Below are 57,671 nucleotides of genomic sequence, written 5' to 3' on the forward strand. Positions count from 1 at the left end.
GGTCGAGTTCTTCGCGTATGGCTGGGCGACGGGTTCGCGGTTGGATCTGGAGGTGTTCCGGATGCGGCAGGCGAACGAGAACATGCGGTGGCGGGCGACGGTGTTGCGGTTGATCGTGGATGCGGAGGCTGCGGAGAAGGCGGCGCGGGAGGCGTCGGAGGAGACCAGGCAGCAGGCCAAGGACGCGGCGGCGCGGGCGTGGCAGCAGGTGGGTGAGCAGACGCAGCCTGCCCGGTCGGGGTGGGGTGAGGCGCAGGCTTTCGCGGTGCGTCAGGCGGAGAACTGGCGTGTGGTGCTGGCCGCGGCGCAGGCGGCGTTGGGTCCGAACTGGTCGTCGATTGTTGATCCGGCGAAGTCGTCGGAGGCGGCGTGGTTGGCTGAGCGGGATGCGGCGGCGCAGCAGGCGGTGTATTGGAACGGGTTGTTGCAGCAGGCTCTGGACGGCGAACAGCGCGTCAGGAACACTCTCTGATTTTCACTGGTATCTCGCCGTAGGGCGATGGCTTTGCCATGCCACAAAAAAGAAAGGTGCTGGGGGTATGCGAAGAACAGTAGTCCACAGTAGACGGATGGCGCGCGGGCTGGTGGCCGCCGCCGTCGTCACCGGCCTGATGGCACCGATGACGGCACTGACCGCGAGCGCGGCACCGTCGTCCGACATCCCGCCCGCGGCGGCCGCCCGCAACTCCGAGGCGACCGCGAACGCACCGGCCATCCCGCAGGAGGTCGTCGATCCGGCGGCCACCGACCTCCCCGAGTCCACCGAGGTGGAGAAGGTGCTCGCGGTGCGCGCGATCGGCGTCGGTGAGGCGACCGACGAGTGGTTGATGTTGTCGGACAAGAACTTCGTGTTCCGGGTCTACGACCGGATCAGCCCGGACAAGTACCCGCTGACCAAGGCCGAGGCTTACCGGGTCTACCGGGTCGTCGTGGACACGCCGGACGCTCCCGATGCGACCGCGTTCATCCGCACGTCGATTCACGACTTCGTCGACCGTGACCAGATCGAGTACGCCCGGCGTACGGAAGAGGCCCGCCAGGCGCGGGAGGCGCGGCAGAACGCGGCGGCGTTCGCCGAGATCCCGGCGGATGCGGCGATGCTGGACGGCAACGACCAGAACTTCGTCTACCAGGTGTGGCGCCGCTCGACCGGCCCGAAGGTCAAGCAGGGCGCGGTGGACGCCTGGGGTGGTGACGCGGTGGCGTGGAAGACGTTCATCACCACCACGATCTACACCCTGCACATCGAGGACCAGCGCGACGCGATCGAGAAGGCCAAGCAGGAAAGCGAGGAGGCCGCGCGGATTCTGGCCGCCAAGCAGGCCAAGAAGAACGCCGCCGCGCTGCTGGGGATCATCGCGCCGGAAGGCTGGCTCGCCCTGTCGGACGACAACTTCATCCGCCAGTTGCTGACCACGCCGGAGCTGGCGCAACCGCGGCACATCGAGGTGAAGAACGCCGCGGACGCCGCGTTGCGCAGCACCAATCCGGCGGACTGGAAGGCGTTCATCGACACCGGCATGAAGGCGGCCGATGAGCTTGACGCCGCCCGCGAGAAGGCCATCCGCGAAGAAGCCGACCGGCAGAAGGTCCGCGAAATCAAGGCCAAGGCCGAAGCAGGCCGGGTGCGGCCACGCCTGGTCGCCGCGGCCAACGCCGCGCTGGCGGGCACTGCGGCGGACGTCACGAAGTTCCTGTCGGAAACCCAGTACGCCGTGCTCAACCAGGCCCTGATGACCACCACGCCCGGCGTGAAGGCCTGGCACGTGCGCAGCGGTGGCGGCGACGCCGTGATCACCCCTGGCACGCAGAGCACCACCGCCGCCAACATACCGCTGGGCGAGGCGACCTGGAAGGTCGTCACCGGCCTGGCCGACGCGGCCTGCTACTCGTTCGAGTCGGCCACGAAGGTCGGCAGCTATCTGCGTCAGCAGGATCAGCGGGTGAAGCTGCACGCCAGTGACGGCAGTGACGTGTTCAAGAAGGACGCCACGTGGTGCCCGAAGCTGGGCCACTCCGGCTTCGGCGTGTCGTTGGAGTCCAAGGCGTTGCCCGGTCGTTTCCTGCGTCACTACGGCGCCGCGCTGTACGCCGCCAACGAAAGCGGCACCAATGTGTGGGACACCAACCAGCACGTGTTCAAGGCGGACACCACCTGGAACGTCGTCAACCCCGACCCGGCCGTCAGCACGCAGATCACGCTGCGCTGGCACAACGATGACGCGTGGCGGACGTTCGTGGGCAACCCGAAGGCGGGCGAAGTGCTCGTCGACGGCATCCGGTACCGCGAGTTCGTCAACAACGCCCGTGCCTACTGGGGCGCGGACACCGGGGTGCGCAGCATCTCCGGCCCGGCACTGACCAAGTACCTGGCCTCCGGCGGGCACAAGATGCGGATGCCGCTCATCGACACCACGCCGACGCCGGACGGCAAGGGCACGTACACCCACTTCGTCAGCGGGTTGTCGATCTACTGGACCCAGGCCACCGGCGCGCACCTGGTCTACGGCGCGATCCGGGACCGCTGGCAGGCGATGGACTGGGAGCGGTCGTACCTGGGCTACCCGACCACGGACGAGGAGCAGGTGGGCAACCTGCGCCGGAGCACCTTCCAGGGCGGCTACATCTACCACGATCCCGCGACCGGCAAGACCTGGGACACCAAGTTCTGATCATCCAGTCCTGACACCGGCCCGGCACTCGGCTTGACGGGTGCCGGGCCGCTTTCATTCCAGGGGGTTCACCAGTAGTGAGACTCATCCGAAGAGCGTTGGCGGCATCGCTGACGGTCGCGGTGTTCGCGGGCCTGGCAAGCCCGCCGGACGTCGCGGTCGCGGCGCCCGCGATGACAGCGACAGCGGCCGTGGCGGAAACTCCGGCCCGGCCGATGCCCGCTGATCCGTACAAGGAGTGGGACGGCAAGACCGGTGTTCCGGACACCGGTGACCCTCGGTTGCGTCAGTTGGTGGCTGACAACGCCGAGTTGGCTGAGGATGTCGAGGTTCGTGATGCCGCGAGGGCCGCACTGGAGGGCGGCCGTACGGCGATCATGGCGTTCCTCAACACGGGTTTGCGGGAGGCGCAGAAGAGGGCCGCGGATCGCAAGGCCGAGGTCGCCCGGCAGAACCGGGCGGCGATCGAGCCGTTGCGTGGTACCGGTGGGGCGTATCTGCGGGCCGAAGTGGACCGTGTGCTGGCCGGTACCGATCTGGACCGTGCACAGTTTTTGGCCTACGGCAAGGCTATCGCCGAGCAGCGGGACGCGGCGGCGACGCAGAGCGTCCAGCAGCGAGCGGTGGAGAACCGGGCTCGCGTGCAGATGCTCGTCGGCGTCGGCGGGCCGGAGGTCAAGCGGGCCGCGCAGACCGCGTTGGACGCCGGTGATGCGGCGGTCGAGCAGTTCCTGGCCAGCGGGTATTTGGAGGCGGCCGGGAAGGACGCCGAGGCGCGGGAGAAGTTCCTCGCTGACGAGGAGGCCCGGCAGAAGGCCGCGGAGGCGTTGTCGGAGCTGGCGAAGCGTTCGGCGCGGGCGAACGAGGCCCGGCGTGTTCTGCTGGTGGAGCACGGCATCGGTATCCGGGCGTTGCAGCGCTCGTCGAATTCCCTGATCCTGGCGGGGAATGAGGCACGGAAGGCCGAGCAGATCCTGGCCGCGAACACCGCGGCCGGGCAGCACCCGGTCGATGCGTTCGACGGGGTGAAGGCGGAGGTCGCCCGCCAGTTGGCCGCTGCCCGTGCGGCGGCTGGCGATGCGCAGACCGCGGCGGTCAAGGCCCAGGTGCAGGCCGATGTGCTGGTGGAGACCGGTCTGCCGTATGGGGCGCAGTGGGCGCAGATGGCCTTCGGGATGTCCCAGGCGGCACGGGCTGCGGTGTCGGCGGTGGAAACGGCGTCGCATTCGATTGACGCGGCGGCGTTCACCGACCAGGCCCGTAACGCTCAGGAACGTGCCGAGCGGCATGCCGAGCAGGCCAAGAAGTGGCGTCAGACCGCCGAAGCGCACGCGCGTGCCGCGGCGGATCTGGCTGAGGCCGCGCGGGTGCAGATGGAGGCGGCCAAGGACGCCGCGGCCCGGACCAAGGCCGCCCGGCAGGCTGCTGAGGCTGCGGAAGCGCAGGCGTGGGCGGCGGCGGAGCGGACCCGTCAGCACCGCATCACCGCGGAGCGTGAGGCGGCGACAGCCGCGGCGCAGCGGGCGATCGCGGAACGGGAGCGTGCCAACGCGGCCGCCGCACGCGTACGAGCCGAGCAGCAAGCGGCTGTCGCACGTGCGATGCGTGGCGAAGCGGAGGTCCAGGAAGGCATCGCGCGCGGTGCCCGTGACAGGGCCCAGGCGGCTGACGGTGTCGCGGCGCAAGCGGAAACCAACGCCCGCAATGAAGAACGCAACGCCAGCGCAGCTCGCGACAGGGCGTACGCGGCGGAGCGGGAACAGCGCGCGGCGGAAGCCCGTGCCGCGGCAATGGATGCGATGGCCGCGGCCAGCCGTGGTAGCGAACACGAAAGGACTGCGTTCGACGCGGCGCTGCAAGCACGTGGGGAAGCCAACACGGCTATCGGCGCGGCTGGTGCGGCTCGTGCGGCAGCGAATGTCGCGACCGGCGCGGCAGCCGGAGCGCGAGGTGCCGCAACGGAAGCCACTCGTGCAGCCGCACGGGCTCGCGCTGCGGCGCAAGCCGCGCAGGCCGCCGCCGCTCGGGCGAACGCGGCGGCGACCAAGGCGGAAGCCGAGGCCGCGGCAACCCATGCGGCAGCGCAGCGAGCCAACTCCGCGGCTTCGGACGCGACGTTCAACGAGGCCAAGGCCGCTGAAGCCGCGCAGAACGCGGTGAACCTGGCCAACCAGGCGGCGGGCGAGGCGATGCAGTCGCAGATGTCCGCCGAGCGCACCAGGGCCGAGTCGGAAGCCGCCGCCCACGAGGCGGTGTCGGCCGCGACCCAGGCCGGTCTGGCCGTGCAGGCGGCGTCGGCGGCCAAGTCGTCGTCGCAAGCGATCACCGAACCGGCGAACACCGCCATCACCGTCGTGGCGCCGTTCACCGGCCAGGACATCGACGCCGACTTCGTCGTCCGAGTCGCCGAACAGGCCCGCGCGGTCGGCGCCGAGCAAGCCGCGGCCGCCGAACGACGCGCCGCCGAGGCCCTGGAGGCCGCACGCCTGGCCCAGGAAGCAGCCGACCGGGCCGCGGCCGAGGTCAAGCCCGCATACGACGCGGCGGCCGCAGCGGCCAAGTCCTCGGCTGCGGCAGCACGTTCCGCCGCGGATGCCCAGAAGGCAGCCGCCGAAGCAGCGGCGGACGGTGCGGCGGCACGGGCAGCGGCCGCACGAGCCAACCAGGCCGACGCCCAAGCGCGGGAAGACGCACGCAAAGCACGGGCAGCGGCCAACCAGGCAGCCGACGACGCCGCTATCGCCGGACGGTCCGCGGCCGCGGCTGAGGGCGAGGCGGCGGCAGCACGGTCGGCGGCCAGCCAGGCCGAAGCCGACGCCGCGGCAGCACAAGGTGCCGCGGGACGTGCCGAAACCCTCGCCGCGGAGGCCGGCGCGGCCGCGGACAGCGCGGAACAGCATGCCGCGGCGGCGGCGGAAGCGGCGAAGAACGCCTACAACGCGGCCGTCGAAGCAGGTAAAGCGGCTGACCGGGCTGAGGAAGCGGCGCGCAAGGCCGAGGACGAGAAGCGTCGTCAGCAGGTGGCCTCCGGGGACGGCGATCCCGGCCTCACCGCGGAGGAAGAGGCCCAGTTCCTGCGGAACATGTCGCCTGAGGCGATCGCGGAGTACCGCAAGGCGGTCGACGACGCCAAGAAGGGCATCATCGACTACATCATCGAGAACGGCGGGCAGGTTCTGCTCGACGTGATCGGGTACACCGACGCCAAGAAGTGCTTCGGTGAAGGCGACGTCGCCGCGTGCCTATGGACGGTCGTCAACGTCGGGTCGTTGCTGCTGCTGGTGGCGAAACTGCCCGCGGTCTCCTCGGCCATCGCCAAACTCGTGGGCGGACTGACGAAGTTCCTTGAGGCGTCCTCGGCAGGCCGCAAGGTCCTGACCACGATCAGGGAGACCGCTGAACGGTTCCGCAAGCTCCCGTCGTGCCCGGTCGCCCGCGCGGGTGTGGCCGCCGGCTCCACAGCCGCCGGCTCCACAGCCGCCGGCTTCACGGCGGCGACCGACCCGGAGGAGTGCATCCCGAAGCCGCTGGGACGTGGCAACACCGGCCGTACCGAGGCGAACTCGTTGCACGAGAAGCTCGCCATGGACCAGGCGATGTCCAATCCCCAGGCGGGCAAGCAGTTGCAGAAGCCGGTGATGACCGATCCGCGATGGCGGCACGAGGAGGGATGGGTCAAGATGACCCAGAACGTCAACGGCGTGGAGATCCACTACGTGTACAACACGAAGACCCGTCAAGTCGACGATTACAAGTTCAAAGACTGAGGACCGCGATGCTGGTGAAGTGCCTCCGGAACAAGGGGCTCCCCGAACCCGCCCACGGGCTCTACTACACGGAGCACACGGTCTTCGAGGTGACCGTGGGCGAGACCTATCCGGTGTACGGGATCTCGATGTTCAACCGTGGCCTGACGCTGTTGCTGCGGGACGACACGGGCAAACCGAACTGGCAGCCGATCGAACTGTTCGAAGTGGTCGACGGCCGGTTGCCGGACGGCTGGAAGTTCGCCACGCGCGACCAAGGCGAGGCCTACACCCAGGCGATCTTCGGCTATCCCCGACTGGTCGACGACGAGGGCCACGAGGAGGCGTTGATCGAGCGCGAGCCGGACGCGATGCGTGTCTTCCTGGACTACGTCGCCTCGGCCGCGAATGACGCGCCGGCCTGACAAGCGAACGCGGGCCTCCCGTCCGGGCAGTTCGACGGCAACGCCGAACTGCCCGGACGGAGCTGCTTCTCCGGCGGAACATGGTTCCCGCGGCGCTGTCCGCATCCTCGATCCGCCCTGCTAGAACTTCGGGGTGCGCTTCTCCAGAAACGCCCGCACACCCTCCGCGTAGTCAGCGCTGTGCACGGCCTCGTCGTACAGGGCACGGATGCTGTCGTCCTCATGCTCACCGTCGGCGATGCGGTTGACGATGGTCTTGGCACCGCGCACGCTCACCTGGGCGCGGCTCGAGATCGTGCCCGCCAGTTCCTTCGCGCGGGTTTCCAGCGAACCGGCCGGGTGCAGCTCGTTGACCAGGCCGATGCGCAGTGCCGTGGCCGCGTCGATGATCTCGCCGGTGACCAGGATCTGCTTGGCCCACGCCTTGCCGACCGCGTCGACCAGCTGCTTGGTGGACGTGAAGTTGTAGACGATGCCGAGCTTGGCCGGGGTGATCCCGAACCTGGCGTTGTCCGCGGCGATCCGCAGGTCGCAGGCCAGCGCGAGCTCGCAGCCGCCGCCGATGCAGAACCCGTTGATCACCGCGATCGTCGGCACCGGGAACCCGGCGATCGCCCGCTCGGCCGCGTGCACGGCGTCGCTGTAGCGCGTCGCGCCCTCAGCGCCTGACCGGAGCGTCTCGAACTCGGCGATGTCCGCGCCCGCCGAGAAGTGCTCGCCGCCCTGGATCAGCAGCACCCGGGTCGTGCTGTCCAGCGATCCGAGCAGGCCGGGGATCGCCGACCACATGTCGAAACTCAACGCGTTGCGCTTGTCCGGCCGGTCGATGGTCAGCGTCGCCACGGGCCCGGCCGTCTCCAACCTCAGATGCACGCTCTCACCTTGTCACGTCCGCGCGCGGCCGACACGTGCGTAACCACACACAAACCGGACAGTGATCGGCGCATGCTTGTCCCCATGCGACGGATCGCCGTGCTCCTCGTCACACTTGCCGCCCTGACCGCCTGTACCGAGTCCAACGCGGGCAGAGTCCCGCCACCGGCCAGCGCGAACGGGCAAGCCAGCACGCCGCAGGAGGCGCCCGCCCCCGGCATGAGGATCGAGACGGTCGCCGGTGGCCTGGAGCACGGCTGGGACATCGCCTTCCTGCCGGACGGCAAGGCGCTGGTCAGCCAGCGTCCCGGCAAGCTCGCACTGCTGTCGTCGACCCGGCCGGGCGCGACCGTCACGCAGGTCCAGGCCGATTTCACCGACGTGCTCGCGGTCGGCGAAGGCGGGCTGATGGGCATGGTGCTCGACCCGGACTTCGCCACGAACCGCGAGTTCATCACGTGCCAGACGTACAAGGAGAACGGCGTCGGCGTGGACGTCCGGCTGGTCCGCTGGCGCCTCGCGGCCGACGGTTCGAGTGCGCAACGCGTCAACGTCATGCTGTCCGGCCTGCCGGTCGCCCGCAACGGCAGGCACTCCGGCTGCCGTCCGGCGATCGCGCCGGATGGTGCCCTGATCGTCGGCACCGGTGACACCGCACGCGCGCCGATCTCGCAGGACCGCACGAACCTCGGCGGCAAGGTGTTGCGGCTGGACGTCAAGACCGGTGGCCCCGCCCAGGGCAATCCGTTCAGCTCCGCGCAGAACCCCAACGAGCAGCGGCTTTTCACCTACGGCCACCGCAACGTGCAGGGCGTCGCGATCCGCCCGGGCAGCGGTCAGATCATCACCGCCGAGCACGGCCCGGACAAGAACGACGAGATCAACGTCGAACTGGCCGGCCGGAACTACGGCTGGGACCCGGCCAAAGGCGGCACCGAGACCAGCTACGACGAGGACGTCCCGATGACCGACCTGCAGCGGTTCCCCGACGCGGTGCCCGCGTTGTGGGAGTCGGGCGACCGCACCGAGGCGGTCTGCGCGGCGACGTTCCTCGACGGGCCGCAGTGGGGCACCATGAACGGTTCGCTCGTGGTGACCGCGTTGAAGGGCGCGAAACTCCTGCTGTTCAAGATGGACGACGCGGGCAAGATCCAGTCGGTGTCCGTGCCCCCGGAGTTCGACGACGACTGGGGCAGGCTGCGCGCGGCGCGGCAGGGCCCCGACGGCGCCCTGTACGTCACGACTTCCAACGGCAACGACGACAAGCTGCTGCGAGTCACCCTAGGGTGAGCCCATGTCCTTTCCCGACGCGGTTTTCGCCGCCCTGCGCACCGACCCGTCGAAGATCGCCGTGGAGCACGGGCAGCGCGCGGTCACCAAGACCGAGTTGCTCAACCTGACCAGCCGGATCGCCGCGGGAATGCGCGCGGCCGGTGTCAAACGCGGCTCCGGCGTGGCGATGACCACCGAGGTGACACCGGAGGCGTTGGCCGCGTACCTGGCCGCGTGGGCGTTGGGTGCCCGTGTCGTCGGGGTCCGGCCGGGGTTCAGCGCCAAGCAACTCGACCACATCCTCGGTGACGGGCTCGACCTGATCGTCACCGACGCGAAGCTGCCTGCCCTCGCGGACACCGAAGACGAGCCGTTGATCCTCACCTCGCGACCGGACCAGGTGGCCCGGTTGGTCTATACCAGCGGGAGCACCGGTCTACCGAAGGCGTGCGCACAGACATATCAGGCGCTCGCCGATCACTACACGTGGAATCCGGACACCTGGGATGCGCCGACCGCGGCGATGGCGGCGGCGTGCGACCGGTTCCTGTTGTTCGGCAGCCTGGCCAGCGCCGTGGTGCAGGACTTCCTCGCACTGTGCCTGCTGCACGGCGGAACCGCCGTCATCCCCACGCGGCTGAAGTTCCCCGACGTCCTCGCCGAGGAACAGATCAGCTTCAGCATCATGAACGTGCCTCGGCTGTACGCGATGCTGGATTCGTTACGGGACAACCCTCTCGACCTGAGCAGCCTGCGCGGCATGCTCGTCGCCGGCTCGCCGCTGGCGCCACACCGCCTGCAGGAGGCCATGGAGCGCATCGGCCCGGTGATCTACCACCAGTACGGCCAGAGCGAGACCGGCGGCCTGACCATCACCACTCCCGCCGAGATAGCGGCCGGACGCCTCGACACCGTCGGGAAACCGCACCAGCGCGCGGAGATCGAGGTCCGGGACGGCGAGATCTGGGCCCGTACCCCGTGGATGATGCGGGACTACTGGGAAAACCCTTCGGAGACGCAGGAAGTGGTCGTCGACGGCTGGATCAGGACACGCGATCTCGGCGAGCTGCGGGACGGTTACCTGCACCTGACCGGACGCGCGCGGGACGTCGTGATCGTCAACGGTTACCCCGTCTACGCCGGGCCGATCGAGCGCGTGCTGGCCGGCCACGCCGACGTCGATCAGGCGTATGTCGTCGGCCCGGAAGAGGTTCTGCACGCGTTCGTGATCCCGATGCCCGGCAGGGAACCGTCCCGTGCGGAACTGTCCACTTTGGTCCGTGACGAGCTGGGGCCGGACAGCGTGCCCGCCACGATCACGTTCATCGACTCGGTCCCGGTGGCTCCCAGCGGCAAGCCGGACAAGGCGGCGTTGCTGCGCCGTGACCGGTCTGGACCGGCACCACAACTCGTCACCGGAAGCCAGCATTCCCTTGACACGTGACACTTTTCCGCCACCACCACGTTCGGCCGTCCGTGTCGGCGACTCACCCGGATGGGGTACGTTGAGGTCAGTTGATTCAAGCTTCAACTGCTTCACAGGGATCGCACGCACGAGGGGATCACAGAAATGGCCAAGCACGCAGCAGGACCAGGGGCACCCGCCTTCGAGATCACGGACGCCGACCGCAACCACCCGCCGAAGCACAGCCAGGAAGAGCGCAGGCCGGACGCCCTGCGCCGCGTGCTGATCGACGTCAAGAACATCAGGAAGGCCGGCTGACCCCGCCCGCAGGTCCCTCTCGTGAGTGTTTATCAGGGTTAGAACACGGATAAACACTCACGAGGTCTGTTCAGCGGCGGGGTTTCGGCTTGTGCTCCAGGTGGGACAACCCGTTCCACGCCAAGTTCACCAGATGCGCCACCACATCCGCCTTACGCGGCTTGCGCACGTCCAACCACCACTGCCCGGTCAACGCCACCATCCCCACCAACGCCTGCGCGTACAGACCGGCCAGCTTCGCGTCATAACCACGACTACTGAAATGCACACCCAGGATGTGCTCGACGTGACTCGCGATGTCCGACAGCAGGCTCGAAAACGTGCCCGTCGCACTCGCCACCGGCGAATCCCGCACCAGAATCCGGAACCCGTCGGTCGACAAGTCCACATAGTCCAGCAACGCCGTCGCCGCGTGCTCCAACAGCGTCCGCGGATGCATCTCCTCCGACAACGACGCCGTGATCGCCGACAGCAACTGGTCCATCTCGCGGTCCACCACCACCGCGTAGATGCCTTCCTTACCCCCGAAATGCTCGTACACCACCGGCTTGCTCACGCCGGCCCGGTGCGCGATCTCCTCGATCGACGCACCGTCGAAGCCCTTCTCGGCGAACAGCGCACGGGCGACGTCCAGCAGTTGCCGCCGGCGTTGGGTCCCGGTCATCCGGACCCGCGCCGCCGGCGGCCCCGCCTCTTTACGTCTCACCCGGACACACTAGCCATCTCAGTCCTTGCCGACGGCCAGCCGGGCCAGCCGCTGCTCGGTCGGCCAGCGCACGTCGTACACCCAGCCGAACTTCTCGAAGATCCAGATCAGCCGCGCGGACGTGTCGATCTGGCCGCGCTGCACGCCGTGCCGGGCGCAGGTCGGGTCGGCGTGGTGCAGGTTGTGCCACGACTCGCCGAACGACAGGATCGCCAGCGGCCAGAAGTTCGCGGCCTTGTCACGGCTCTTGAACGGCCGCTCGCCGATCATGTGGCAGATCGAGTTGGTCGACCACGTCACGTGGTGCAGGATCGCCACCCGCACGAAACCGGCCCAGAAGAACGCGGTCAGCGCGCCCCACCAGGACCAGGTGATCAGTCCACCGAGGACGGCGGGCAGCACGAAGGTCAGCGTGGTGAACAGCACGAAGAGCTTGTTGACCTTGACGATGTCCTTGTCGGCCATCAGGTCCGGGGCGAACCGCTGCTTGTTGGTGACGTCCCGCTCGAAGATCCAGCCCATGTGCGCGTGCCAGAAACCCTTGGCCAGCGCCCACGGCGAGGTGCCGAACAGCCACGGCGAGTGCGGGTCGCCCTCACGGTCGGAGAACGCGTGGTGCCTGCGGTGGTCGGCGACCCAGGTGATCGGCGGCGACTGCACCGCCATGCTGCCCATCACCGCCAGCATGATCCGCATCGGCCGCTTGGCCTTGAACGAGTTGTGCGTGAACAGCCGGTGGTAACCGACGGTCACGCCCAGGCCGCTGAAGTAGAAGAAGAACAGCGACAGGCCGACGTCAACCCAGCTCAACCCCCAACCCCACAACAGCGGAACGGCCGCGATGAGCGCCGCGAACGGCAGCAGGATGAACGCGTACACGGCGATCTGCGTCGCCAGGTTCCGCCGGCCCTCGAAGAGCGGTTTCGGGCCCTGGTCACCCGCTGCCTGCTCCTCGGACTTGTCGAGGGTTGTCGTCATAAGCACCTCACGTCTGACTTAGGTCAGCCTTACCTACGATGTCGTAACTTACGACAGGGTAGGTTGCCCGAGCCGCCCGGCGCCACCCCGGCAGCCCCAGTTTCGGACCCCTAGCACACCTGGTAAGTACCCGCCTGTGACGCTCCTAACGCCCGTTCGGACCGTGCGCGAGAACAAATTCCACCGGGTGTCTGTCGCTCGGCCACCCCACTCGTGCAACGATGTGCAACCGTGAGCCTTCACGGGCCCACAGTCCGCCGTGGTGTAAAGGCAGCACCTCAGATTTTGGTTCTGATGGTCCAGGTTCGATCCCTGGCGGCGGAGCGGTCGAGCTGAACACCGGGTGTTGGACGGGCAGGGGGTGCACCGCTGCGCAACGAGTCGGACGAGGAGCACCCGCCCGCGCTGGATAAGAAGTCCGACGCGTGGCTGGTCAGTCGTGCCAGCGAGTTGCTGGCGATCACGCAGAGCGCTGGACGTGACACACAGGTCCAGAACGTTCACGAGGTCGACAGCATGTTGGCCGAAGCACAACACCGGGGCGAACCGCGCATGGTCGCCCAGCTCCTGCGTTCCGCCGTCGCCATCCGCCTGGTGACCAACGGTGAGCAGAGCACCGCGCAGCCGTACCTCGACGAGATGATGGCGCACACCCGCAGGCACGGCCTGCTGGTGCTGGAAGCCGACACGCACGCGCTCAAAGGGCGCTTCATGTTGATGCTGGGCGCCGAGGACACCGCGCTGACCGAGGCGGCTATCGCGCTCGCCATGCTCGACGACGACCTGCCGTTGGACACCACGCTCAACCGCCGTACGTGGAACATGATGCTGGCGTCCACCCTGATGGACATCGGCCTGGTGCTCACCCAGCTCGGCGTGTACGAGGAAGCCGACCAGGTGATGAACCGGGCCAGCAGGTACATCCGGGACAGCCCGGTCCCGCACCAGATCTCGGTGCACCTGATCAACCGGATCCGGATGCTCGTCGGCTGGGGCCTGCGGCTGGAGCGCGTGGACCAGTCGCGGATCGCGCGGGAGAAGTTCGAGACCGCCGCGGCGATAGCCGAGGCCGTCGAAGGGCCGTTCCGTGAGTCGCTGTTCCCCCGGCAGGCCGACAAGTCCGCGGCCGAGCAGGTGCCGGTCGTGGCCGCCGCGCTCGCGCTGGCGAATCCGTCGTCCGCGCACGTCGAGCGGTTGTTCGAGATCAAACCGACCGCGAAGTACGCCCGTGAGCTGATCATCACCGCCATCGCGCTGGCCCGGTGCCTCGAACAGACCGGCCTGGTGCACGAGGCCGTCGACGTGCTGGCCGAATCCCGCCGGGCGCTGGAGGACGACCCGTCCGAGCCGACGCTGCGGCTGTGCCTGATCCGTGAGTTCGCCCGGCTGTCCGGGCCGAACGGCGGCGAGCGCACGTTGAGCGCACTGGAGAGCTACGCGCAGGAGCTCGAAACCCAGCTGTGGGAGATGCGCGAGTCGCGGATCGCGACGCTTAACACCCGCCGCGAACACGAACGGCTGACCCGTAAGCACGGCGAGACCGAGCGAAAGGCGATGCAGGACCCGTTGACGGGCCTGCCGAACCGGCGTGCGCTGGACGAGCGCCTCGAAGCGCTGTCCGCGTCGGCCGACAACCACCCGATGGCGCTCGCGCTCGTGGACCTCGACGGGTTCAAGGAGGTGAACGACCAGTATTCACACGCCGACGGCGACGACGTCCTGCGTGTGGTCGCAAGCACGGTGCGTGACGCGTTGCGTGGCGGCGACATGGTCGCGCGGTATGGCGGCGACGAGTTCGTGGTGCTGCTGCCGGGCGCGCCGCTGCACGCCGCCGAAGCCGCGCTCAACCGTGCGGTCAAGGCGGTCTCCAAGCTGCCCCATGACCTTTCCCACGGTGTGACGTTGTCAGTCGGCGTGGTCGCACTGCGTCAGAACGAGACCGCGGCGCGTGCGCTCGCCCGGGCGGACGCGGCGATGTACGAAGCGAAACGCAGCGGCGGCAACGGAGTCGCGGCCGTCACCATGAGCACCGAAACCGCACAGTCCGGGCGACTTGTGGACGACCCCGCGTGGGCGCTGCCGGAGGCAACGTAGGATCGTTACCTGGTGTTATCCGTACGGATTCGGCAGGGAGATCGCTGATGCCCCAGGGTGGGAACGCCCAGCTCAGCACCGTTGTACTCGCCGCTGGCGAGGGCACGCGGATGCGCTCGTCGACCCCCAAGGTGCTCCACCCGATCGCCGGCCGGCCGCTCGTCGAGCACGCCGTCCGTGCGGTAGCCGGACTCGACCCCGACCACCTCGTGGTCGTCGTCGGGCACGGCCGCGCCGCGGTCACCGAGCACCTCGAAGGTCTCACGAACGCGCTGGAGCGCAAGGTGACCACGGCCGTGCAGGCCGAGCAGAAGGGCACCGGGCACGCCGTGTCGTGCGGCCTTGCCGAACTGCCGGGCACCCTGAGCGGGACGGTCATCGTCACTTACGGCGACGTGCCGTTGCTCGAGACGGAGACGCTTTCGGCCTTGCTGGCCGAGCACTCGTCCTCCGGCAACGCGGTGACGGTGCTGACGGCGGTGGTCGGAGACCCCACCGGCTACGGCCGGATCGTGCGGGACAGCGACGGCGCGGTGACCGCGATCGTCGAGCACAAGGACGCCGACGAGGACCAACTGACGATCACCGAGATCAACTCCGGGATCTACGCGTTCGACGCCGAGGTGCTCGTCGACGGCCTGTCGCGGCTGAGCACCGACAACGCCCAGGGCGAGCTGTACCTGACCGACGTGCTGGGCATCGCACGCGGCGACGGCCGCCGGGTCGGCGCGTTGGCGTGCGTCGACCCGTGGCAGGTCGAAGGCGTGAACGACCGGGTTCAGCTGGCGCGTCTGGGTGCCGAACTGAACCGCAGGCTGCTGGAGCGCTGGATGCGGTCCGGGGTGTCGGTGATCGACACCAACAGCGTGTGGCTGGACGCCGGGGTGACGCTGGCCCGGGACGTCCTGATCGAGCCGAACGTCCAGCTGCGCGGGTCGACCAGCGTCGGCGAGGGCGCCACCATCGGTCCCGACACGACGCTGACCAACGTGACCGTGGCCGAGGGCGCGACGGTCATCCGTACGCACGGTTCGGACTCGACCATCGGCGCGGGCGCGTCGGTGGGCCCGTTCGCCTACCTGCGGCCCGGCACCTCGCTCGGCGAGAAGGGCAAGATCGGCACGTTCGTCGAGGTCAAGAACTCCGAGATCGGGACGGGCACGAAGGTCCCGCACCTGTCGTACATCGGCGACGCGACCATCGGCGAGTACAGCAACATCGGCGCCGCAAGCGTCACAGTGAACTACGACGGTGTGACCAAGCACCGCACCACCATCGGCTCGCACGCCCGGACCGGTTGCGACAACATGTTCGTCGCCCCGGTCACGATCGGCGACGGCGCCTACAGCGGCGCCGGCACCGTGATCCGGCGGGACGTCCCGCCGGGCGCGCTCGCAGTCTCCGGCGGTCCGCAGCGCAACCTCGAGGGCTGGGTGGTCAACCGCCGCCCCGGCACCGCGGCGGCCGCGGCGGCACTGGCCGCACAAGAAGTCGAGGAGCAGCAACCATGAACGCCAAGTCCGGGACCCCGAAGAAGCACCTGATGCTCTTCTCCGGCCGTGCTCACCCGGAGCTGGCCGAGGAGGTGGCGCGCGAGCTGAACGTGGAGATCACCCCGCAGGCGGCGTACGACTTCGCCAACGGTGAGATCTTCGTGCGGTTCAACGAGTCGGTGCGCGGCACGGACGCGTTCGTGATCCAGGCGCACACCAGCCCGATCAACCAGTGGATCATGGAACAGCTGCTGATGGTCGACGCGCTGAAGCGCGCGTCGGCCAAGCGGATCACCGTGATCATGCCGTTCTACGGCTACGCCCGGCAGGACAAGAAGCACAAGGGCCGGGAGCCGATCTCGGCCCGGCTGATCGCGGACATGTTCAAGACGGCGGGCGCGGACCGGATCATGACGGTCGACCTGCACACCGCGCAGATCCAGGGCTTCTTCGACGGCCCGGTCGACCACCTGTTCGCCCAGAACATCCTGGCCGACCACATCTCCGAGACGTACGGTTCGGCGGACATCACCGTGGTCTCCCCGGACTCGGGCCGCGTGCGGCTGGCCGAGAAGTGGGCGTCCCAGCTGGGTGACCGGCCGATCGCCTTCATCCACAAGACCCGCGACCCGCTGAAGCCCAACGAGGCCGTGGCGAACCGGGTCGTCGGCGAGGTGGCGGGCCGGTTGTGCGTGCTGGTCGACGACATGATCGACACCGGCGGCACGATCGTGAAAGCCTGCGACGCCCTGATCAACGCGGGCGCCTCGGACGTGGTGATCGCGGCGACGCACGGCATCCTGTCCGACCCGGCGTCGGAGCGCCTGGCCAACTGCAAGGCACGGGAAGTGATCTTCACCAACACGCTGCCGATCCCGGACGAGAAGCGCTTCCCCGGCCTGACCGTGCTGTCCATCGCCCCCCTGCTGGCCCGCGCGATCCAGGAGGTCTTCGAAGACGGTTCGGTCACGAGCCTCTTCGACGGCAACGCCTGACACCCCGAAGCGGCATCGGGGCCCTTGTCGGTGCCCCCCGGGAGTCGCCGGGTTGAAGCTGACGTAAACTATCCGGGTTGTCTCGGCGAGGCCGGGCTCTTCGTAGAGCCTGGCGTGATCGACGCGGCTGGTTGGGTAGCCGTGTGTCCTCACGCCTGCCTCCGCCGCGGTGACGACCCCACTTAGCCTTTTGTGTTGAAGGAGAGCATCACCGTGTCCGAGGTCCGTCTTGCCGCCGAGTCGCGTACCGAATTCGGCAAGGGCGCCGCGCGCCGTACCCGCCGCGCCGGCAAGATCCCCGCGGTGCTCTACGGCCACGGTTCCGACCCGAAGCACCTGGCTCTGCCGGCGCTCGAGTTCGCCCGTGTCGTCCGTGAGCACGGCCAGAACGCCGTACTGACGCTGGATGTCGACTCGAAGTCCGAGCTGGCCCTGACCAAGACCGTCACCACGCACCCGATCAAGAACTACATCGAGCACGTGGACCTGCTGCTGGTGCAGCGCGGCGAGAAGGTCAGCGTCGAGGTCCCGATCGTGCTGACCGGCGACCCGGCCGCGGCCACCCTGGTCACCCAGGACCTGACCGCGATCACCGTCGAGGTCGAGGCGCTGCACATCCCCGAGCAGATCGAGCTGTCGATCGAGGGCGCCGGAGCGGGCACCCTGATCACCGCCGCCGACATCAAGCTGCCGCAGGGCGCCACCCTGGTGACCGACCCGGAGTCGCTGGTCGTCGCCGTGAACCCGGCGCCGACCGCCCAGCAGCTCGAGGGCGACACCGGCGAGGCCCCGGCCGAAGAGGCCACCGAAGAAGAGGCCTGATCTTCGATGGGCGAAGGGCCGGGAACCGTGGTCGTCGTCGGCCTCGGCAATCCCGGCCCTCGCTATGCCGCCAACCGGCACAACGTCGGCGCGATGGTGCTCGACGAACTGGGCGACCGGGTAGGCGGGAAGTTCAAGGCCCACAAAGGCCTCGCCGACGTCCTGGAAGGACGGCTGGGCCCGCGGCGCGCCGTGCTGATGAAGCCCCGCTCGTTCATGAACGTCTCCGGCGGGCCCGTCTCCGGTGTCGCCAAGTTCTTCAAGGTCCAGCCCGCTGACATCGTCGTGCTCTACGACGAGCTGGACCTGCCGTTCGGCACCGTCCGGCTCAAGCTCGGCGGCGGGGAGAACGGCCACAACGGCCTCCGGTCGATCTCCAAGTCCCTGGGCACCAAGGACTACCACCGCATCCGGGTCGGCATCGGCCGTCCGCCCGGCCGGATGGACCCGGCCGACTACGTGCTCAAGGACTTCTCGGCGATCGAACGCAAGGAACTGCCGTTCATCCTCGACCGCGCGGCCGACGCCACCGAAGCCCTGATCACCCACGGCCTGGAAGCCGCCCAGAACACCTTCCACGCCCTGAACTGACCTCGTGAGTGTTTATCAGGGTTCTAACCCCGATAAACACTCACGAGGGGGTTCTAGGACTCGTTCTTGCGGATGCTGTCGGCGAGCTGCTCTCCTGCCGCGGCACGGCGGAGCTTGCCGGACGGCGTCTTGGGCAGCGATCCGGGCGACAGCACGAGGACAGCCACCGGCCGTGCCTCGACCGCCTCGAACACGCGGCCGGCGACCTCCTTGCGCAGCCGTGCCTCCTCGGCCGCGTCACCGGCCAGTTTGGACTCCACGACCACCGCGAAGCGTTCCCGCCTGCTGCCCGCGTCCAGCCGGACCGCGACCGCGTTGCCCGCCCGGACGCCGTCCACGCCGGTCGCGGCGCGCTCGATGTCGGTCGGGTAGATGTTCCGGCCGCCGAGGATGATCACGTCCTTCTCCCGGCCGCACACCACGATCTCGCCGTCGATCAGGTAACCGATGTCCCCTGTGGACATCCAGCCGTCCTCGTCCTTGATGGACCTCGGGCCGTCGACGGTCAGATAACCCGCCGTCACCGACGATCCGCGCAGCTGGATCTCGCCGACCTCACGGTCGCCGCGGATCTCGCCCTCCGGTGACATGATCCGTGCCTCGATGCCCGGCAAAGGCTTGCCCAGGATGGCGAACGACCGCGCCTCGTCGGATTTCCCGACCGGCACGGCACGCCGGTCGACCTCGAGCGCGTGCGCGTCGATGTAGTCCAGCGTCAATCCGGTGAACAGCGGCGCGAACGACACCGCCAGGGTGCACTCTGCCATGCCGTACGCGGGAAACACGCACTCCGCGGGCATCTTGAACCGCGCACCGGCGTCGGTGAAGGTCCGCACGGCGGTCGCGTCGATCGGTTCGGCGCCGTTCAGGGCCAACCGCAGTGTCGACAGGTCGTAGTCGCCGTCGTTCGCGTTGGCCATCCGGCGTCCGACCATGGCGTACGCGAAGTTCGGCGCCGCGGTGATGGTCGCGCGGTGCCGGCTGATCAGCTCCATCCACAACAGCGGCGCACGCAGGAAGTCCGGCGGCGTGACCTTCACCAGCTCGATGCCCAGCGTCATCGGCGTGGTCAGGAAGCCGACCATGCCCATGTCGTGGAACAGCGGGAGCCACGACACCATCGTGTCGTTCTCCCAGTCCAGCGCGGCCTTCTCGGCCATGGCCTCGATGTTGGACATCAGGTTGCCGTGAGTGATCCGGACCGCCTTCGGGTCCGCCGTCGAGCCGCTTGTCAGCTGCAGCAACGCATGCACGTCCTCGCCGACCGGGACCGGCTCGCCGATCGGCTCACCGTCGACCAGATCGGTCAGCAGCCGGTACGGGATGCCGTGCTCGGTGAGCACCGGCGCCAGTTGGTCGAACGGCGCGCCGAGCAGCACCAGCTTGGAATCGATCATGCTGAGGACGCGCAACGTGTCCTCGGCCCACACCGCCAGATCCGTGCGGGGTGTCGGCTGATGCAGCATCGTCACGCTGCCCCCGGACAGCCACACCGCCTGGATCGCCGGGGCGATCAGCACGGGATCAGCGGCGAGCACAGCGACCGCGCTCTGCGGCGTCAGACCGCCTTCTACCAACGCGCCCGCCATCTTGCGGGCTTCCTGGTGCACCTGCGCCCACGTCCGGCGAACGGGGTCACCGGGTTCACCGGTGGTGATCCCCTTGACCTGGCCGCGGGTGGCGGCATTGCCCAGCAGGGCGTCCACGAACCGACTCATAGCGCCGACTTTAAATGGTCCCGGCTGACGACCAGTGACACAATCCGCTACTCGGCACTATCGGCGATCTCCAACCACCGCTCCTCGACCTCGCTCTTCTCCTTGAGCAAGTCCCTGAGCTGCGCATCCAGCTCCAGCAGCCGGTCGGGGTCGGTCGCCGCCTCGGCGAGCGCGGTGTGCAGTTCCGTCTCCCGCTTCGAGAGTTTGTCGAGCGTTCGCTCCAGGCGGGCCAGTTCCTTGCCCGCCGCCCGCTGGTCGGCGGCGCTGGACTTCGGCTTCGGCGCCTTGACCGGAGCCGCGGCGGGCGCGGTCATCGTGGCGCGGCGCGAAAGGTACTCGTCGATCCCGCCGGGCAGGTGCTTCGCGCGGCCGTCGCCAAACAGCGCGTACACCTCGTCGCAGACACGTTCGACCAGGTAACGGTCGTGCGAGACGACCACGAGCGTGCCCGGCCACGAGTCCAGCAGGTCTTCCAGCTGCTGCAACGTGTCGATGTCCAGGTCGTTCGTCGGCTCGTCGAGCAGCAGCACGTTCGGCTCGGCCATCAACAGGCGCGACAGCTGCAACCGGCGCCGCTCGCCACCGGACAGGTCCGAGACCGGCGTCCACTGCCGGTTGGCCGGGAACCCGAACTTCTCGGCCAGCTGTGACGCGGAGAGCTCCTGCTTGCCCAACGTGACCCGGCGCGCGATCTCCTCGACCGCCTCCAGCACCCGCAGCTCACCGGGAAGGTCGGCCAGTTCCTGGCTGAGGTACCCGAGCCGGACGGTCTGGCCCTGGATCCGTTTGCCGGTCTCCGGTTCGGTCTCACCGGCCAGCAGCCGCAGCAACGTCGTCTTGCCCGACCCGTTCACGCCGACGAGGCCGATCCGGTCACCCGGCCCGATCCGCCACGTCACGTGGTCGAGCAGGGTCCGGCCGGGCACGCTGAGGCTGGCGTCCTCCAGCTCGATCACGGTCTTGCCCAGCCTGCGCTTGGCGAACGCCGTCAGCTCGACGGAATCCCGGGGCGGCGGCACGTTCGCGATCAGCGCCTCGGCGGCCTCGATGCGGTAACGCGGCTTGGACGTCCGCGCCGGAGCACCCCGGCGCAGCCACGCGAGCTCCTTCGCCGCGAGATTGCGGCGCTTCTCCTCCAGCGTCTCCGCCAGCCGCGCCCGCTCGGCCCGCGCGAACACCCAGTCCGCGTAACCGCCTTCGTACTGCTCGACGCGTCCGTTCTGGACTTCCCAGGTCCGCGAGCAGACCGTGTCCAGGAACCACCGGTCGTGCGTCACGACCACAAGCGCGGTCCGCCGGGCCAGCAGGTGGTCCGCCAACCACCGCACACCCTCGATGTCCAGGTGGTTCGTCGGCTCGTCGAGGATGACCAGGTCCAGTTCCCGCACCAGCGCGGCGGCCAGTGCGACGCGGCGCCGTTCCCCGCCGGACATCCGGTCGAGCGGCGCGTCCAGGCCCAACGCCGAAATGCCGATCCCGTCGAGCACCGCACGGACCTTCGCGTCCGCGGCCCACTCGTGGTCGGCGTCGAACCCCAACGGGTCCAGCACGGCGTTGCGCACAGTCCCGCCCGGCGGCAGGTCCGTGCGCTGGGTGACCACGGCCATCCGCAGATCCCGCGCGCGGCTCACCCGCCCGCTGTCCGCAGGCTCGATGCCCGCGAGCACCTCCAGCAGCGTCGTCTTGCCGCCGCCGTTCAACCCGACGACCCCGATCCGGTCGCCCTCACCGACACCCAGCGAGACGGCGTCCAGCAACGGACGGACCCCGTAGGACTTGCTCACCGACTCCAGATTGACCAGATTGGCCATCTACCCGCGCTTCCCTCGTGACTGCATCTGACAACGAGGGTATTAGGCCCCCGCGTGTCCACCGTTCCGGCACGGTGTGTCCACCATTGCGGCACCCCGAAATTCCCCGGACAAACCGGGGTCCGGGCATGTCGGGGTGCCGGAATGTGCATTTCATGGTGCCGGAAAGGTGGACACGCGGGTGAGGGCCTGGGATCAGGCGTGCACCTCCGGCGGGGCCGGACGGGGTGATTCGTCGCCGCCGATCACACGGGCGCCCGGGACGGGGCCATGGGCGACGCGGACGGTGCGGCACACACCGGCCCCGGCGAGTTCCGCGGCCACCCGCAGCGCGGATTCGCCGTCGGCGCACAGGAAAGCGCACGTCGGGCCGGAGCCGGAGACGGTCCCGGCCAGCGCGCCCGCGTTGACGCCGGCCCGCAGCGTGCGGCGCAGGCCGGGACGCAGCGAGATCGCCGCCGACTGCAGGTCGTTGCCCAGCAGCAGCGCCAGTTGACGGGGGTCGCCGGAGGCCAGCGCCTCCAGCACGGGCTCGACCGCGCCGATCCGGGGCGGGTCGCCTTCCGCGCGCAGCCGGTCGAGCTCCTCGAAGACCTTGGGGGTGGACAGGCCACGCCGGTCGAACGCGATCACCCAGTGGAACGTGTGCCTGGTCAGCACCGGGATCAGGTTCTCACCGCGGCCGGTGCCCAGCGCCGTCCCGCCCTGCAGGACAAAAGGGACGTCACTGCCGACCTTGGCGGCCACCGTGAGCAGCTCGTCCCGGCCGATGTCCAGCCGCCACAACGCGGCCAGGCCCACCAGGGCGGCGGCCGCGTCGGCGCTGCCGCCTGCCATGCCCCCGGCCACCGGGATGCCCTTGCGGATCACCACCCGGATCTTCGGCTCGGTGTGGTCCTTGCCGACGTGTTCGGCCAGCGCCTGGACGGCCTGCCAGGCCAGGTTGCTGGGCCCGGTGGGCACCTCGTCCTGGCCTTCGCCGACCACCTCGACGCCGGGTTCGTCGGTCACCGCGACGGTGACCTCGTCCGTCAGTGACAGCGCCTGGAAAACAGTGTTGAGCTCGTGATAACCGTCCGGCCGCACGTCGCCGACGGCGAGGTGCAGGTTGACCTTCGACGGCACACGTACGGTGACAGGCGGGGGAACGACAGCGAGCACGTGTGCCAGCCTACGTGTCCTTGTACCCACCGTCGTTCGCGTGGCCTCGTTTACGCCGCCACTCCTTGCGGTCCGGTCAGCGGCTGGTGCACGATGCCGCCCCGGTCGTCGATCCACGCCAGTGCGCCGTCCGAACGCTCACCGCGCAGTCCGATCCGGAATCGGGCGACCGGGGTCTCACCAAGCCTGGTCAGGCCGCCGCCGAGCACCGACACCTGCACGCCGAACCGGGACGCGGCCTCCGGCAGCAAGGCGCCGACAGCCGCGAAACCGATCAGCACGATGTCGGCCACACGGTCCTGGCCGACCGACGGTGTGGCGTCGATGACCGGCAGAAGCTCCCGCACAGCACGGCTTTCCGGGTGACGCAGCAATTCGAACAGGTTGCCGTGCTCCAGCAGCCTGCCCGCTTCCAGCAGGGCGATGTCGTCGCAGATACGGCGGACCACGCCGGTGTCCTTGGTGGCGACCAACAACGTCACACCCAGTTCGGCGCGGGCACGGTCCAGCACGGCCAGTACGCCTGCCGCGCCGTCGGTGTCGAGGTTCGCCGTCGGGTCGTCGGCCAGCAGCAGGCCTGGCTCCCCCACGAGCGCACGAGCGACCGCGACCCGCCGTCGCTGCCCCTCGGACAGGTCGTCGGGATACGCGGCTGCCTTGTCGGTCAGGCCGATCAGGTCGAGCAACCGGCCGACCCGCGCCCTGCGCCGCGGACCGTCCACACCGGACTGCTCAAGCGGCAGCGCGATGTTGCCCGCGGCGGTGCGCTGCCGGAAAAGCTGGGACTCCCCTGTCACGAAACCGATCTGGCGCCGGGTGGCACGCAGGGTGCGGGTGTCCAGGGTCGCGGTGTTCAGACCGTCCAACCGGACCGCACCGGCGTCCGGCCGCTCCTGCAACGACACCACACGGGCCAAAGTGGACTTGCCGGAGCCCTCGGGCCCGACGACGCCGAGGGCGGCACCCGCCGCCACCTCCAGGGAAACGCCGTCGAGCGCGACGACGCTGCCTGTTCGGCTCCGGAACGACTTGCTGACATTCTCTACGGTGATCACAGTAACTCCAGCGCAGCACACGGCCCGGCCATGGTGGTGGCCGACCGACGTCCGTCAGGGACCGTCCTCATGGGACGGAGGCGATTTCGGGTGAGCGAGAGGAATCAGGCAGTGTGGCTACGACACGCGGTGACTGACCGCCTGCCCTGGTCTATCACCCGGCGCTGGGTCAACATCGTGGCGATCACGGATTCCTCCATCGCTCCTGGCGGTAGCACCTGCCCTCTCGGGTGGTTGCTGCGGCGTCGCTGAGCCAGGTCTCTCGGCCGCTCGGGATGGATGCACTTGCATTCAAACCGACAGCACGGCCGTCACGCAAGTCCTTGGCAACACATCACACCGACGGCGCAGCGCAGTTGGCCCGCACGTTCACGGATGGTGGTCGGCGGCTTTCAGAATGCGAGAAAAGTCCCCGACGGTGAGCTGTTCGCCACGTTGCCCGGGATCGACGCCCGCCGCGGTGAGGATCTCGGCGGCCTTCGACGGTGATCCCGCCCACGTCCCCAGTGCGGCCCGCAGCGTCTTGCGGCGCTGCGCGAAGGCCGCGTCGACGAGCCGGAAAAGCCGCTCCCGGTCGACGTCGGACGGCGGCGGCCGCCGGATCAGCCGGACGAGCGCCGAATCGACGTTGGGCACCGGCCAGAACACCGACCGGGACACTGTCGCGGCGCGCCTCGCCTCGGCGTACCACGCGACTTTCACGCTCGGGACGCCGTAGACCCGGCTGCCCGGACCGGCCGCCATCCGGTCGGCGACCTCGGCCTGGACCATCACCAGGCCGGACTTCAGGCTCGGCAGGATGGCCAGCAGGTGCAGCACGACCGGCACGGCCACGTTGTAGGGCAGATTGGCCACGAGCGCGGTCGGCTCGCCGATCTGCTCCTGGGTCACTCTGAGCGCGTCGGCCTGGACCACCCTGAGATCACCCTCCGGCGCGCGTTCGGCGGCCGTCTGCGGCAGTTTCCGGGCCAGCACGGGGTCGATCTCCACCGCGACCACCTCGCGGCACGCGGGCAACAGGGCGAGCGTGAGGGAACCGAGGCCGGGCCCGACCTCGAGCACGACGTCGTCCGGGCTCAACTCGGCGGCCGTGACGATCCGCCGGACCGTGTTGGGGTCGTGCACGAAGTTCTGGCCGAGCCTCTTGGTCGGCCGCACGTCCAGCTCACCGGCCAGCCGCCGAACCTCAGCGGGGCCAAGGAGCGAAGTCACCCGGAAAGCTTACGCAAGAGGCCATGAAGGCCACCTCACGGGCATCGTATGCCCGGGGTGGCCTGCACGGCGATCGGGAGTTACTTGGGCAGGCCCAGCCTGCTGGCGCAGTGCGGCCAGGAGCGGTAGCTGCCGTTGTTGGCGTCACGCAGCTTGGTCGCGATCGCGATCTGCTGCTCACGGGTGGCCAGGTGGGCGTTCGCCGCGTACTGGTGGCCGCCGTAGGCCTTCCAGGTGCTGGCGTTGAACTGCAGGCCGCCGTAGTAGCCGTTGCCGGTGTTGATGGCCCAGTTGCCGCCGGACTCGCACTGGGCGAGCCTGTCCCAGACGTCGCCGCCGGTGACCGGCGGTACGGCGGCCTTCTTGGTGCCGACCTTGACGACCTTCTTCACCGGCTCCTTGGTGATCTTCTCACCGAGCTTCTCCTTGCTGGTCTCCTTGCCGTCGACCAGCTTGACCCGCCAGGTGACGATCTTCTCGCCGGGGACACCGGGCTCGACGACCTGCGTCTTGCCCTTGTCCATGGTGTCGTCCTCGATCTGTTCCACCGGCGGCGGCACGGCCTCGGTCTTGTTGACCACGGTCACGCCGTTGCGGGTGATCTTGATCTCGGCGCCGTCGGTGATCTTCACGTCGGCGCCGACGTTCATCGAGTCCTCGGGCCCGAGCGACGTCTGCATCTCCGTGAGCAGCTCGCCGACGGTGACCGCGGTGGTCTGGATCTGCTTCGGCGCGGCGCCGCCGTCGTAGACGGTGACGTCCTTGAGGGTGCGGATGTCGACCGACATGCCCTCGCTGGGCAGCACCGAGTTCAGGTCGCCGGAGATCTTGCCGTCCAGTGGCGCGCCGACCTGGCGCAGGCCGTCGCCCAGCGTGCGGACGCCGCGGACCCAGGACTCCTTGGCCTCGCCGTCGACGTTGTACTTCAGCAGCTTGGCGCGCTGGATGGAGATCTTGCCGCCGTCGCCGATGCTGGCGTTGGGCGACGGGCTCATCGCGTCCTGCGCCCCGGTGGTGATGCCCTCGTCCTCGAGGACCTCGCCGACCGTGCTGGCGTAGGTGCGGACGTTGTGCTCGACACCGTCGACGTCGACCGTGACGGTCTTGTTCATCGCGATGGCGGCGGCACCGCCACCGGTCAGCGACAGCAGCACGGCGGCGATCGCGCCCTTGAGGAAGGTGCGCTTCCACTTCTTGACGGCGCTCAGCAGGCCGGCGGGCGCCTCGTCGCTCTGGGTCTGCGGCGCGGCCAGCGTGCGGTCGCCGGACAGGTCGTCCGGGATGTCCAGGATCGGCGGCAGCAGCGTGGTCTCGGCGTTGATCAGCCGGATCAGCTCGTCGACGTCCACGTCGACGGAGGCCATCAGCTCGTCGGCCTGCGGACCGAGCGCCGCGTAGATGTCCTGGGGTACTACCTCGATGGAGTCGGAGTACTCGGGGTACTCGTCGCGGTCCAGCGTGGCGGTGGCGGTCGACGGCTTGGCGACCGGGGTGAACCAGTCAGTGTCGACGTCAAAGCCGTCGAGTCTCTGTTGATCGCTATCAGTCACAGGGTCGTTCCTCCGGGAGGCGCAGCCGACACAGGTGGCGCGCAGTTGCTTGAACTCGTCGAGCTCCTACGGGCCTGGCTGTTCCTCCGTGTACGTCCGGCGCCCGAGGCGCGCCTTGTCGTTCAGTCCGACTCCCTTAGCCACCACCGACGCTTTCCGGGAAAGTCCCGGCCCCGACGCACGCTGGCTCTGACTGCGGGTTGCACCCGGCTTGACGCCCACCGGGTACGGTCACGGGACCGTAACGGGTCCGGCGAGGTTGCGCAAACACCCCGAGACATCTTGTGAGTCGCACCACAGCTCGAAAGACGCATCCGTTAGGCCGATCAGGTGGTTCAACCACCGCCCGAATCGTGGGATGTCACGGAGGGGAGCCGGAAGACCCGGTCCGCCGTGTCCCGGACGGCCGCGGCGACGTCACCCACATCCTCACCGCGGAGTTCGGCCAGGTCGCGAAGGGTGTAGGCGGCGCAGTACGGCTCGTTCGGACGGCCGCGGAACGGGTGCGGGGTAAGGAAGGGCGCGTCCGTCTCGACCAGCATCTGATCAAGGGGAACGAGCTGCGCGGCGGCCCTGAGCTCCTTCGCGTTGCGGAAGGTGACCGATCCCGCGAACGACAGCACATAGCCCGCGTCGACGCACTTCCGAGCGAACTCGGCATCCCCGGAGAAACAGTGGAAGATCACACGTTCGGGCGCGCCTTCCTCATGCAGGATGCGCATGATGTCGTCGTGCGCGTCCCGGTCGTGGATCATCAGCGGCTTGCCGACGCGCTTGGCCAGATCGATGTGCCACCGGAAGGCCTCGTGCTGCGCTTCGGGCGGCGAGTAGTCCCAGTAGTAGTCAAGCCCGGTCTCCCCGATCGCGACCACACGCGGCCGCAGGGCGAGCTCCTCCAGAACCGCCTTGTCCTCATCGGTGAACTTGGCGGTGCGCGTCGGATGCACGGCCGTCGCGGCGAACACGCGGTCGTCCCACTCGGAGGCGTCCGCGGCCCAGACGGCGGCGGCGAGATCGTCGGCGACCGTGATGACACGCCCGATCCCGACCGACTCGGCCCGATCAACCACTGTGGACACGCCGGCCGCGTCCTTGGCGCCGCAGGCGTCCAGATGCGTGTGCGCGTCGACCGTGGGCACCGGCAACGGCTCGGGCAGCGGCGGCCGCTCACCTTTTCGTGGGGTCACTGGACATAGCCTAATGACGTGTCAGCGACGCGATTGCTAGTCCTCGGTGCGGTCCGGACGCGCGGTGAGGCGCACGGCTACCAGGTGCGCCAGGACCTGTTGCTGTGGGCGGCCGACCAGTGGGCGAACGTCAAACCCGGCTCGATCTACCACGCGCTGAAAAAACTGGCGGCCGACCACCTCCTCGAAGAGGTCACGACCCAGGAGAGCGAACTGGGCCCCGACCGCGTGGTCTACCGGATCACCCAGCAAGGCGAAGGAGAGTTCTTCTTCCTGCTCAACAAGGCCCTGAGCGACCCGGAAACCGGCCCCGCGATGTTCAACGCGGCACTGCCGTTCATCACCACGCTCGACCGCGGAAACCTGATCTTCCTGCTGAAGAGCCGCATCCAGCACACCAAGGCAGGAGCCGACAGCACCCGGCTGCTGATCGACAACACCGTGGCCCCGGAGAACGGCCAGCCGGGCAAACCGCCGCACGTCCGGGAGATGTTCACGTACTGGCTCGTCACGATCCAGGCGGAAGTGCGCTGGCTGGAAGACCTCGTGGCGCGGCTCGAAGCAGGCGAGTACGTGTTCGCCGACGACAGCCCCGCCGCCTTCGGCAACCCCCCGCACTGAGTCCGCACGCGCCGAAATCGCCTGCGAACACGCCAAAAGCGGCACCTCAAGCCGCCCCAGGTCGTGCCTCAAGCGGTCCCAGTTCACGCCGAATCAAGCCGCCCCAGGTCGTGCCGGGGCCAGGGTCCGCATCCAGCCATCGACGCCCACCCCAGACATGCCCGCGCCCCCAAACATGCCCCCACCACTCCCGGGGGGGCGACCCCGGACCCATTCTACCGCTGATAATGCCTGGTCAAAGGGGTTACCGGCGGGTTGTGGACAAGGCGAGCCGCGAACGGAACATCCGCACGACCATCACCCGTCCGGAAGCTAGTCAAGTTTGACTAGCGCTCGAACGCCTGACACACTCCGGCTAGTCAAACTTGACTAGCCAAGGGAGGATTCCCGTGATCAAGGCACGCGGTCTCGCGCGCCGATTCCGGACGCGCGGCCACACGGTCGATGCCGTCCAGGGCGTGGACATCGATGTCGCGCCCGGTGAGCTCGTCGGCTTCCTGGGCCCCAACGGCGCAGGCAAGAGCACGACCCTGCGAATGCTCACCACTCTTCTCACGCCCACCGCGGGCGAGGCCATCGTGGCCGGGTGCGATCTGCTGACCGACCCGGCCGGTGTGCGCAAGCGGATCGGGTATGTGGCGCAAGGCCACGGTTCCGGCGAGAGCCAGAAAGTCGTCGAGGAAGCCGAACTGCAGGGCCGGTTCTACGGCCTGTCCGCCGCCGAGGCGAAACGCCGGACCGCCGAACTGTTCCAGCGCCTCGAACTGACGGAGTTGGCGGACCGGACGGCAGGTGCGTTGTCCGGTGGGCAGAAGCGCCGCCTCGACATCACGATGGGGGTCCTGCACAAGCCTGAACTGCTTTTCCTCGACGAGCCGTCCGCCGGTCTCGATCCGCAGAGCCGCAGCAACCTGTGGGACCACATCCGCGCGCTGCACCGGGATGGCACCACGATCTTCCTGACCACTCACTACCTGGACGAGGCCGACGCGCTGTGCGACCGGATCCTGGTCATCGACCACGGCAGGATCGTCGCCGAGGGCAGCCCGGACGGGCTCAAGAGCCAGGTCGCGGGCGACCTTGTGCGGTTCGAGACGGACATGCCGTCGGTCGCCGCCGAGATCGCGGGGAAAGTCGAAGGCGCACAAGAGCTTCACGTGGACGGCAACACTGTGCGGTTCCGCGTTCCCAGGGGTGACACGGAACTGCCCGCACTGCTTCGCGCACTCGACCAGGCGGACGTGGCGCTGATGTCGGTCCAGGTGCAGCGGCCGACGCTGGACGACGTCTTCCTGACGATGACCGGCCGCTCACTTCGGGAGGACGCGCATGCGTGACATCTGGCTGGTCTTCCTGCGCTGCGTACGGCCGACGTTGCGCAGCCCGTTCGTCATCGTCTTCGGCGTGACACAGCCGCTGCTGTTCCTCGTCCTTTTCGGACCGCTGCTCGGCGGCTCCGGCTCGTGGCAGTGGTTCGTCCCCGGCCTGATCATCCAAATGGGACTGTTCTCCACCGCGTACGCCGGTTTCACCCTGATCCCGGAAATCCGCTCCGGCGCGCTGGAACGGATGCGGGTCACGCCGGTCAGCCGGGTCGCGCTGTTGCTCGGTCGTGTTCTGCACGACGTCGTCCTGCTGGTCCTGCAGTGCGCGCTGCTGCTGGGTCTGTCGACGATCTTCGGCTTCCGCGCGTCGATCGGCCACGTCCTGGCCGGGCTGGTGTTCGCGGTGCTGATGGGCGTCTCGATCGGCTCGGCCTCGTACACCTTGGCGCTGAAGCTCAAGCACGAGTACCTGTTCGCGCCCGTGCTCAGCTCGACCGTCATGCCTTTGCTGCTGTTGTCCGGCGTGCTGCTGCCGATGGACCAAGGACCGGACTGGTTGTACACACTGTCGCGGATCAACCCGTTCAGCCACATCGCGGACGGCATCCGCGCGGTGATCGCCGGGAACTTCGGTACCAGTTCGGTGCTGGTAGGCGGCATCGTGGCCGTGGTGCTCGCCGTGGTGGCGTTGGCGTGGGGAACACGTTCGTTCCGCCGCGCCAACGCCTGACCACACTGTCAGGGCCGGTTTCGGCCGGCCCTGCGCATCTCCTTGTGGATCACCTTCCACCGGCGGCCGCGCTCGGCGCGCAGGCGTGCGTCCGTGCGGCTGGCGATCCACTCGGCTTCCCGGTTGAGCTTGAACCAGCTGTCCAGCCTGCGTTGTGGCAGCTCGCCGGCCTCGATCGCCTCAAGCACCGCACATCCGGGCTCACCGGTGTGCGCGCAGTCGTCGAAGCGGCAGTTCTCCGCGAGCTCCTCGATGTCGGTGAACACCGACTCCAGGCCCTCACCGCCGCTGGCCAGCGAGACCCGGCGGAGGCCAGGCGTGTCGATGATCAGCCCGCCGCGCGGCAGGACGAGCAGTTCCCGGTGCACGGTCGTGTGCCTGCCGCGACCGTCGGACGCACGAACCTGTTGCGTCTCCATCACGTCCGTCCCGGCCAACGCGTTGACCAAAGTGGACTTGCCGGCACCGGACGGCCCGACGAGGACAGCAGTGCGGCCGACGCCCAGATAGGAGGCGACGATGTCGACGCCGTCACCGGTCATCGAGCAGACCGCGTGCACGTCGACGCCTGGTGTCGCACCCATCACGTCGGAAATGATCTCGCCGATGCGTTCGCCGACGAGGTCCGATTTGGTCAGCAGCACGACCGGCGTCGCACCGCTTTCCCAAGCCAGCGCGAGCAATCGCTCGATCCGGCCCAGGTTCGGGTCGTCCCTGCGGCCTTCCAGCGAGGACGGCTCGACGACAAAAACAACGTCCACATTGGAGGCCAAGGTCTGACTGAGCGAGTCTTCGGCCACGCCGCCGCGCACCAAGGCCGTGCGGCGCGGCAGCACCGTGACGATGGTGCCGTCGTGCACCGCCACCCAGTCGCCGACACACGGCAACGTGATGCGTGACGAGTACTCGATGTGCTGCTCTTGGCCATCGACGATGACCACCGCGCCACTGGAGTGGACACGGGCGATCTTGCCGGGGACCGATCCGGCGGGCAGTTCGGCGGCGAAAGTGTCGTCCCAGCCGAGCGTGGTCAGGTCAAGCGAGGTCAACGTGGGTGAACCCTTCGAGAGAGGAAGCGGGGTACAGGCGTGCGGCATCGACAAAGACAGCCATGCCCAGTCACCTCCCCTTCTCTCGAAGTCAGCGCCACCTTAGAGGAGGTCGCGCTACGGCGCATCCGATTTAAGTCGCGTCCGCATCAGCTTGACGTTGTACGGGCCCCACTGCGACAACGTGAAGTAGATGTCCTCGCCGTCGTTGGCCCATGGATGGAGGTAACCGCCGTAGGGCGCCGGGTAGTCCTTGGCGTCCACCACGACCTGGCCTTCGGCCCACGGCCCGGTCAGTCGCGGCGCCCACCGCAGCACGATCGCGGCCCGCTCCTCGTCCAGGTGCAACGCGATCCATTGGCCGAAGTGCGTGTTGTACTCCACCGACAGCTCGCCGACCGGACCGCTCATCACCGGGGTCGCCCGGAACGGGTCCGGCACCCACTCCCCGTCCGCGAAGTAGCGGTACGAGGACGGGCTCAGCACGTCATAACGGCCGCATCTGCCCAGGTAGGCAGGGCCGAACCGGCCGTTTGTCGTACCCATGAGATAGACATGGTTCTGGTCGGCAGCGAAGGCACAGATCTGAAAGGGGTGATCGCCTTTGGGTGAGTTAGGCCAGCGTGCGCCTGGCGGCTTGGTCCAGGTGTCACCCCCGTCGACGGACACCGCGATCCCCGCGTAGTTCGTGTCCCACCTGCCTGCGGGTCCCCACTTCCGCACGGACATGTAGTGCAGATAGTTGTAGCCGCCGACGGCGATACCGGAGTTCGGGATGACGGTGTTCTCGTCCACGTCACGGTCCCGCTCCAGGATCTGCGCCGCCATGCCGTCACGCCTCGGCACAACTGAATCCAGCCGCAGCCCGGTCGCCAGGTCCCGGTTGCCGGCGAACGCGAGGACGTTGCACCGCCAGTCGGAGCCTTCCGGCGGTCCGGCACCGTGCCCGCCCCATCCGACGCCGTAGGTGTCCCCGAACGCGACGAGCAGCCGCCCCTGCCCGTTGTCCCAGAGGATGCCCAAGTCGGTGGCATGGATGCCGAACCTGCGCGTGACGGCGCCGGTGACCGGCCCGACCTCCTCCGTCGCCAGCACATGAACCATGCAGCCAAGTTACGGGCGACGGCGCCGGTGTGCAGCGTCAGAGGCTGGCGTCGTACAGGACCTTCTTGCTCACGCCGGCGGACTCGGCGATCTCGGCGACCACGGTCTTCAGGCGCTCGCCTTGGTCCACCCGCGCCCGCACCTGCGCGACCAGGGACGGGATGTCGGTGGCCGCGGGCAGGGCGGGGCCGACGACGACGGTGATTTCGCCACGGACGCCGTCGGCTGCCCACTCGGCGAGTTCGGCCAGCCCGCCGCGGCGGACCTCCTCGTAGGTCTTGGTCAGCTCACGGCACACGGCCGCCGGGCGCTCGCCGCCGAGCATCTCGGCGGCCTGGGCCAGGGTTTCGGCCAGGCGGTGCGGTGACTCGAAGAAGACCGCCGTGCGGCGTTCGCCGACGAGCTCGCCGAGCCAGCGGCCGCGTTCGCCCGTCTTGCGGGGTGCGAAGCCCTCGAACGTGAACCGGTCGCAGGGCAGGCCGGACACGGCCAACGCCGTGGTCACCGCGGACGGGCCGGGCAGGCACGTCACCGGCAGGTCCTCGGCGATGCACGCGGTCACCAGCCGGTAGCCCGGGTCCGAGACGCTCGGCATGCCCGCGTCCGTGACGAGCAGCACGGTCGAGCCGTCCCGCATCGCCTCGATCAGGCCGGGGATCCGGCCGGTCTCGACCGCGTCGTAGAAGCTGACGACCCGGCCGGACGGCGACACGCCGAGGGCGGTGGCGAGCGCTCGCAACCGCCGGGTGTCCTCGGCGGCGATGACGTCTGCCCCGGCCAGGGCCTCGATCAGGCGTGGTGAGGCGTCCCGCGAGTCACCGAGCGGGGTGGCCGCGAGCACCAGTCGGCCGGAACCGGATACGGGGTTCACATCGCTCACCCTACGATCGGGCGCGTGACTGCCCTCGTGACCGGGTCCGACCGCCGGTCGGACGACCATGCGGAGGAGGAGGTTCCCCGGACGACAACTCCGGGTGCCGACCCGGCCGAGACCCTGCTCGGCAGGCCGATGCCGACCGACCGGCTGCGCGGCTGGGTGGTCGCGATCGTGCTGGCCGTCATCGGCGGGATCGTCCGGCTGCAGAACCTCGGCTTCCCGACACACAACGGCACCCCGGTCTTCGACGAGAAGCACTACACACCCCAGGCGTGGCAGATGCTGCGCAACGGCTGGTACGAGGACAACCCCGGCTACGAGCTGACCGTCCACCCGCCGCTGGCCAAGCAGTTGATCGCGGTCGGCGAGTGGATCTTCGGCTACAACGGCTGGGGCTGGCGGTTCTCCGCGGCCGTGCTCGGCACACTGATGGTGCTGCTGATCGTGCGGATCGCCCGCCGGCTGACCCGCTCAACCCTGCTCGGCGCGGTCGCCGGAATCCTGCTGATCTGCGACGGCGTGCTGCACCTGATGAGCCGCACCGGCATGCTCGACATCTTCATCGCCTTCTTCGTGCTCGCCGCGTTCGGCTGCGTCCTGCTCGACCGCGACCAGATGCGCCAACGCCTGGCCATCAGCCTGCGTGAAGGCTGGGTCAACGACTCCATCTACGGCCCCCGCCTGGGATTCCGTTGGTGGCGGTTCGCCGCCGGGATCAACCTCGGCCTGGCCTGCGCCTGCAAATGGGGCGGGCTGTACTGGGTCGCCGCGTTCGGGCTGCTGACCGTGATCTGGGACGCCACCGCCCGCCGATCCGCCGGCGTCGCCCACCCCTGGATCGGCGCCATCCGGCGCGACCTGCTGCCCGGCCTCTGGGCCCTGCTACTGGTCCCGATCCTGGTCTACCTGGCCACCTGGTGGGCCTGGTTCGCCAGCGAAACCGCCATCGACCGCCACCTGGTCACCACCTGGTGGGGTCCTTTCGGCCCCGCGTTGCGCTCGTTGTTCGAATACTCCGGCAACGTCCTGAACTTCCACGAATCGCTCGTGACCAAGCCCAACGAGCCGCATCCATGGGAATCCAAACCCTGGACATGGCCGATGGGCCTGCGCCCCATGCTCTACTACTGGGACAACACGACCACCGGCTGCGGCGAATCCCAGTGTGTCAGCGCGACCATGCTGATCGGCACGCCCGCGATGTGGTGGCTGGCGTTCCCCATGCTGGCGTGGGGCCTGTGGCGGATGATCGGCAGGCTCGACTGGCGCTACACCGCCGTGATCGTGGCCTACCTCGCCGGCCTGCTGCCCTGGTTTCTCAACCTCGACCGGCAGATGTACTTCTTCTACATGACACCGGTCTCGGCCTTCCTGATCCTCGGCCTGGTCCTGCCACTCGGTCAGATCCTCGGCAGGGCCAAGGACGGCTACGAACGAAGAGGCACCGGCCTGCTGGTCGTGGCCATCTACGTCGGCCTGGTGGTGGCCAACTTCATCTGGCTGTGGCCGATCCTCAACGGCGACTCGATCACCAACGCCCGCTGGCAGGCCGAACTCTGGCTGCCATCCTGGCGCTGACCTGTCCGCACGCGGCGGATTCGCGAACGGTTCCGTTCGCGAAACTGGTTGTCCACAACCGGCCAGTAACCCTTCTACCAGGCATTACCCGCCGATAGACTGGGCTCGGGGTCGCCCCCCGGGAGTGGTGGGGGCTGCCTGGGCGCTGTGGTGATGGATTCCTGGCGAACGGATACCGCACTAGGCGCTGTCGCGTGAGTGACCTGCAGGACAGCGCCTAGGCCGTGTTTCAAATGCCCGATCGCGATAGCCGGGCCGGATGCGGCCCCTGACGCCACCGCGGGACCGCCCAAAGACAACCAGTATTCGCGGCGATCCCGCGGCGACGCCAGGAACCGCCCCACCGAGCCGATTCCGGCCTCCGGCCGGGGCAGACTCTCATCGACCGGGACATTCGAAACACGACCTAGTAGCGTCACTCTGATCGAGCGGCGGGCGAGTCGCCAACGCGATCCGTCAGATGGATCCTGGTTCAGTGCGGAGCGAGACGAATCAGTACCAGGTCAGGACCTGGATGCTAACCCAGAATGCATCCGTTGGACAGCCTGTCCAGATAGGACTGGCTGATAGTGGTGATTTCCGACCAGTCGAAGTTCCAGCGGTTGAACGCAGCTTCACTTGCGATGTAGTGCTTTCTGCCTCCTTCCGGCCTGACGAGATATACGTGCGCGCTGGCGCCCTTGGCAAGGAATGCGCCTTGCAGACCTGCCCCTTCGCGAATGGAATCCACGTCCGACATCAGTACGATGCCGCTCCAGTCCCGGAAAAGGCCGTTGTACGTGGCCTCGTTGGGGATGTTCGCGCGCTGTCCACACAAGACCAACCAGACCTTGGGGTCTCCGGCTTCCTTGATGCGCTTCCCGTCGTAGGAGGCCAACGAGCCGACTGAGCCAGTCGGATCTGCGCTGGCCGGGGACGCCATGCCCTGCGGGCCTGTGGCCAGCGCGGCGACGCCCGACAGGACCAGGACCAGCATGCCCGCACGAATACGCCGTGCGAAGGTAACCATGTTCCCTCCGTCATTTCGCAGTAGAGTTGATTCCCCTTGCTTCGCCTCAACGCCACGGTCACCCGTACCGCTGTGCGCTCTTCCAACCTTGACGGTGTCCAGGGGGGACCGGTCCCGGCCGGGCGACAACCTCAAGGAAGTCACAGGTGGCGCCGTCGTATTCGCAGACCCATCCTCGGCGGGCGGACAGCACGTAGACATCGGGCCCGACGGTGCCCGAGCTTGTGCCAGCCCCTGTTATGTGCTCGGTGATGTAGCGCGCCCTTGCTGGCGGCAGTGCGGATGGCGTCGACCGCGTCGGCGTTGAAAGCGATCAGGTTTCGTCCGGCGTTCGGGTGCCTGTCCGTTGGCGCCGGCAGGCGGCCGGTGCTGATCGGCGGGGCATCGCGTTGTGCGTGCTCGCGATCCCGGCCTACCTGCTGATGCGCACGGGCGTGGGCGGCACGTGGGTCGGCGGACTCGCGCCCGGTGTGGTGCTTTCGGCGATCCTGGGCACCTACGCGGTGTGGTCCGCCGAAATCTTCTCGACCCGGACCCGCCAGGGTGGTGATGGTGGCGGCCGTGGTCGGCCTGGTCGCCACCTTCTCGCTGCGGAAGACCGCGGGCACCTCGCTGCTGCGGGCCGAGGACATTCCCGGCGATCTCTTACCTCCGATGTAATCGACGGGATGACCGATCGTTGCGAGGCTTTCGCCCGACGGGCAGGACCACTGCCCCGACAGCTGGGAGAGCACCTTGCGCGCATGGGTCAGTGCGTTCGCCGCGACCGCCGCACTCGCCGTTCTGGCGACGCCCGCCGTGGCGTCGAGCCGGTTCGAGGAACTGCCCGAGAACGTCCGCACGTTCATGACCGCGTACACGGCCTGGGGCGACAACCCGCGGGACGTGGACGCGTACCTGGATCTGTTCGTTTCGGACGGTTCGGCCCGGTTGTGGGACAGCGGGCTGGCGAAGCCGATCGACACGACGGCGGGCATCCGCGCGCAGATCGAAGGGGTCAACCGGCTGGTGCCGGATTACCGGTTCGTGCCGGAGAGAGCCACGGCGAGCCCGGACGGCAAGGTCGCCTTCGTCGAAGCGACCAACACCGGGACCATCAACGGGACACCGGTCGCCTTCCGGACCATGCACCGCCTGGTCTTCGGCGATCCGGAGACGACCAGGGTGCAGGACGGCAGGCGTTCCTGGGACCAGGTGAACCTGTTCGCCCCGGTGGCCGACGCGCAGCACCCGCTGCCGAACCTCTTCGAGGGGATCACCTCGACGCCGGTGGACTCGCTGCCCGGCGTCGATCTGCCCCTGTACCTCCGGGAAAAGCTCTGGCGGCACGAGCAGAGCGATGCGTTGGTGGCCGGTCGCCCGGGCACGGCGAGCCTGAGTGGCCCGGGTCTCGGGACGCCGCTCACCGGCCGGAAAGCGGTGACGGCGTACCTGGACCGGTTCTTCGGCGCGGTGAGTGACCTGCGCCTGGAGCCCGGGATCACTGTGCGGTCCGGTGGCACGACCTACCAGGAATGGCTTGGCACTACCACCGCTCACGGCGGCGGTGACGCCAGGCCGGTCCCGTTCTCCATGGTCGAGCGCATCGAACCGCAGCGGTGGTCGCTGCACTTCGACACGCTGGACCTGGTCGCCTCCCGGGAGACGGTCGCGGTACTCCGCCAGCGGATCTTCGGCTAGGTGCCGAAGCGGCGGGTGGGGTTGTGGCCCTTCTGCGTCGGGCGCGTGCGTTCTGGGTCGGGTGGCTGCGGTTGCTGGCCCACGGGCGGGCGCGGCGGGTTGGTCGACTCGGTGCGCTCCGGGTCGAACGACGTGCTCTCCGGGCCTGTCACCTTTGTCTCGTCGCCGGTTGCCGGCGCCGTGACCTTCGTGCGGTCGAGTGCGGCGATGTCGTCGCGTTTGACGACCTTCGTGACCGGGCCGTCCTCGGCGTGGCCGCCCTTGCTGAGCCAGCCGCCGGTCTGCCGGATCACGGTGTCCAGCGTGGGCCTGCCTGCGGGGTCGGGCCCCAGCGCCGCGGTGAGCAACCGCAGGTGCACGCTGTTGGTCGGCAGGTGCGTGATGCGCTCCGCCTTCGCGGCGGCCATCAACGCGGCCATCGGGTTGTCGCGGGTGCCGCGAGGCGGTTCGCCGGTCAGCGCGTACGAGACCGTGGCGGCGAGCTGCCATGCGTCGGAGGCAGGCGTGGCGGGTGCCCCGGCCGCGGTCTCCGGGGCGAGGAAGTCCGGGGTGCCGACCATCATCCCGGTCTTGGTCAGCGTCGAGTCGCCCTTCGACCGGGCGATGCCGAAGTCGATCAGGTGTGGCATGCCGGACGGGTCGATCATGACGTTCGACGGCTTGATGTCCCGGTGCAGCACGCCCTTCGCGTGCGCCGCGGACAGTGCGCCCGCCATCGTCACCCACAGGCGGGCCGCGGCGAGGTCGTCGAGCTTGCCCATGTCGTGCACGGCGTCGGCGAGCGGTTTGCCCTCGATGTACTCCATCACGATGCCGAGGCCGTCCTCGTCCTCGACGATGTCGTAGACGCGCACGCAGTTCGGGTGGCGCACGGCGGCGAGCGCCCGTGCTTCACGCAGCATGCGCTGCTCGGTCTCGGCGTCCGGCGCGTGGGCGATCTTCACCGCGACCGTGCGGTCGAGCTGGGTGTCCATCGCCAGCCACACCGTGCCGAAGCCGCCGTGGCCGAGCGCCTTGATCTTCTGGAACCGGCCGCCGCTGCGCGTCCACATGCTGCTCGCGCCGGTCATCGCCCTCGTGGGCGGCTTGGGTGCGCCCGACGGCGGCGGGCCGCCGAGCGGGAACGGCATCGGGCCGGGTGTGTCGGCGAGCTTCCCGGGCTCCTGACGTCCGCTCAGCAACTCCTGACCGGGCGCCTGGCCCGACAACAGCGCGGGCGGCATGCCATCCGGCCGGTACGGCGGAGGCGGCGGCTCAGGCACGTACGGCGGCGGCTTCTGCTGGCTCATCTGCTGCGCCGGGTGCTGCTGGGACGGTTGCCGTGGCGGGACCTGCTGCTGGTTCTGGGCCGACATCTGCTGCTGTTGGGCCGACATCTGCTGCTGGGCCGGTGCGGGCGGCTGTTTCTCCTGCACCGAACGGTTGATCGTGGCCCAGCTCGGCGCGCCGATCACCAGGATCGGGATCAGGCCGAGCACGGTGGCCGGCACCATGCCGATCCACAGCAGGAACGCGACGTTGGCCTCGATCGACACGCTGAACACCCCGAACGCGACGAACGACAGCCAGATCAGCCGGCCGGGCCACGTCGGGCCACGCCGGAACGCCGCACGCGCCTGCAGGATCACGAACAACGCGCAGACCGCGGGCAGCACCACGAGTTTGGCGATGTTCAGCACGAAGTCGACACCGTCGCCGGGCCTGGTCAGCACGTCGTAGACGATCGGGCCCCTGCCGAGGAACTCGGCCTGCGTGCCGATGATCGCGTGCGACTCCTGGGTGAAGGACGGCCCGAAGCCGATCCCGAACGTGGAACCGTCGCCGGTCGCGGCCGCGCGGAAGATCGTGGAGATCCCGTTGGCCATCAGCCACGGCAGCAGGCACGCGAGCACGAAGCCGATCACCGCGAAGACGCTGATCGTGACCGAGTTGTAAGCGTTGCCGGTGCCTTTGCGGATCAGCGCGACGCTGAACGAGGCGAGGATCGGGAAGAAGGCGATCAGGAACCCGGCCGCCATGGTCGCCCACACCCAGTCGCCTGGCCAGAACCCAGGTCCAAAGACGGTATGCGCGAACGACAACAAGTCAGCTGCCATTCGTACGAACCCGTCCACGGTTTCCCTCCTCGTGCTTACTCACCCGATGTGAGCACTAACCCACCATATGTCCAGCGGCACTGGAGCGGTTAGGCAACCGTGGCCCCCCGCTCTTCCAGACGCGCCCATGGGCACCGAGGTTGCTCCAGTGGCAAAGTGACTCCATGGGTGACTACCGGGACGCACACCACCTCAGCCTGACCGATCCGGATGCCTTCTGGCTCGACGCGGCCGAGGCGATCGACTGGGCGAAACCACCGGTCACAGCTCTGGACGCGAGCAACCCGCCCTTCTACCGCTGGTTCGCGGGCGCGGAGCTGAACACCTGCTTCAACGCGCTCGACCGGCACGCCGGCGGCGACCGGGTCGCGTTGATCTACGACTCGCCGGTGACGGGCAGCAAGGCTTCGTACACGTACCGCGAACTTCTGGACGAGGTCGCGGTGTTCGCGGGAGCGCTCGCGGGCCTTGGCGTCGGCAGGGGCGACCGGGTGATCATCTATATGCCCATGGTGCCACGGGCCGTGGTGGCGATGCTGGCCTGTGCCCGGCTGGGCGCGGTGCACTCCGTGGTATTCGGCGGGTTCGCGCCGAAGGAGCTGGCGAGCCGGATCGAGGACGCCCGGCCGAAGGTGATCGTGGCGGCTTCGTGCGGCATCGAGCCGACCAGGGTGGTCGCCTACAAGCCGATCATCGACGAGGCGCTGTCGATGACCCAGCACCAGCCCGACCACGTCGTGGTCACGCAACGGCCGCAGCAACTCGCCGAACTGGGCGCACGGGACGTCGACTGGGACACCCTTGTCGCTTCCGCCGAGCCGCATGACTGCGTGAATGTAAGCGCCACAGATCCGCTGTACATCCTGTATACGTCCGGTACAACAGGCCGTCCGAAGGGCGTGGTGCGCGACAACGGCGGGCACGCGGTCGCGCTCGCGTGGTCTCTCAAGGCGATCTACGACATCGGCCCCGGTGACGTGTTCTGGACGGCGTCCGACGTCGGTTGGGTGGTCGGGCACTCGTACATCGTCTACGCACCGCTGCTCGTCGGCGCGACAACGCTTCTGTACGAAGGCAAGCCCGTAGGCACGCCGGACGCGGGCGCGTTCTGGCGCGTGATCAGCGAATACGGCGTGAAGGCGCTGTTCACCGCACCGACGGCGTTCCGCGCGATCAAGCGCGTCGACCCGGACGGGCACCTGATGAAGCAGTACGACCTGTCCCATTTCCGCACGTTGTTCCTGGCAGGCGAGCGCCTGGACCCGGAGACGTACCACTGGGCGACGGAGAAGCTCGGCGTACCGGTGATCGACCACTGGTGGCAGACCGAAACCGGCTGGCCGATCTGTGCCAACCCGCGCGGGCTGGAACCGATGCCGATCAAGCCGGGTTCGCCGACCGTGCCCGTGCCCGGCTACGACGTGCAGATCCTCGACGCGTCGGGAAACCAGGTGCCTGCCGGGCAAGAAGGCGCGATCGCGATCAGACTTCCCTTGCCGCCAGGCACTCTGCCCACGTTGTGGGGCGACGACGAACGCTATGTGCAGTCCTACCTGTCCACGTACGACGGCTACTACCTCACCGGCGACGGCGGCTTCATCGACGAGGACGGCTACGTGTACGTGATGGGCCGCACCGACGATGTGATCAACGTGGCCGGACACCGCCTGTCCACGGGCGCGATGGAGGCTGTGCTGGCCGCGCACCCGGCTGTCGCCGAGTGTGCCGTGATCGGCGTGCACGATCCGCTCAAAGGCCAGCTGCCACGGGGTTTCGTGGTCTTGAAGGCGGGTGTGGAGGTCCACGAGAACGTCCTGCGCGACGAGCTCATCGCCGCCGTCCGCCGCGACATCGGCCCGGTCGCGGCCTTCCGTGACGTCTCGATCGTCGCGGGCCTGCCGAAGACCCGCTCCGGCAAGATCCTGCGCAAGACCATGCGCGGGATCGCGAACGGCCGCGACGAACCCGTGCCGTCGACCATCGAGGACGCGGCCGTGCTCGACGCGCTGCGGCCGATCCTCAGGCCTTAGTCAGCGGAATCTGCTTGGGCGCGGGTTTCCGCGACCACTTCGCGGTGCTGCCGGACGGAAACTCGGGAGCGACCGTCAACGTGCCGCCGGCGAACGACTCGGGCACGGAGAACAGCAGGCCGGAGGCCGACTGCCGAGGTGACACCTTGGTCCCGCCTGGCAGCGCCAGCGCGACGCTGCGGCCGAGGTCGACCTTCAGGTCCGGGTCGTCGGTGCTGATCTTCGCGCCCGGCAGCCGTAACCAGACCTGCTTGGCGGCCGCTGCACCGACACCGGGCAGGGAATCCGCCAGCTCCGCACGGGAGCCCAGGTCCAGCGTGACGGTCAGCGGCCCGGAAGTCCGGACGCCCTGGTAGGCGCCCTGTTCCGTGTACTTCCCGTCCTGCCATCGGATCTGATCGGCGCCGGGGTTCGACGGTGCGCCGTCGGTAGGCGAAGAAGACGCGCTGCCGAGGCCGTTGCGCACGCTGTACTGGTAAGGCCGGTCGTCGGTCACTTCGAGCGTGGCGTCACCGCCGAGCGGAACGCTGACAATCAGCGCAGTCCCCCGTTCCAAAGGTTTGGGCAAGCGCTTGCGCACGTCGCCGACCACGACCTCGACGGTCAGCGGCTGCTGGGGAAGCGGCGCGAATGTGTCGTCGCCTTGCAGGCGGTAGAGCACGAGGAACTCATGGCCGGCGGCCGCGCGTGCCGGTCCGCCCTCCAGCGCGCCGCTGGTCTCGTCGATGTCCGGGCGCACAGCCAGCGCGCCGAACTGGTAGGAGAAGTGCGGGCCCTTGAAGGTCGCCGACAACGGCCGCGCGCCTGCTGGAACGCCTTGTGACCACGTGAAGACGTCCAGGTGGTCTGCGGGCTTGACGGGCAGTTCGGCCGGTTCGGCCGGCGAAACCGGCCGGGCACCGCACCCGGTCACCACCAGCAGAACGATCAACAGACAAGCGCGCACCACGCGCCACACTGTCGCACCCCGCGATGGGCAAGACAATCGGCCGTTGTGACGGGTGGGTGAGTGGTCTATACCTGAATTGTCGCCGCCTGCTGGAGTTACGTTCGGGAGGGCCCGTGCACGTACGTCGATTCCTCACGGTCATGGCGGTGACGACCGCCACTGCCGCCACATTCTCGGCACCCACGACCGCAGCGCAGGCGGGCAAGAGCCTCACCAGTGTCATCCCGGCGCCCGCGGAGGCGTGGCCCGATGCACGTCAGGCATTCCGGCTGAACTGGGGCACCGTCATCTTCACCGAGGCCGGCTCGCGCGAGGCCATGGCGGTCGGCAGGCAGCTGGCCGACGTCCTGCGGCCGTCCACCGGATATCCGCTGCCGGTGCTGCCCGCGCTGGCCCGTGGGCACGGCATCTCCCTGCTGCTCGGCGGCGCTGACGCCCGCGTCGGCCAGGAGGGCTACCAGCTGGCGGTCGAACGCGACCAGATCGTCATCCGGGCCAACACCCCGGCGGGCCTGTACGCGGGCACGCAGACGCTGCGCCAGCTGCTGCCCGCGCAGGTCGAGAGCAAGACCCGGCACCAGGGACCCTGGGTGGTGCCCGGCGGCAGGATCGTCGACTACCCCCGGTTCGCCCACCGCGGCGCGATGCTGGACGTGGCCCGGCACTTCTTCGGCGTCGACGAGGTCAAGCGCTACATCGACCAGATCGCCCAGTACAAGATCAACCGGCTGCACCTGCACCTGTCCGACGACCAGGGCTGGCGCATCGAGATCCCCGGCTGGCCGCGGCTGACCAGCCACGGCGGCAGCACCGAGGTCGGCGGCGGGCCCGGCGGCTTCTACACCCGCAGCCAGTACCTCGAATTGGTCGCGTACGCGAAGGCCAGGTACATCACGGTCATCCCGGAGATCGACATGCCGGGGCACACCAACGCGGCGCTCGCCTCGTACGCCGAGCTGAACTGCAACGGCATCGCGCCGCCGTTGTACACCGGCACCAGCGTGGGTTTCAGCTCGCTGTGCATCGACAAGGAGATCACGTACAAGTTCGTCGAGGACGTCATCCGTGAACTGGCCGCGCTCACGCCGGGCGAGTACATCCACATCGGCGGCGACGAGACGCACGCGACCAAGCCCGCCGACTACGTGAAGTTCATGCAGCGGGTGACTCCGATCGTGGCCAAGTACGGCAAGAAGGCCGCCGGCTGGCACGAGATCGCCAAGACGCAGTCGGACCCGTCGGTGCTCCCGCAGTACTGGGGCACGGACGACGTCGACGAGGAGGTCGTCGCCGCGACCCAGCGCGGCAGCAAGGTTCTGCTCTCCCCCGCTCACAAGTCCTATTTGGACATGAAGTACGACCGGAGCACCCCGCTCGGCCTGACCTGGGCCGGACTGATCGAGGTGGACACCGCGTACGGCTGGAATCCTGGTTCGTTCATCAGGAACGTGCCCGAGTCGAGTGTGCTGGGCGTCGAGGCACCGCTGTGGTCGGAGACCCTGGAGAACAGCGACCACATCGAGTTCATGGCGTTCCCGAGGCTTCCGGCGATCGCCGAACTGGGCTGGTCGCCGTGGTCGACGCACGACTGGGCGTCGTTCAGCCGGCGCCTGGCCCTGCAGGGTGACCGGTGGGTCCACCAGGGCGTGAACTTCTACCGCTCCCCCACAATCGCCTGGACCAGCTAAAACCCCCTCGTGAGTGGTTATCGGGGTTAGAACCCGGATAACCACTCACGAGTAGTTGACCAGGAGGCGCTTCTCGCGCCAGTAGCCGGCGAGCAGGCTGTTGCGGTTCTCCCGGCCGAAGGCCGCTTCCGCGGGGTGTACGCGGTCGCTGTTGACCCACACCCTGGTCGCGTGGATCGCCCGGCCGGCACGGTATCCGGCGCCGGTGTCCCGCGCCCAGACCGAGACGCCGGAACTCTGCGGGATGTCGTTGACGAGCTTCACCGCGTCGTCGAAGTCGCTGAAGCCGGCCACCGAGATCACCGGCGCACCCGCCAGAGCGTGGTTCCTGTCGCCCTCGATCACGGTCGGCTCAAGGAAGAAGCCCTCGGTCAGTTCGCCGCTCAGCGAGGCCTGGCCGCCGCCCGCCAGGACCCGTCCGCCCGCGCGTACGGCGTTGTCGATGTGCCACAAGGCTTTCACCCATTCGTCCGCGCTGGCCATCGCGCCGACGGTGGTGCCGGTGTCGAGTGGGTGGCCGGTGACGAGTTCCCCGACGCGCCCCAACGCCGCGTCAAGGAATCGCTCGTACCGGCCGTGCTGGACGAAGGCCGCCGACGTCCCGGTCGCGAAACCCTCGACCGCCCGGTCGTGCAACGTCCCTTCGAGATCGGCGAAGAACACCGCCGGTCCCAGGCCGATCGGCGGCGTCCCCGGGAAACCGTTGACCACATTGATCACACCGGGCGGCACGAGGTCGTTGATCACGCTCAGCAGCACGTGCACCGACGCCGGTGTCTGCATCGCCGGCTTGAGCACCACGGTGTTGCCGGCCGCGAGCGCGGGCGCGAGGTGCCACGCCGCGCCCAGCAACGGGAAGTCCCAGCCCAGCGAGCGCTCGATGACCCCGATCGGCTCACGGAACCCGTGCACCACGATGTCACCGTCGATCTCGGACCGGACACCCTCCTTGGCCCGGATCGCACCGGCGAAGTACCGGAAATGATCCGAGGCCAACGGCACGTCCGCGCCCAGCGTCTGCCGGATCGGCTTTCCCGTGTCCCAGCTCTCGGCCACCGCGAGCGCTTCGAGGTTGTCCTCGATCCGGTCGGCTATCTCGCTGAGGATGACGGCCCGTTCGGCCAGCGCCGTCTTGGACCAGCCCGCCGCACCCCTGGCCTCGTCACCCGCCCGCCGCAGGTCGTCGGCGGTCCCTTCGGCGATCTCGGTGAAGACCTGACCGGTGACGGGCGTCGGGTTGTGGTAGTACGTGCCGCCCGCGGGCGGCACGTACTCGCCGCCGATGAAGTGGTCGTAGCGGTCGGCGAATTGCACCTCGCTGCCCGGTTGTCCTGGTGCGGCGTATCTACTCATGCTCCACGCCTCTCCGGCATGCTTTCATGGGTACAAGTGGCGGACGGTAGAAGACACTGGGTTGCAGTGACGTTGCACAGTGCGTTCCAAGGGCGTGGAACAAGATGAACGACGCGAGCGCGTACGCATTCCTGGTCAGCCAGTTGCGGCACGGGCTGCCCGACGGGCGCCCGGCAGGTGAGCCGCGGGCGCTGGTCTCCGCATCGTGGCAGCGTTCGTTGGCCGCGTGCATCGATCCGGAGCACGGCCTGCCGGACGTTGTCTATCCCGAAAACGACATTCCCGACCTGCGCGCGGACCATCCGCTGGCGCCGGTGATGCCCTCCTTGCGGGCGATGCTGGTGAGCATCGCCGACGAGGCCAAGCACATCATGCTGATCACCGACGCCGCCGGGCACGTGCTCTGGCGGGAAGGCAACGCGTCCGTTCGCAGACTCGCGGACAAGGTGCTGCTGACCGAAGGCACCCGCTGGACGGAGGACTCCATCGGCACGAACGCGATGGGCACCGCGCTGGCGGTCGACGGCCCGGTGATGATCCACGCGGAAGAGCACCTGGTCCGCCGCTACCACCCCTGGACCTGCGCGGCGGCCCCGGTGCACGATCCGGACACCGGCGTGGTGCTCGGCGTCATCGACGTCACCGGTCCACTGTCGACGATGCACCCGTCGACGCTCGCCCTGGTCTCCGCGGCGGCGCAGCTGGCCGAAGGCCAGTTGCGGACAAGGATGAACCTGCACGACGAACGGTTCAGGCAGCGCTACATGCGCCACCTGGCCGGACTGCGCGGCGAGCCCGGCGCGCTGGTCACCGCGACCGGCCGGGTGGTCGCCACGGAGTCCTGCGACTGTCTGCCGTCCAGAGTGGACGTCACGGCCGAGCAGGGCAGGTTGTGGCTGCCGGACGGCCGCGAGGCGTGCATCGAACCGCTCGCCGAGGGATACCTGCTGCGCGTCGCCCCTGGCCGGATACACCGCCGCCGCCAGTTGCTGACGATGCCGTTCCTCGGCGTCGAGGATCCCCGCGCGCTGCTCGACGGCCAGGAGATCGCGCTCACCCTGCGGCACGCCGAGATCCTGACGCTACTCGCCCTGCACCCCAGAGGGATGACCGCGGAACAGCTCGCGCTGGAGCTGTACGGGGAATCCGGCAACCCGGTGACCGCACGCGCCGAGATCCATCGGTTGCGCACGCAACTGGGCGCGTCCGCGATCAGCACCAAGCCGTACCGGTTGGAGACCGACGTCGACGCGGACTTCATCAGTATCCGCGAACCGTTGCGCGGACGCAGAGTCCGCGAGGCGGTGGCGTGGTGGCGCGGTCCGTTGCTGCCCCGGTCCAACGCGCCGGGCGTGCAGGTGGAACGGGAGCAGACGCTGAACCAGTTGCGCAGGCTCGTGCTGGAACGCCGTGACCTGGACGCGCTGTACTCGTTCGTGCGCGGGACGACGGACCAGGAAGCACTGGAAGTCCTGGTGCGAGGCCTGCCACCGGACGATTCACGTCAGACGTGGGTGCAGTCGCAGCTACGGCTGTGTATCACGGACGAATAAGCTCCCGGAGCCAGCGGCATGGTCACGGGTTCCCGGTAACGCCGGTTACTGATCGTGCTGGCGCTCGAACCCGACCGGGTGGTCTCGGTCAGCCGTTTGATCGACGTCGACGTGGCCAGCTTCGAACGCCTGATGGCCAGGACACGCCGCCCGGGGGCGAGTCGCCGGGCGACCATCGAACTTTCCGCGGCCCGGCTGCGCATGATGGCGGGCAGGATCGGCGCCACCGATTGCATCCGGCTGAGCGGTCGGTGACGCGGCCTTACAGAACCCGAACATTCGCCGGACCTCATGCTCATGCCCGGCCGTCAGAGTATGGACATGAACTGGACACACCGCATCGCCGCCGCGGGCGGCGCGACTGTCATGGGTCTCGCCCTGCTGACCTCCACCGCCGCCGCTCAGCCGCCCACCGCGCCGAGCTTCGACGTCAAGAAGGTCTGCGAGCAGCGCATCCCGAAGCTGGAGGCCCGCGCGAACAAGCTGCTGACCAGGATCAACGGCGGCGCCGACGTGCGTGGTTCGGTCGCCGCCCTGCGGGCACGCGCCGAGCGCGCGACCAACCCGGCGCAGAAGGACTGGCTCAACGGCAAGGCCGACCACCGCGCCGAACGAGCCCAGACGCTCAGGAAGGCCCAGGAGCGGCTGAACGCCTACAAGCAGAAGCACTGCGGCGCGAAATGAGACGCTCACTGGCCGTGCTCGCCGCGTGCGCGTTCTTGTTCGCCGGGTGTCAGAGGCAGCAGGACCCGCCCGCAGGTGACCTAGACTCCGTCGAGTCCACACTCAACAGTGTCGAGTCGGAGCTGGATGAGCCCTAGAGGACTCGTTCTCGTGGCCGAGGACGAACGGTCGATCGCCGACCTGGTCGCGATGTACCTGCGCCGGGACGGGTTCGGCGTGCACGTGGAGACGGACGGGCCGGGCGCGCTGGCGGCTGTCCGCCGGTTGCGCCCGGTCGCCGTGGTGCTCGACATCGGCCTGCCGGGGATGGACGGCATCGAGGTGTGCCGGTCGCTGCGGGCCGCCGAGGACTGGACGCCGGTGCTGTTCGTGACCGCCCGCGACGACGAGATCGACCGGATCCTCGGCTTGGAGATGGGCGCCGACGACTACGTGACCAAGCCGTTCAGCCCGCGTGAGCTGGTCGCGCGGGTGCGTGCGGTGTTACGTCGCGGGGCGCCCGCCAGTGACGTGTTGCGCGTCGGGACCGTGGAGGTGAACGTCGAACAGCGCCGGGCCTGGGCGGGCGGTCAGGAGATCGACCTGACGGCCACCGAGTTCCAGCTCCTTGAGCATTTGATGCGGACGCCTGGCCGGGTGTACGCACGCGACCAGCTGCTCAGCGCGGTCTGGGGTTACCAGGCGGCGGCCGGGACCCGGACGGTCGACGTGCACATCGCGCAGCTGCGGGCCAAACTCGGCGACAGCAGTCCTATTAGGACAGTTCGGGGCGTCGGGTACTCGGTGGAGTCGCGGTGATCCGTTCGCTCGCCGGCCGGGTGATCATCGTGTGCCTCGCGGTCGCGGGGATCTCCGCCCTCGTCGCCGGGCTTGTGTTGTTCCGGCTGGTGTCCACGACCTCATTGGACGTCACCCGGCGTGTGCTGGCCGACCAGGCCGACGTGCTGTCGGCGCAGCTGTTCGAGACCAACGGAGCGGTGACCGGTCGCCGCCGAGTGGTGGATATCCTTGAAGGACAAGGGATATCCGTGGTCTCGGTCAGCCAGCGCGGCGTGGTCCTCGGTGAGGCCAGTGCGGTCGCCGCGGCCGAACAGGCCGACGCGGTCGACGGTGGCACTGTGTCGAAGACCGTGGAAACCGCAGGCCGTACGTACCTCGTCGAGGCGCGTGACGCCCCTCGCGGCAGTTTCGCCCTCGTGTTGCGACCGTCTTCGGACCGTTCGACGATCCGGCGGCTGGTCGGGAACATCCTGCTGGCCCTGGGAATCGGACTGCTGGTGGCCGCGGCGGCCGGTGTCGTGTTCGGCCGGCTGCTGGCGCGTCCGTTGCGGCGCACCGCCCAGGTCGCCCACACCATGCGGGAGGGCCGGCGCGATCTGCGGGTCCCCGTCGAAGGCCCACGTGAGGTCGCCGACGTCGCCGGATCGGTCAACTCACTGGCCGACGCCCTGCAACGCAGCGAAGCCCGGCAACGGGACTTCCTGCTTTCGGTGTCCCACGAGCTGCGCACGCCCCTGACCGCCGTTCGTGGCTTCGCCGAATCCCTGGCGGACGGTGTGGTGACCGGCCCGCAGGCCGCCGAGGCCGGCCGAACCATCTCCCACGAGTCCCAGCGGCTGGAGCGGCTGGTCGGCGACCTGCTCGACCTGGCCAGGCTGTCGGCCGACGACTTCCGGCTGGACCTCACGTCCGTCGACCTGTCGGGAGTGCTGCGGGAGACGGCGGACGTGTGGTCCGCGCGATGTTCCCGGGAAGGCGTGGAGTTCCGGTTGATCAACGCCGAGCACCCGGTGTTCGTGCACACCGACCCGCGCAGGCTGCGCCAGGCGCTCGACGGGTTGATGGAGAACGCGCTGCGGGTCACGCCGTCCGGCCGTCCGATCGTGCTCGCGCAGCCTGCCGGACGGGTGCTGCAAGTGCGCGACGGCGGGCCGGGATTGTCCGATGAGGACTACAGAGTGGCGTTCGATCGCGGCGCGCTGCACCGGCGTTACCAAGGCATTCGGCCGGTCGGAACCGGTCTGGGCCTGGCGATCGTGCACGGGCTCGTGACGCGGATGGGCGGTACGATCGAGGCGGGGCCCGCGCCCGAAGGCGGAGCCTGTTTCACGATCACGTTGCCGGGGTAGGTGATTGGAATGCGGACCCAACGGGAAGTCGAGCGCAAGTACGAAGCCGAGCCGGAGGCCGAGCTGCCCGAACTGCCCGGCGTCGTCTCCGGGCCGCAGCACGAGACGCTTGACGCGGTGTACTACGACACCGCCGACCTCCGGCTGATCCGCGGCGGGCTGACGCTGCGCCGCCGGGAGGGCGGTGCGGACGAAGGCTGGCACCTCAAGGTGCCGGTCGGCGAGGACACCCGCGACGAGATCCACATTCCGCTCAACGGCAAGGACACCCCGCCCAAGCAGTTCTCGGACCTGACGCTCGGCTACACCCGGGGTGCCGAACTGCGCCCGGTCGCCCGGATCCAGACCGACCGCACGCGCTGGGAGATCGTGGGCGGCAAGGGAAAGCTGCTCGCCGAGCTGACCGACGACCGGGTCACCGCGTCCCGGCCGGACGCGGAAACCAAGACCTGGCGCGAGATCGAGGTCGAGGGCGACCCGGACGTGATCGAGCGGACAGACGAGCCACTGCGGTCGGCGGGCTTCCAGCGGTCCTCGCTGCCGTCCAAACTCGCCAGGGCGCTGGAGACCGAGCGGGTCGTGCGCGAACCCGGCAAGACCGCGGGTGAGGTCGTGCTGGCGTACGTCGCGGCCCAGGTGGAGAAGATCAAGTACTACGACATCCTGGTCCGCCAGGACGTCGACGACTCCGTGCACCAGATGCGCGTCGCGACCCGCCGCCTGCGCAGTGCGTTGCGCGTGTACCGGAAGGTGCTGCCGAGCGAGGACATCGCCGCCGAATTGCAGTGGCTGGGCAGGCAACTGAGCGCGGCGCGTGACCTGGAGGTGCAGGCCGCACGGCTGACCGGCGCGGTGTCCGCACTGCCGCCGGAGCTCGTCGTCGGGCCCGTGCAGGCCCGGCTGACCCGGCACTTCGCCCCCGAGCAGGAAAAAGCCCGCAAGGACGTGCTGCGGACGCTGCGCGGCAAGCGTTATCTGCGGTTGCTCGACCGGCTGGACGCGCTCGTCGCCGACCCGCCCACGTCACCGAAGGCCGGCCGCAAGGCTCGTCAGGAACTCCCGAAACACCTCGACCGGGCGGCCGGCAAGATCAGCCCGCGGCTGGCGGCCGGCGAGATCCACCGGGCCCGCAAAGCGGCCAAACGGTTGCGGTACGCGTTCGAGGTCGCCCTTCCCGCGTTGGGCGAACCGGCCGACAAGGCCCGTAAGCGGGCGAAGGCGTTCACCAAGGAAGGCGGCGAGTACCAGGACAGCGTGGTCGCTCAGCCGCTCCTGCGCACGCTCGCCATGCAGGCGCATGCCGCGGGCGAGAACGGGTTCACGTTCGGCCTGCTGTACGCCCGCGAGGAGGCGAACGCGGAGCGCCTGCGCGGTTCGCTCAGGTGGGGTTAGGCCCACCCGAGGGTTAGGGCTGCGAGCACTGCGCGTCCCCGCCGGGGTCGGTCACACTGTGGGTGACCTCGGGAGGGCGGATGCGGCAGATCAAGGCGATGGGGCAGAGCGTGGCCCGGCTCGGCATCGCCCTGTTCGGCCTGCCGATGTTCGTCTGGCTGGTCGCCAACTTCTCGATCGTGGTGACCGCCCCCATGATGATCAAGGGCTCCCGCTGGCTGCCCGACCTGGCCCGGCGGCTGGCCGGCGTGCCGATCGAGGGCGTCTACTGGCCGCCGCCCCCGCCGCCGACCCCCGACGAGGACGGTCTGTACAAGGTCGGCGACACGCTGGTGAAAAAACCCTCGTGGTGGCACGAGTTCGACCGCCTGCTCGACTGGGCGACCGACGACCCGGGGACCCGCCGGGACCTCAACTGGCTGGTGGCGAATCCGGTTGTCGGCGGTGTGCTGGCCGGGGCCGCGCCGGGCTTGGCCGGTCTGGGCGTCTGGTTGTTCTTCACACCGTGGTGGCCTTGGGCCGCGGTGTGCGTACTCGCGGGGTTCGTGGCCGCGCCGTGGCTGGTCAGGGTGCACGACCGGTGGTCGTTCGTGATGCTACGGGCCAAGCACGACGGCGTGATGTTCCGGTTCTGGGCTCGCGTGCGTCGACGGATCAAGCTGCTGTGGTTCGTGACCGCACACACTCTGCTGGCGTCAGGCACGTTGACGGTGTCGACGGTGTTCTTCGTACTCGGAGTGCCCACGCACATCTGGGGCCTGTGGGTGTTCCTGTGGCCTCCCATGGTGATGACGGTCCGTGCGGTCACCGAGTTCCGACGGCGCATGATCCGCGAGTGGACCGGCACAGTGATCGCTTCCCCGTACATGCCCACGCCCGTCGCTCCACCACCGCGCCCGGACGGCATGTACCGATACGGCAGCCAGCTTTACAAGACACCCACGGCTTTGCTGCGTGCCGCCCGCTACAGCTGGGTGATGAAGGACCCAGCGACTTGGCGTGACTATGCGTCTTGTGCTGTGGACAGCGTTTTCGGCTTGGTCGCCGTCCCGATGGCGTTGTTCGCTCCTTCGTGGACACTTCGCCTGCAGGCACGGATATCCCGCCTCTTGCTCGCGCCGACCGTGAACGCCGTTCTGGCCCAACGCGTCCGGCAACTGACCGAGACCCGCGCCGACGCGACCGACGCGCAGGCCGCGGAACTGCGCCGGATCGAACGCGACCTGCACGACGGCGCCCAGGCCAGGCTGGTGGCGATGGGCCTGCACCTCGGGGCGGTCGAGCGCTTGATCGACCAGGACCCCCAGGCAGCCAAGTCCCTGGTGGCGAAGACCAAGGCTGCCTCGGCTGAGGCGTTGACGGAGTTGCGCGACCTGGTGCGCGGAATCCACCCGCCGGTACTCGCTGAACGTGGCCTGACGGACGCGCTACGCGCCCTTGCCCTGGACAGTCCGCTGCAAGTGACTGTGCATGGCGAGGTGAACGGCCGCGTGGCTTCGCCTGTCGAGTCGGCGGTCTACTTCGCCGTGAACGAGCTTCTCACCAACGTCGCCAAGCATGCTTCGGCCAGCCGGGTGATCGTCCACATTCGACATGTCGCGGATGTGCTGGAGGTTTCGGTGATCGATGACGGCCAGGGTGGGGCCTGCGCGGATCGAGGGACCGGGTTGCGCGGCCTGCATCGCCGGCTCGCCACGTTTGACGGGACGTTCGAGCTGACGAGCCCCGTTGGCGGGCCTACCATCGCCACGCTCAAGATTCCCGCCGGTCGGTGACGATCCGGGTCCTCAGGACCCGGTGTGCCCCTCCCGTACGACCGGCCGGTACGGGAGGGAACAGAAGCCGCGGGTCAGGCGGTGAAATCGGCCTTGTGGTCAGCGACCCACTCGGCGAAGGGGCGGGCGGGGCGGCCGAGGACCTTCTCGACGGCGTCGCTCAGGCCGGCGGGCCTGCCCACGGTGGCTTCCTGCATGCCAAGCAGGGACTCGATCATCTTGTCGTTCGCGAAGTCACCGAACTGTTCACGCAGTGCCGCTTTGGCTTCGGCGCGGTCCTGGACGACAACCGTGATCTCTCGGCCGATGGCGGCCGCGATCACCTCGACCTGACGGCGTTGTGTGATCGACTCGGGGCCTGTCAGCTCGTATGCCGCGCCGGCGTGGCCGTCCTCCAGCAACGCCTTGACCGCCACGGCCGCGATGTCGGCTTCGTGGATCGAGTTGGCCTCGGACTCCGGGAACGGCATCCGGACCTCGCCGCGCTCCACGATCGACGGCGCCCAGGCGAGGGTGTTGGCCGCGAACCCGCCCGGACGCAGGAACGTCCAGTCGATGCCGGACTTCGCCACGGCCTGCTCGACCGCGAGGTGCATGGTTCGGATCGGCGAGTCGCCGAACTCCTCGTGCGCGGCGGCCTGGGAGGACAGCAGCACGATCTGCTTGACGCCCTTGGCCTTGGCGAGTTCGGCGAAGCCGGACGCGCCCGCCGGGTTCGGGAACAGGAACACCTTCTCGACGCCGGTCAGCGCGGCGTCGAACGAGCCGGGGTCGCCGAGGTCAGCCGCGTGGACTTCGACGGGCAGATCGGCGGTCTGGGGATTGCGTGAGGTCGCGCGCACCGACACGCCCGCCTCCAGCAGCTGGGACACGACTGCGCGGCCGACGTTGCCGGTCGCTCCGGTTACCAGGATGGTCATGCCACCAGTTTCAACCAGTTGTCAAACGGCGTCAACCAAATAGCTGACTGATACCATCCCGCCATGCGCGAACCAGCGAGGCCAAGGCGCTCACCAGCACCGGAGGAGCGTCAGGCGGACGCCGACCGAACCAGGCGAGTCCTGCTGGCGGCGGCGTACGACGAGTTCGCCGAGAAGGGGTACGCGGGCGCCCGCGTGCACGAGATCGCGGCCCGGGCCAACGTGAACAAGCAGTTGATCAACTACTACTTCGGCGGCAAGGAAGGCCTGTACCGGACCTTGCAGAGCCAGTGGTTGAAGCACGAGGCGACGTTCCACGATCCCGGGCGGTCCGCGGCCGACGTCGCGACCTCCTACCTGCACGACTGCCTGGACGATCCCCGCGGCATCCGGCTGCTGGTCTGGCGTGGCCTCAGCTACGCCCAGGGCGAGGAAACCCCCGACGAGGAACCCGTCCAGGACCTGAGCGGGATCACCGAGCGCCAGCGCGACGGCGAGATCGACCCGGACCTCGATCCGGCCGCGCTGCTGCTCGCCGTGATGGCCATGACCTCGGCCCCGATGGTGATGCCGGACATGGTGAAGAAGGCCTTCGGCGTGGAGGCGACCGATCCGGCGTTCCGCGAGCGCTACACGGCCTTCATCCGCGACATGATCGCCAGGCTGGGGCCGCGTCCGTAATGGACCTGTTGCGGCACCTCGGTTTTTTCGTCGCCGTCGCGGAGGAAGGGCATTTCGGCCGGGCCGCCGAACGGCTCGGGATGACCCAGCCACCGGTTTCCCAAGGCGTGCAACGGCTGGAGCGCAAGCTCGGCGTCCAGCTGTTGAGCCGCGGGTCCCGTGGAGTCGGATTGACGCCCGCGGGTGCGGAACTCCTGCCGCAGGCGTACGCCCTGCTCGGGGACGCCGAGCGGTTCGTCGCCGAAGCAGGGCGGTTGCGTGACCGCGCTGCCCGGGTCGGCGTGATCCCGCAGCTGAGCTCGTGGCACGTCGCCGCGTTGGCGTCCAGCACTCCGGTCACCGTCACCACGGCGTCCACAGTGGAGCTTGTCGACGCGGTGACGTCCGGCGAGCTCGACTGCGCGGTCGTGCACCATCCGGCCTTGGTGAACTCGTTGGAATGCGGTCCGGTCATCAAGGTTCCGACGTGGTTCCTGGTACCTGACGGGCACGACGTTTCCGCCGTCACCGACATGCGTGGACTGCCGTTCGCCACCGCGCCTCGGAGCCACGGCACGGCCGCGTTCGACTTGTTCGCCGACCGGCTGCGCGCCGCGGGCCTCGATCCCAGCTTCCTGCCTGCCGTGGACGACCGGGAGATCGTCGCCGCGGTCGCCGCCGGGCGCGCGTTCGGCGTTACCTGCGATCCGCATCTGCGGGCGCCTGGCGTGGTTCGAGTCGCCCTCGACGAGGAGTTCTCTCTGCGCGTCAGGCTGGTGTGGCGCGTGCTCCCGCCTTCGGTCCGTGACGCGATAACGGCGGCCCTCACGTGATCGAGAAGCAGGTCCGTTCGGTCTTCCAAGACGCGGGTACGGCAGGCTGGCTGCACGCGATCCCCTTGGCCGGCACCAGCCGGGAAGTCGACGTCGACGCGGACGAACCCGTTGTGATGGCGTCGGTTTACAAGCTTCCGCTGCTGGTCGCCCTGTGCCGCGAGTTCGACCGGGGACGCGTCGATCCCCAGTCGGCGGTCCGGATCAACCCGGCCTCGTGCACCCCGGGACCGACCGGGATCTCCACGTTCCTCGATCCGATCACGATGTCCTGGCGCGATCTCGCGGCCTCGATGATGACCGTGTCGGACAGCGCCGCCGCGGACGTGATCCTCGGCGAGGTCGGTTTGGACGCCGTCCGGGACGTGGTGGCGGACTTGGAGTTGCCCGGCACCCGGATCGTCGGCGGGACGGCCGACGTCGAGGCGACACTGATGCGCGAGACCGGGACTTCGACCACCGCACAAGCGTTTGCTCTCATCAGCGACAACGACCAGGTCCGTACGGTCAGCGCCTACGACCCCGCGTACACGAGCGCGACGACACCACGGGACATGACCCGGTTGTTGTCGCTGATCTGGTCGGATTCCGTGGCGTCCGCCGAACAGTGCGCGTTCATCCGGCGGTTGATGGGCATGCAGGTCTGGCCGCATCGCATCCGCGCGGGGTTCCCGTTCGGCGCTGTCCGCGTGTCCGGCAAGACCGGCACGATCGGCGCGGTCCGCAACGAGGTCGCCGTGGTCGAGTACGCCGGCGAGATCCCCATCGCGGTCGCCGTGTTCACGTTCGCCGCGCGTGCGGATCTCGCCTTGCCCGCGGTCGACGCGGCGATCGCGGAGTCGGCCCGGATAGCCGTCACGGACCTCCGGTCCGGACGACTCTGATAGTGATCTGCTATCGAGAGGCCGATGAATTCGTATTGGCGCTATCGCCGTGCCGGTGATTCGGTAGAACCATGAAGATCAACCGCCGAACCGTGCTCGCCGCTCTCGTCACCGCTCCTCTGGCGGGCTGCGCCAGCACCACGACGGCAACGCCACCCACGACGACCCCGACAACCACTACGCCTCCGCCGTCCCGCGCCGCCGACTTCCAGGCGCTGGAAACCCGCTTCGACGCGCGTCTCGGTGTGTACGCAGTGGACGTGACGACCGGCGAAACCGTGGCGTACCGGGAGAACGAGCGGTTCGCGATCTGTTCGGTCTTCAAGGGCTACGCCGCCGGAGCGCTGCTCAAGGCGCACCCGTTGAGCTCGGGTTTCTTCAGCCAGACCATTCGCTTCACGCAGGCCGAGATCGTCGCGAACTCCCCGGTGACGAGCACTCGCGTGGCGAGCGGCATGACCGTGGCCGAACTCTGTGAGGCCGCGATCACCAAAAGCGACAACACAGCAGGCAACCAGCTGCTCAAACTCCTTGGCGGGCCGTCGAAACTGACGGAGTTCGCGCGGTCCATCGGCGACCCAGTGACCCGCCTGGACCGCTGGGAGACCGAACTGAACGTGGTCCCCCGCGGAACCGAACAGGACACCACGACACCGCTGGCGATCACC

The 57,671-nt window shown here is 68.8% G+C and carries 47 protein-coding genes, 1 tRNA gene, 1 pseudogene and 1 riboswitch (1 of these 50 running past the window's edge); of the genes and pseudogenes, 31 read left to right on the forward strand and 18 right to left on the reverse strand.

All coding sequences use genetic code 11. The annotated features are described in order from the left end of the window. From GC106_RS43480 to GC106_RS43495, 4 genes and pseudogenes are all read left to right on the forward strand, one after another. Positions 1–472 (forward strand): annotated as a pseudogene (locus GC106_RS43480) (hypothetical protein); the annotation flags it as partial. 97 nt (positions 473–569) lie between these two features. Continuing rightward, positions 570–2,672 (forward strand): AbfB domain-containing protein, encoded by a 2,103-nt coding sequence (locus tag GC106_RS48485; RefSeq protein ID WP_246368171.1) that lies wholly within the window; start codon positions 570–572, stop codon positions 2,670–2,672. Positions 2,673–2,749: 77 nt separating this feature from the next. Beyond that, entirely contained in the window at positions 2,750–6,439 is a 3,690-nt protein-coding gene (locus GC106_RS47260) for an ALF repeat-containing protein (RefSeq protein ID WP_217281689.1), read from the forward strand. Positions 6,440–6,453: 14 nt separating this feature from the next. Then, positions 6,454–6,843, forward strand: coding sequence for a hypothetical protein (locus tag GC106_RS43495; RefSeq protein WP_173142061.1), 390 nt, complete (start codon positions 6,454–6,456; stop codon positions 6,841–6,843). Between the two features lie 120 nt (positions 6,844–6,963). On the opposite strand, the gene GC106_RS43500 is transcribed toward GC106_RS43495, so the two are convergent. Continuing rightward, on the reverse strand, positions 6,964–7,716 hold the full coding sequence (locus GC106_RS43500; RefSeq protein WP_173142062.1) for an enoyl-CoA hydratase/isomerase family protein: 753 nt from the start codon (positions 7,714–7,716) through the stop codon (positions 6,964–6,966). 84 nt (positions 7,717–7,800) lie between these two features. On the opposite strand from GC106_RS43500, the gene GC106_RS43505 reads away from it, so the two are divergent. From GC106_RS43505 to GC106_RS43515, 3 genes are all read left to right on the forward strand, one after another. Beyond that, a complete protein-coding gene (locus GC106_RS43505) occupies positions 7,801–9,006 on the forward strand; it encodes a PQQ-dependent sugar dehydrogenase (RefSeq protein WP_173142063.1) in 1,206 nt (401 codons plus the stop codon). Between the two features lie 4 nt (positions 9,007–9,010). Further along, positions 9,011–10,432 (forward strand): class I adenylate-forming enzyme family protein, encoded by a 1,422-nt coding sequence (locus tag GC106_RS43510; protein ID WP_173142064.1) that lies wholly within the window; start codon positions 9,011–9,013, stop codon positions 10,430–10,432. 126 nt (positions 10,433–10,558) lie between these two features. Then, positions 10,559–10,711 (forward strand): hypothetical protein, encoded by a 153-nt coding sequence (locus GC106_RS43515; protein WP_173142065.1) that lies wholly within the window; start codon positions 10,559–10,561, stop codon positions 10,709–10,711. A gap of 70 nt (positions 10,712–10,781) precedes the next feature. Here the strand turns inward: GC106_RS43515 and GC106_RS43520 are convergent, their stop codons facing one another. Further along, a complete protein-coding gene (locus GC106_RS43520) occupies positions 10,782–11,375 on the reverse strand; it encodes a TetR/AcrR family transcriptional regulator (protein WP_173142106.1) in 594 nt (197 codons plus the stop codon). A gap of 60 nt (positions 11,376–11,435) precedes the next feature. Further along, entirely contained in the window at positions 11,436–12,395 is a 960-nt protein-coding gene (locus tag GC106_RS43525) for an acyl-CoA desaturase (RefSeq protein ID WP_173142066.1), read from the reverse strand. A 253-nt stretch (positions 12,396–12,648) separates the two neighbouring features. Between GC106_RS43525 and GC106_RS43530 the strand changes: the two genes are divergently transcribed. The 6 genes from GC106_RS43530 to pth all read left to right on the forward strand — a co-directional run bounded on the left by GC106_RS43530 (position 12,649) and on the right by pth (position 18,390). Continuing rightward, a tRNA-Gln gene (locus tag GC106_RS43530) sits at positions 12,649–12,719 on the forward strand. Between the two features lie 192 nt (positions 12,720–12,911). After that, positions 12,912–14,489, forward strand: a complete 1,578-nt coding sequence (locus GC106_RS43535; protein ID WP_246368173.1) for a GGDEF domain-containing protein — start codon at positions 12,912–12,914, stop codon at positions 14,487–14,489. A gap of 47 nt (positions 14,490–14,536) precedes the next feature. Continuing rightward, the gene (gene glmU, locus GC106_RS43540; RefSeq protein WP_173142067.1) at positions 14,537–16,000 is read left to right on the forward strand and encodes a bifunctional UDP-N-acetylglucosamine diphosphorylase/glucosamine-1-phosphate N-acetyltransferase GlmU; all 1,464 of its coding nucleotides are present in this window, start codon (positions 14,537–14,539) and stop codon (positions 15,998–16,000) included. After that, the gene (locus GC106_RS43545) at positions 15,997–16,977 is read left to right on the forward strand and encodes a ribose-phosphate diphosphokinase (protein ID WP_173142068.1); all 981 of its coding nucleotides are present in this window, start codon (positions 15,997–15,999) and stop codon (positions 16,975–16,977) included. The genes glmU and GC106_RS43545 overlap by 4 nt, the downstream gene beginning before the upstream one ends. A 213-nt stretch (positions 16,978–17,190) precedes the next feature. Then, on the forward strand, positions 17,191–17,799 hold the full coding sequence (locus GC106_RS43550) for a 50S ribosomal protein L25/general stress protein Ctc (RefSeq protein WP_173142108.1): 609 nt from the start codon (positions 17,191–17,193) through the stop codon (positions 17,797–17,799). Between the two features lie 6 nt (positions 17,800–17,805). Then, positions 17,806–18,390 (forward strand): aminoacyl-tRNA hydrolase, encoded by a 585-nt coding sequence (pth, locus tag GC106_RS43555; RefSeq protein ID WP_173142069.1) that lies wholly within the window; start codon positions 17,806–17,808, stop codon positions 18,388–18,390. 53 nt (positions 18,391–18,443) lie between these two features. On the opposite strand, the gene GC106_RS43560 is transcribed toward pth, so the two are convergent. From GC106_RS43560 to GC106_RS43590, 7 genes are all read right to left on the reverse strand, one after another. Continuing rightward, a complete protein-coding gene (locus tag GC106_RS43560) occupies positions 18,444–20,108 on the reverse strand; it encodes a fatty acyl-AMP ligase (protein ID WP_173142070.1) in 1,665 nt (554 codons plus the stop codon). A 47-nt stretch (positions 20,109–20,155) separates the two neighbouring features. Continuing rightward, entirely contained in the window at positions 20,156–21,919 is a 1,764-nt protein-coding gene (locus GC106_RS43565) for an ABC-F family ATP-binding cassette domain-containing protein (protein WP_173142071.1), read from the reverse strand. A 195-nt stretch (positions 21,920–22,114) separates the two neighbouring features. After that, a complete protein-coding gene (locus GC106_RS43570) occupies positions 22,115–23,080 on the reverse strand; it encodes a 4-(cytidine 5'-diphospho)-2-C-methyl-D-erythritol kinase (protein ID WP_173142072.1) in 966 nt (321 codons plus the stop codon). Positions 23,081–23,130: 50 nt separating this feature from the next. Then, positions 23,131–24,135 (reverse strand): methionine ABC transporter ATP-binding protein, encoded by a 1,005-nt coding sequence (locus GC106_RS43575; protein WP_173142073.1) that lies wholly within the window; start codon positions 24,133–24,135, stop codon positions 23,131–23,133. A 193-nt stretch (positions 24,136–24,328) separates the two neighbouring features. After that, positions 24,329–24,417: riboswitch (SAM riboswitch) on the reverse strand. An 87-nt stretch (positions 24,418–24,504) separates the two neighbouring features. Next, entirely contained in the window at positions 24,505–25,347 is an 843-nt protein-coding gene (rsmA, locus tag GC106_RS43580) for a 16S rRNA (adenine(1518)-N(6)/adenine(1519)-N(6))-dimethyltransferase RsmA (RefSeq protein WP_173142074.1), read from the reverse strand. 80 nt (positions 25,348–25,427) lie between these two features. After that, positions 25,428–26,897 carry a resuscitation-promoting factor gene (locus tag GC106_RS49095; RefSeq protein WP_312873367.1) on the reverse strand — a complete coding sequence of 490 codons (1,470 nt, stop codon included), beginning with the start codon at positions 26,895–26,897 and terminating at the stop codon, positions 25,428–25,430. A 335-nt stretch (positions 26,898–27,232) separates the two neighbouring features. Continuing rightward, the gene (locus GC106_RS43590; protein ID WP_173142075.1) at positions 27,233–28,084 is read right to left on the reverse strand and encodes a TatD family hydrolase; all 852 of its coding nucleotides are present in this window, start codon (positions 28,082–28,084) and stop codon (positions 27,233–27,235) included. A gap of 18 nt (positions 28,085–28,102) precedes the next feature. Here GC106_RS43590 and GC106_RS43595 point away from each other — a divergent pair, with 18 nt between their 5' ends. The 3 genes from GC106_RS43595 (at position 28,103) to GC106_RS43605 (ending at position 30,760) form a co-directional block, all read left to right on the forward strand. Beyond that, a complete protein-coding gene (locus tag GC106_RS43595; RefSeq protein ID WP_173142076.1) occupies positions 28,103–28,705 on the forward strand; it encodes a PadR family transcriptional regulator in 603 nt (200 codons plus the stop codon). Between the two features lie 389 nt (positions 28,706–29,094). Further along, the gene (locus tag GC106_RS43600; protein WP_173142077.1) at positions 29,095–30,042 is read left to right on the forward strand and encodes an ATP-binding cassette domain-containing protein; all 948 of its coding nucleotides are present in this window, start codon (positions 29,095–29,097) and stop codon (positions 30,040–30,042) included. Continuing rightward, on the forward strand, positions 30,035–30,760 hold the full coding sequence (locus GC106_RS43605; protein ID WP_173142078.1) for an ABC transporter permease: 726 nt from the start codon (positions 30,035–30,037) through the stop codon (positions 30,758–30,760). Before GC106_RS43600 ends, GC106_RS43605 begins: the two co-directional genes overlap by 8 nt. Positions 30,761–30,768: 8 nt before the next feature. On the opposite strand, the gene rsgA is transcribed toward GC106_RS43605, so the two are convergent. From rsgA to rsmI, 3 genes are all read right to left on the reverse strand, one after another. Next, complete coding sequence (rsgA, locus tag GC106_RS43610; protein WP_246368175.1) at positions 30,769–31,809, reverse strand: ribosome small subunit-dependent GTPase A; 1,041 nt, start codon at positions 31,807–31,809, stop codon at positions 30,769–30,771. A 117-nt stretch (positions 31,810–31,926) separates the two neighbouring features. Further along, the gene (locus GC106_RS43615) at positions 31,927–32,913 is read right to left on the reverse strand and encodes a glycoside hydrolase family 183 protein (RefSeq protein ID WP_173142080.1); all 987 of its coding nucleotides are present in this window, start codon (positions 32,911–32,913) and stop codon (positions 31,927–31,929) included. Positions 32,914–32,950: 37 nt separating this feature from the next. Beyond that, positions 32,951–33,784 (reverse strand): 16S rRNA (cytidine(1402)-2'-O)-methyltransferase, encoded by an 834-nt coding sequence (gene rsmI, locus GC106_RS43620; RefSeq protein WP_312873368.1) that lies wholly within the window; start codon positions 33,782–33,784, stop codon positions 32,951–32,953. A 24-nt stretch (positions 33,785–33,808) separates the two neighbouring features. Between rsmI and GC106_RS43625 the strand changes: the two genes are divergently transcribed. Continuing rightward, complete coding sequence (locus tag GC106_RS43625; protein WP_376777829.1) at positions 33,809–35,368, forward strand: dolichyl-phosphate-mannose--protein mannosyltransferase; 1,560 nt, start codon at positions 33,809–33,811, stop codon at positions 35,366–35,368. 517 nt (positions 35,369–35,885) lie between these two features. On the opposite strand, the gene GC106_RS43630 is transcribed toward GC106_RS43625, so the two are convergent. Beyond that, entirely contained in the window at positions 35,886–36,377 is a 492-nt protein-coding gene (locus GC106_RS43630; protein ID WP_173142082.1) for a hypothetical protein, read from the reverse strand. A gap of 735 nt (positions 36,378–37,112) precedes the next feature. Here GC106_RS43630 and GC106_RS43640 point away from each other — a divergent pair. Next, positions 37,113–38,057, forward strand: coding sequence for a nuclear transport factor 2 family protein (locus tag GC106_RS43640; RefSeq protein WP_173142083.1), 945 nt, complete (start codon positions 37,113–37,115; stop codon positions 38,055–38,057). On the opposite strand, the gene GC106_RS43645 is transcribed toward GC106_RS43640, so the two are convergent. Then, positions 38,054–40,153, reverse strand: coding sequence for a serine/threonine-protein kinase (locus GC106_RS43645; protein WP_173142084.1), 2,100 nt, complete (start codon positions 40,151–40,153; stop codon positions 38,054–38,056). The two genes, GC106_RS43640 and GC106_RS43645, sit on opposite strands and share 4 nt — an antisense overlap. Positions 40,154–40,317: 164 nt before the next feature. Between GC106_RS43645 and GC106_RS43650 the strand changes: the two genes are divergently transcribed. After that, on the forward strand, positions 40,318–42,183 hold the full coding sequence (locus tag GC106_RS43650; RefSeq protein WP_173142085.1) for a propionyl-CoA synthetase: 1,866 nt from the start codon (positions 40,318–40,320) through the stop codon (positions 42,181–42,183). On the opposite strand, the gene GC106_RS43655 is transcribed toward GC106_RS43650, so the two are convergent. Beyond that, positions 42,173–43,132, reverse strand: a complete 960-nt coding sequence (locus tag GC106_RS43655) for a hypothetical protein (protein WP_173142086.1) — start codon at positions 43,130–43,132, stop codon at positions 42,173–42,175. The genes GC106_RS43650 and GC106_RS43655 overlap by 11 nt on opposite strands. A gap of 140 nt (positions 43,133–43,272) precedes the next feature. Here GC106_RS43655 and GC106_RS43660 point away from each other — a divergent pair, with 140 nt between their 5' ends. Next, on the forward strand, positions 43,273–44,820 hold the full coding sequence (locus GC106_RS43660) for a beta-N-acetylhexosaminidase (RefSeq protein ID WP_173142111.1): 1,548 nt from the start codon (positions 43,273–43,275) through the stop codon (positions 44,818–44,820). A 45-nt stretch (positions 44,821–44,865) separates the two neighbouring features. On the opposite strand, the gene GC106_RS43665 is transcribed toward GC106_RS43660, so the two are convergent. Further along, positions 44,866–46,173 (reverse strand): aldehyde dehydrogenase family protein, encoded by a 1,308-nt coding sequence (locus GC106_RS43665; RefSeq protein ID WP_173142087.1) that lies wholly within the window; start codon positions 46,171–46,173, stop codon positions 44,866–44,868. A 104-nt stretch (positions 46,174–46,277) separates the two neighbouring features. Between GC106_RS43665 and GC106_RS43670 the strand changes: the two genes are divergently transcribed. The 7 genes from GC106_RS43670 (at position 46,278) to GC106_RS43700 (ending at position 53,706) form a co-directional block, all read left to right on the forward strand. Next, positions 46,278–47,726: a helix-turn-helix domain-containing protein gene (locus tag GC106_RS43670; RefSeq protein WP_173142088.1), complete on the forward strand. Its 1,449-nt coding sequence runs from the start codon at positions 46,278–46,280 to the stop codon at positions 47,724–47,726. Between the two features lie 54 nt (positions 47,727–47,780). Beyond that, entirely contained in the window at positions 47,781–47,981 is a 201-nt protein-coding gene (locus GC106_RS43675) for a hypothetical protein (protein WP_173142089.1), read from the forward strand. Between the two features lie 66 nt (positions 47,982–48,047). After that, positions 48,048–48,410 carry a hypothetical protein gene (locus tag GC106_RS43680; protein ID WP_173142090.1) on the forward strand — a complete coding sequence of 121 codons (363 nt, stop codon included), beginning with the start codon at positions 48,048–48,050 and terminating at the stop codon, positions 48,408–48,410. Positions 48,411–48,536: 126 nt separating this feature from the next. Next, positions 48,537–49,208, forward strand: coding sequence for a response regulator transcription factor (locus GC106_RS43685; protein ID WP_173142091.1), 672 nt, complete (start codon positions 48,537–48,539; stop codon positions 49,206–49,208). After that, a complete protein-coding gene (locus GC106_RS43690; protein WP_376777830.1) occupies positions 49,205–50,539 on the forward strand; it encodes a HAMP domain-containing sensor histidine kinase in 1,335 nt (444 codons plus the stop codon). Before GC106_RS43685 ends, GC106_RS43690 begins: the two co-directional genes overlap by 4 nt. Positions 50,540–50,548: 9 nt before the next feature. Continuing rightward, complete coding sequence (locus GC106_RS43695; RefSeq protein WP_173142092.1) at positions 50,549–51,931, forward strand: CYTH and CHAD domain-containing protein; 1,383 nt, start codon at positions 50,549–50,551, stop codon at positions 51,929–51,931. A gap of 80 nt (positions 51,932–52,011) precedes the next feature. Beyond that, on the forward strand, positions 52,012–53,706 hold the full coding sequence (locus GC106_RS43700) for a sensor histidine kinase (protein WP_217281694.1): 1,695 nt from the start codon (positions 52,012–52,014) through the stop codon (positions 53,704–53,706). A gap of 74 nt (positions 53,707–53,780) precedes the next feature. On the opposite strand, the gene GC106_RS43705 is transcribed toward GC106_RS43700, so the two are convergent. Then, positions 53,781–54,626 carry an NAD(P)H-binding protein gene (locus tag GC106_RS43705; RefSeq protein WP_173142093.1) on the reverse strand — a complete coding sequence of 282 codons (846 nt, stop codon included), beginning with the start codon at positions 54,624–54,626 and terminating at the stop codon, positions 53,781–53,783. A 63-nt stretch (positions 54,627–54,689) separates the two neighbouring features. On the opposite strand from GC106_RS43705, the gene GC106_RS43710 reads away from it, so the two are divergent. The 4 genes from GC106_RS43710 to bla all read left to right on the forward strand — a co-directional run. Then, entirely contained in the window at positions 54,690–55,307 is a 618-nt protein-coding gene (locus GC106_RS43710) for a TetR/AcrR family transcriptional regulator (protein ID WP_173142094.1), read from the forward strand. Then, entirely contained in the window at positions 55,307–56,119 is an 813-nt protein-coding gene (locus GC106_RS43715; protein ID WP_173142095.1) for a LysR family transcriptional regulator, read from the forward strand. Before GC106_RS43710 ends, GC106_RS43715 begins: the two co-directional genes overlap by 1 nt. Next, the gene (locus GC106_RS43720; protein ID WP_173142096.1) at positions 56,116–57,003 is read left to right on the forward strand and encodes a serine hydrolase; all 888 of its coding nucleotides are present in this window, start codon (positions 56,116–56,118) and stop codon (positions 57,001–57,003) included. The genes GC106_RS43715 and GC106_RS43720 overlap by 4 nt, the downstream gene beginning before the upstream one ends. Positions 57,004–57,074: 71 nt before the next feature. Further along, positions 57,075–57,671, forward strand: partial view of a class A beta-lactamase gene (gene bla / locus GC106_RS43725; protein WP_173142097.1) — the 5' portion only. The gene runs 306 nt beyond the window's last position; 597 of the gene's 903 nt are visible here — the first part of the coding sequence; the start codon lies at positions 57,075–57,077; the stop codon falls past the right edge of the window.

It is taken from the genome of Kibdelosporangium persicum, assembly GCF_013280595.1.
Classification (GTDB): Bacteria; Actinomycetota; Actinomycetes; order Mycobacteriales; family Pseudonocardiaceae; genus Kibdelosporangium; species Kibdelosporangium persicum.

Bases quoted from the DNA above. Each gene is read 5' to 3' on its own strand.
- GC106_RS43535 (WP_246368173.1), top strand. From the start codon at position 12,912: ATGTTGGCCGAAGCACAACACCGGGGCGAACCGCGCATGGTCGCCCAG.
- GC106_RS43605 (WP_173142078.1), top strand. From the start codon at position 30,035: ATGCGTGACATCTGGCTGGTCTTCCTGCGCTGCGTACGGCCGACGTTG.
- GC106_RS43505 (WP_173142063.1), top strand. From the start codon at position 7,801: ATGCGACGGATCGCCGTGCTCCTCGTCACACTTGCCGCCCTGACCGCC.
- GC106_RS43565 (WP_173142071.1), bottom strand. From the start codon at position 21,919: ATGGCCAATCTGGTCAATCTGGAGTCGGTGAGCAAGTCCTACGGGGTC.
- GC106_RS43670 (WP_173142088.1), top strand. From the start codon at position 46,278: ATGAACGACGCGAGCGCGTACGCATTCCTGGTCAGCCAGTTGCGGCAC.
- GC106_RS43700 (WP_217281694.1), top strand. From the start codon at position 52,012: ATGCGGCAGATCAAGGCGATGGGGCAGAGCGTGGCCCGGCTCGGCATC.
- GC106_RS43710 (WP_173142094.1), top strand. From the start codon at position 54,690: ATGCGCGAACCAGCGAGGCCAAGGCGCTCACCAGCACCGGAGGAGCGT.
- GC106_RS43685 (WP_173142091.1), top strand. From the start codon at position 48,537: ATGAGCCCTAGAGGACTCGTTCTCGTGGCCGAGGACGAACGGTCGATC.
- GC106_RS43715 (WP_173142095.1), top strand. From the start codon at position 55,307: ATGGACCTGTTGCGGCACCTCGGTTTTTTCGTCGCCGTCGCGGAGGAA.
- GC106_RS43615 (WP_173142080.1), bottom strand. From the start codon at position 32,913: ATGGTTCATGTGCTGGCGACGGAGGAGGTCGGGCCGGTCACCGGCGCC.
- GC106_RS43510 (WP_173142064.1), top strand. From the start codon at position 9,011: ATGTCCTTTCCCGACGCGGTTTTCGCCGCCCTGCGCACCGACCCGTCG.
- GC106_RS43545 (WP_173142068.1), top strand. From the start codon at position 15,997: ATGAACGCCAAGTCCGGGACCCCGAAGAAGCACCTGATGCTCTTCTCC.
- GC106_RS43680 (WP_173142090.1), top strand. From the start codon at position 48,048: ATGAACTGGACACACCGCATCGCCGCCGCGGGCGGCGCGACTGTCATG.
- GC106_RS43650 (WP_173142085.1), top strand. From the start codon at position 40,318: ATGGGTGACTACCGGGACGCACACCACCTCAGCCTGACCGATCCGGAT.
- GC106_RS43525 (WP_173142066.1), bottom strand. From the start codon at position 12,395: ATGACGACAACCCTCGACAAGTCCGAGGAGCAGGCAGCGGGTGACCAG.
- GC106_RS43515 (WP_173142065.1), top strand. From the start codon at position 10,559: ATGGCCAAGCACGCAGCAGGACCAGGGGCACCCGCCTTCGAGATCACG.
- GC106_RS43665 (WP_173142087.1), bottom strand. From the start codon at position 46,173: ATGAGTAGATACGCCGCACCAGGACAACCGGGCAGCGAGGTGCAATTC.
- pth (WP_173142069.1), top strand. From the start codon at position 17,806: ATGGGCGAAGGGCCGGGAACCGTGGTCGTCGTCGGCCTCGGCAATCCC.
- GC106_RS48485 (WP_246368171.1), top strand. From the start codon at position 570: ATGGCGCGCGGGCTGGTGGCCGCCGCCGTCGTCACCGGCCTGATGGCA.
- GC106_RS43705 (WP_173142093.1), bottom strand. From the start codon at position 54,626: ATGACCATCCTGGTAACCGGAGCGACCGGCAACGTCGGCCGCGCAGTC.
- GC106_RS43645 (WP_173142084.1), bottom strand. From the start codon at position 40,153: ATGGCAGCTGACTTGTTGTCGTTCGCGCATACCGTCTTTGGACCTGGG.
- GC106_RS43660 (WP_173142111.1), top strand. From the start codon at position 43,273: ATGGCGGTGACGACCGCCACTGCCGCCACATTCTCGGCACCCACGACC.
- GC106_RS43560 (WP_173142070.1), bottom strand. From the start codon at position 20,108: ATGAGTCGGTTCGTGGACGCCCTGCTGGGCAATGCCGCCACCCGCGGC.
- glmU (WP_173142067.1), top strand. From the start codon at position 14,537: ATGCCCCAGGGTGGGAACGCCCAGCTCAGCACCGTTGTACTCGCCGCT.
- GC106_RS43695 (WP_173142092.1), top strand. From the start codon at position 50,549: ATGCGGACCCAACGGGAAGTCGAGCGCAAGTACGAAGCCGAGCCGGAG.
- GC106_RS43630 (WP_173142082.1), bottom strand. From the start codon at position 36,377: ATGGTTACCTTCGCACGGCGTATTCGTGCGGGCATGCTGGTCCTGGTC.
- GC106_RS43520 (WP_173142106.1), bottom strand. From the start codon at position 11,375: ATGACCGGGACCCAACGCCGGCGGCAACTGCTGGACGTCGCCCGTGCG.